This window comes from Nocardioides maradonensis, from assembly GCF_054777115.1.
The window spans coordinates 222858-279144 of record NZ_BAAHAZ010000004.1; the positions used below are offsets into that span (position 1 = coordinate 222858).

54 protein-coding genes and 1 tRNA gene (2 of these 55 only partly in view) are annotated in these 56287 nt (G+C 72.0%); 35 read left to right on the forward strand and 20 right to left on the reverse strand.

The genetic code is table 11. The features are described from left to right. From ACYVAQ_RS06300 to msrB, 12 genes are all read left to right on the forward strand, one after another. Positions 1 to 93, forward strand: the final stretch of a protein-coding gene (locus tag ACYVAQ_RS06300; RefSeq protein WP_460787635.1) for a methionine ABC transporter permease. It extends 585 nt beyond the left edge of the window; only the last 93 of its 678 coding nucleotides appear in the window; its start codon lies beyond the left edge, outside the window; the stop codon is at positions 91 to 93. 34 nt (positions 94 to 127) lie between these two features. After that, positions 128 to 1057 (forward strand): MetQ/NlpA family ABC transporter substrate-binding protein, encoded by a 930-nt coding sequence (locus ACYVAQ_RS06305; protein ID WP_460787636.1) that lies wholly within the window; start codon positions 128 to 130, stop codon positions 1055 to 1057. 29 nt (positions 1058 to 1086) lie between these two features. Next, positions 1087 to 2313 carry an acyl-CoA dehydrogenase family protein gene (locus ACYVAQ_RS06310; protein ID WP_460787637.1) on the forward strand — a complete coding sequence of 409 codons (1227 nt, stop codon included), beginning with the start codon at positions 1087 to 1089 and terminating at the stop codon, positions 2311 to 2313. Positions 2314 to 2343: 30 nt separating this feature from the next. After that, positions 2344 to 3573 carry an acyl-CoA dehydrogenase family protein gene (locus ACYVAQ_RS06315; protein WP_460787638.1) on the forward strand — a complete coding sequence of 410 codons (1230 nt, stop codon included), beginning with the start codon at positions 2344 to 2346 and terminating at the stop codon, positions 3571 to 3573. Between the two features lie 105 nt (positions 3574 to 3678). After that, positions 3679 to 5010 (forward strand): protoporphyrinogen/coproporphyrinogen oxidase, encoded by a 1332-nt coding sequence (locus ACYVAQ_RS06320; RefSeq protein ID WP_460787639.1) that lies wholly within the window; start codon positions 3679 to 3681, stop codon positions 5008 to 5010. Positions 5011 to 5111: 101 nt separating this feature from the next. Next, the gene (locus ACYVAQ_RS06325; protein ID WP_460787640.1) at positions 5112 to 5828 is read left to right on the forward strand and encodes a hypothetical protein; all 717 of its coding nucleotides are present in this window, start codon (positions 5112 to 5114) and stop codon (positions 5826 to 5828) included. A 47-nt stretch (positions 5829 to 5875) separates the two neighbouring features. Further along, positions 5876 to 7930 carry a sensor histidine kinase gene (locus ACYVAQ_RS06330; protein ID WP_460787641.1) on the forward strand — a complete coding sequence of 685 codons (2055 nt, stop codon included), beginning with the start codon at positions 5876 to 5878 and terminating at the stop codon, positions 7928 to 7930. Continuing rightward, a complete protein-coding gene (locus ACYVAQ_RS06335; protein ID WP_460787642.1) occupies positions 7923 to 8582 on the forward strand; it encodes a response regulator transcription factor in 660 nt (219 codons plus the stop codon). The genes ACYVAQ_RS06330 and ACYVAQ_RS06335 overlap by 8 nt, the downstream gene beginning before the upstream one ends. A gap of 22 nt (positions 8583 to 8604) precedes the next feature. Beyond that, the gene (gene hemQ / locus ACYVAQ_RS06340; RefSeq protein ID WP_460787643.1) at positions 8605 to 9330 is read left to right on the forward strand and encodes a hydrogen peroxide-dependent heme synthase; all 726 of its coding nucleotides are present in this window, start codon (positions 8605 to 8607) and stop codon (positions 9328 to 9330) included. Positions 9331 to 9396: 66 nt separating this feature from the next. Then, positions 9397 to 9849 carry a cysteine dioxygenase gene (locus ACYVAQ_RS06345; RefSeq protein ID WP_460787644.1) on the forward strand — a complete coding sequence of 151 codons (453 nt, stop codon included), beginning with the start codon at positions 9397 to 9399 and terminating at the stop codon, positions 9847 to 9849. After that, a complete protein-coding gene (locus ACYVAQ_RS06350; RefSeq protein ID WP_460787645.1) occupies positions 9846 to 10283 on the forward strand; it encodes a rhodanese-like domain-containing protein in 438 nt (145 codons plus the stop codon). Before ACYVAQ_RS06345 ends, ACYVAQ_RS06350 begins: the two co-directional genes overlap by 4 nt. A 22-nt stretch (positions 10284 to 10305) precedes the next feature. After that, complete coding sequence (gene msrB / locus ACYVAQ_RS06355) at positions 10306 to 10707, forward strand: peptide-methionine (R)-S-oxide reductase MsrB (protein ID WP_460787646.1); 402 nt, start codon at positions 10306 to 10308, stop codon at positions 10705 to 10707. A gap of 6 nt (positions 10708 to 10713) precedes the next feature. Here the strand turns inward: msrB and ACYVAQ_RS06360 are convergent, their stop codons facing one another. The 4 genes from ACYVAQ_RS06360 to ACYVAQ_RS06375 form a co-directional block, all read right to left on the reverse strand. Continuing rightward, positions 10714 to 11187 carry a hypothetical protein gene (locus ACYVAQ_RS06360; protein ID WP_460787647.1) on the reverse strand — a complete coding sequence of 158 codons (474 nt, stop codon included), beginning with the start codon at positions 11185 to 11187 and terminating at the stop codon, positions 10714 to 10716. 298 nt (positions 11188 to 11485) lie between these two features. Next, positions 11486 to 12562, reverse strand: a complete 1077-nt coding sequence (locus ACYVAQ_RS06365; RefSeq protein ID WP_460787648.1) for a DNA polymerase domain-containing protein — start codon at positions 12560 to 12562, stop codon at positions 11486 to 11488. 78 nt (positions 12563 to 12640) lie between these two features. Then, complete coding sequence (locus ACYVAQ_RS06370; protein WP_460787649.1) at positions 12641 to 14173, reverse strand: S53 family peptidase; 1533 nt, start codon at positions 14171 to 14173, stop codon at positions 12641 to 12643. 122 nt (positions 14174 to 14295) lie between these two features. Further along, positions 14296 to 15207, reverse strand: coding sequence for an alkaline phosphatase family protein (locus tag ACYVAQ_RS06375; RefSeq protein WP_460787650.1), 912 nt, complete (start codon positions 15205 to 15207; stop codon positions 14296 to 14298). 62 nt (positions 15208 to 15269) lie between these two features. On the opposite strand from ACYVAQ_RS06375, the gene ACYVAQ_RS06380 reads away from it, so the two are divergent. From ACYVAQ_RS06380 to ACYVAQ_RS06395, 4 genes are read left to right on the forward strand one after another with little or no spacing between them, the layout of a single operon-like run. Continuing rightward, entirely contained in the window at positions 15270 to 16322 is a 1053-nt protein-coding gene (locus ACYVAQ_RS06380) for an ABC transporter substrate-binding protein (protein WP_460787651.1), read from the forward strand. Between the two features lie 41 nt (positions 16323 to 16363). Then, positions 16364 to 17122, forward strand: a complete 759-nt coding sequence (locus ACYVAQ_RS06385; protein ID WP_460787652.1) for an ABC transporter ATP-binding protein — start codon at positions 16364 to 16366, stop codon at positions 17120 to 17122. Further along, positions 17119 to 17967 (forward strand): ABC transporter permease, encoded by an 849-nt coding sequence (locus tag ACYVAQ_RS06390; protein WP_460787653.1) that lies wholly within the window; start codon positions 17119 to 17121, stop codon positions 17965 to 17967. Before ACYVAQ_RS06385 ends, ACYVAQ_RS06390 begins: the two co-directional genes overlap by 4 nt. Before the next feature lie 13 nt (positions 17968 to 17980). Next, positions 17981 to 18871 (forward strand): TauD/TfdA dioxygenase family protein, encoded by an 891-nt coding sequence (locus tag ACYVAQ_RS06395; RefSeq protein WP_460787654.1) that lies wholly within the window; start codon positions 17981 to 17983, stop codon positions 18869 to 18871. Between the two features lie 162 nt (positions 18872 to 19033). Here ACYVAQ_RS06395 and ACYVAQ_RS06400 read toward each other — a convergent pair whose 3' ends face one another. Together ACYVAQ_RS06400 and ACYVAQ_RS06405 are read right to left on the reverse strand one after the other, a co-directional pair. Beyond that, entirely contained in the window at positions 19034 to 19615 is a 582-nt protein-coding gene (locus tag ACYVAQ_RS06400; protein ID WP_460787655.1) for a mismatch-specific DNA-glycosylase, read from the reverse strand. Between the two features lie 21 nt (positions 19616 to 19636). Continuing rightward, positions 19637 to 20869 (reverse strand): phosphodiester glycosidase family protein, encoded by a 1233-nt coding sequence (locus ACYVAQ_RS06405; RefSeq protein WP_460787656.1) that lies wholly within the window; start codon positions 20867 to 20869, stop codon positions 19637 to 19639. Between the two features lie 80 nt (positions 20870 to 20949). On the opposite strand from ACYVAQ_RS06405, the gene ACYVAQ_RS06410 reads away from it, so the two are divergent. Continuing rightward, complete coding sequence (locus tag ACYVAQ_RS06410; RefSeq protein ID WP_460787658.1) at positions 20950 to 22140, forward strand: site-specific DNA-methyltransferase; 1191 nt, start codon at positions 20950 to 20952, stop codon at positions 22138 to 22140. Positions 22141 to 22217: 77 nt separating this feature from the next. Here the strand turns inward: ACYVAQ_RS06410 and ACYVAQ_RS06415 are convergent, their stop codons facing one another. Continuing rightward, on the reverse strand, positions 22218 to 23729 hold the full coding sequence (locus ACYVAQ_RS06415; RefSeq protein WP_460787659.1) for a WS/DGAT/MGAT family O-acyltransferase: 1512 nt from the start codon (positions 23727 to 23729) through the stop codon (positions 22218 to 22220). Positions 23730 to 23823: 94 nt separating this feature from the next. On the opposite strand from ACYVAQ_RS06415, the gene ACYVAQ_RS06420 reads away from it, so the two are divergent. Continuing rightward, positions 23824 to 25305 (forward strand): FG-GAP-like repeat-containing protein, encoded by a 1482-nt coding sequence (locus ACYVAQ_RS06420; RefSeq protein ID WP_460787660.1) that lies wholly within the window; start codon positions 23824 to 23826, stop codon positions 25303 to 25305. A 115-nt stretch (positions 25306 to 25420) separates the two neighbouring features. Here ACYVAQ_RS06420 and ACYVAQ_RS06425 read toward each other — a convergent pair whose 3' ends face one another. Together ACYVAQ_RS06425 and ACYVAQ_RS06430 are read right to left on the reverse strand one after the other, a co-directional pair. After that, entirely contained in the window at positions 25421 to 26263 is an 843-nt protein-coding gene (locus ACYVAQ_RS06425) for an SDR family NAD(P)-dependent oxidoreductase (RefSeq protein WP_460787661.1), read from the reverse strand. After that, complete coding sequence (locus ACYVAQ_RS06430; protein WP_460787662.1) at positions 26260 to 27777, reverse strand: flavin-containing monooxygenase; 1518 nt, start codon at positions 27775 to 27777, stop codon at positions 26260 to 26262. Before ACYVAQ_RS06430 ends, ACYVAQ_RS06425 begins: the two co-directional genes overlap by 4 nt. 50 nt (positions 27778 to 27827) lie before the next feature. Between ACYVAQ_RS06430 and ACYVAQ_RS06435 the strand changes: the two genes are divergently transcribed. Then, the gene (locus tag ACYVAQ_RS06435; protein ID WP_460787663.1) at positions 27828 to 28418 is read left to right on the forward strand and encodes a TetR/AcrR family transcriptional regulator; all 591 of its coding nucleotides are present in this window, start codon (positions 27828 to 27830) and stop codon (positions 28416 to 28418) included. Here ACYVAQ_RS06435 and ACYVAQ_RS06440 read toward each other — a convergent pair whose 3' ends face one another. Beyond that, positions 28419 to 29666 (reverse strand): peptidase C39 family protein, encoded by a 1248-nt coding sequence (locus ACYVAQ_RS06440; RefSeq protein ID WP_460787664.1) that lies wholly within the window; start codon positions 29664 to 29666, stop codon positions 28419 to 28421. A 22-nt stretch (positions 29667 to 29688) separates the two neighbouring features. Here ACYVAQ_RS06440 and cysS point away from each other — a divergent pair, with 22 nt between their 5' ends. Genes cysS through ACYVAQ_RS06455 form a run of 3 tightly spaced genes read left to right on the forward strand, consistent with a single transcriptional unit; the run spans position 29689 to position 33210 of the window. Continuing rightward, complete coding sequence (gene cysS / locus ACYVAQ_RS06445; protein ID WP_460787665.1) at positions 29689 to 31077, forward strand: cysteine--tRNA ligase; 1389 nt, start codon at positions 29689 to 29691, stop codon at positions 31075 to 31077. Then, a complete protein-coding gene (gene rlmB, locus ACYVAQ_RS06450) occupies positions 31077 to 32030 on the forward strand; it encodes a 23S rRNA (guanosine(2251)-2'-O)-methyltransferase RlmB (protein WP_460787666.1) in 954 nt (317 codons plus the stop codon). Before cysS ends, rlmB begins: the two co-directional genes overlap by 1 nt. A 31-nt stretch (positions 32031 to 32061) precedes the next feature. Continuing rightward, a complete protein-coding gene (locus ACYVAQ_RS06455; protein WP_460787667.1) occupies positions 32062 to 33210 on the forward strand; it encodes an acyl-CoA dehydrogenase family protein in 1149 nt (382 codons plus the stop codon). A 160-nt stretch (positions 33211 to 33370) separates the two neighbouring features. Here the strand turns inward: ACYVAQ_RS06455 and ACYVAQ_RS06460 are convergent, their stop codons facing one another. Beyond that, a complete protein-coding gene (locus ACYVAQ_RS06460; RefSeq protein WP_460787669.1) occupies positions 33371 to 33772 on the reverse strand; it encodes a DoxX family membrane protein in 402 nt (133 codons plus the stop codon). 34 nt (positions 33773 to 33806) lie between these two features. After that, positions 33807 to 34394 (reverse strand): TetR/AcrR family transcriptional regulator, encoded by a 588-nt coding sequence (locus tag ACYVAQ_RS06465; RefSeq protein ID WP_460787670.1) that lies wholly within the window; start codon positions 34392 to 34394, stop codon positions 33807 to 33809. Positions 34395 to 34490: 96 nt separating this feature from the next. Between ACYVAQ_RS06465 and ACYVAQ_RS06470 the strand changes: the two genes are divergently transcribed. Continuing rightward, positions 34491 to 35864, forward strand: a complete 1374-nt coding sequence (locus tag ACYVAQ_RS06470) for a cytochrome P450 (protein ID WP_460787671.1) — start codon at positions 34491 to 34493, stop codon at positions 35862 to 35864. Between the two features lie 122 nt (positions 35865 to 35986). On the opposite strand, the gene ACYVAQ_RS06475 is transcribed toward ACYVAQ_RS06470, so the two are convergent. Beyond that, on the reverse strand, positions 35987 to 36931 hold the full coding sequence (locus tag ACYVAQ_RS06475; RefSeq protein WP_460787672.1) for an oxygenase MpaB family protein: 945 nt from the start codon (positions 36929 to 36931) through the stop codon (positions 35987 to 35989). Positions 36932 to 37037: 106 nt separating this feature from the next. Between ACYVAQ_RS06475 and ACYVAQ_RS06480 the strand changes: the two genes are divergently transcribed. Further along, a tRNA-Gln gene (locus ACYVAQ_RS06480) sits at positions 37038 to 37112 on the forward strand. A gap of 40 nt (positions 37113 to 37152) precedes the next feature. After that, complete coding sequence (locus ACYVAQ_RS06485; protein WP_460787673.1) at positions 37153 to 37617, forward strand: hypothetical protein; 465 nt, start codon at positions 37153 to 37155, stop codon at positions 37615 to 37617. A gap of 7 nt (positions 37618 to 37624) precedes the next feature. On the opposite strand, the gene ACYVAQ_RS06490 is transcribed toward ACYVAQ_RS06485, so the two are convergent. The 3 genes from ACYVAQ_RS06490 to ACYVAQ_RS06500 form a co-directional block, all read right to left on the reverse strand. Continuing rightward, positions 37625 to 37807, reverse strand: coding sequence for a hypothetical protein (locus ACYVAQ_RS06490; protein WP_460787674.1), 183 nt, complete (start codon positions 37805 to 37807; stop codon positions 37625 to 37627). A gap of 85 nt (positions 37808 to 37892) precedes the next feature. Then, positions 37893 to 38912 carry a hypothetical protein gene (locus tag ACYVAQ_RS06495; protein ID WP_460787675.1) on the reverse strand — a complete coding sequence of 340 codons (1020 nt, stop codon included), beginning with the start codon at positions 38910 to 38912 and terminating at the stop codon, positions 37893 to 37895. A gap of 72 nt (positions 38913 to 38984) precedes the next feature. Continuing rightward, the gene (locus tag ACYVAQ_RS06500) at positions 38985 to 41333 is read right to left on the reverse strand and encodes a lamin tail domain-containing protein (protein ID WP_460787676.1); all 2349 of its coding nucleotides are present in this window, start codon (positions 41331 to 41333) and stop codon (positions 38985 to 38987) included. 284 nt (positions 41334 to 41617) lie between these two features. Here ACYVAQ_RS06500 and ACYVAQ_RS06505 point away from each other — a divergent pair, with 284 nt between their 5' ends. Further along, a complete protein-coding gene (locus ACYVAQ_RS06505) occupies positions 41618 to 42799 on the forward strand; it encodes a S53 family peptidase (RefSeq protein WP_460787677.1) in 1182 nt (393 codons plus the stop codon). A gap of 169 nt (positions 42800 to 42968) precedes the next feature. Here ACYVAQ_RS06505 and ACYVAQ_RS06510 read toward each other — a convergent pair whose 3' ends face one another. Further along, positions 42969 to 43586 carry a TetR/AcrR family transcriptional regulator gene (locus ACYVAQ_RS06510; RefSeq protein WP_460787679.1) on the reverse strand — a complete coding sequence of 206 codons (618 nt, stop codon included), beginning with the start codon at positions 43584 to 43586 and terminating at the stop codon, positions 42969 to 42971. 98 nt (positions 43587 to 43684) lie between these two features. On the opposite strand from ACYVAQ_RS06510, the gene ACYVAQ_RS06515 reads away from it, so the two are divergent. The 3 genes from ACYVAQ_RS06515 (at position 43685) to ACYVAQ_RS06525 (ending at position 47772) form a co-directional block, all read left to right on the forward strand. Continuing rightward, positions 43685 to 45166, forward strand: a complete 1482-nt coding sequence (locus tag ACYVAQ_RS06515) for an MFS transporter (RefSeq protein WP_460787680.1) — start codon at positions 43685 to 43687, stop codon at positions 45164 to 45166. Positions 45167 to 45263: 97 nt separating this feature from the next. Next, complete coding sequence (glmU, locus tag ACYVAQ_RS06520; RefSeq protein ID WP_460787681.1) at positions 45264 to 46760, forward strand: bifunctional UDP-N-acetylglucosamine diphosphorylase/glucosamine-1-phosphate N-acetyltransferase GlmU; 1497 nt, start codon at positions 45264 to 45266, stop codon at positions 46758 to 46760. 31 nt (positions 46761 to 46791) lie between these two features. After that, positions 46792 to 47772, forward strand: coding sequence for a ribose-phosphate diphosphokinase (locus tag ACYVAQ_RS06525; RefSeq protein ID WP_460787682.1), 981 nt, complete (start codon positions 46792 to 46794; stop codon positions 47770 to 47772). Between the two features lie 400 nt (positions 47773 to 48172). Here the strand turns inward: ACYVAQ_RS06525 and ACYVAQ_RS06530 are convergent, their stop codons facing one another. Further along, complete coding sequence (locus ACYVAQ_RS06530; RefSeq protein ID WP_460787683.1) at positions 48173 to 48799, reverse strand: maleylpyruvate isomerase family mycothiol-dependent enzyme; 627 nt, start codon at positions 48797 to 48799, stop codon at positions 48173 to 48175. A 45-nt stretch (positions 48800 to 48844) separates the two neighbouring features. Between ACYVAQ_RS06530 and ACYVAQ_RS06535 the strand changes: the two genes are divergently transcribed. After that, on the forward strand, positions 48845 to 49282 hold the full coding sequence (locus tag ACYVAQ_RS06535) for a MarR family winged helix-turn-helix transcriptional regulator (protein ID WP_460787684.1): 438 nt from the start codon (positions 48845 to 48847) through the stop codon (positions 49280 to 49282). On the opposite strand, the gene pepN is transcribed toward ACYVAQ_RS06535, so the two are convergent. Continuing rightward, positions 49264 to 51693 (reverse strand): aminopeptidase N, encoded by a 2430-nt coding sequence (pepN, locus tag ACYVAQ_RS06540; RefSeq protein ID WP_460787685.1) that lies wholly within the window; start codon positions 51691 to 51693, stop codon positions 49264 to 49266. The genes ACYVAQ_RS06535 and pepN overlap by 19 nt on opposite strands. Before the next feature lie 191 nt (positions 51694 to 51884). Here pepN and ACYVAQ_RS06545 point away from each other — a divergent pair, with 191 nt between their 5' ends. From ACYVAQ_RS06545 to ACYVAQ_RS06565, 5 genes are all read left to right on the forward strand, one after another. After that, positions 51885 to 52529: a 50S ribosomal protein L25/general stress protein Ctc gene (locus ACYVAQ_RS06545; protein ID WP_460787686.1), complete on the forward strand. Its 645-nt coding sequence runs from the start codon at positions 51885 to 51887 to the stop codon at positions 52527 to 52529. Then, positions 52526 to 52666, forward strand: coding sequence for a hypothetical protein (locus tag ACYVAQ_RS06550; protein ID WP_460787687.1), 141 nt, complete (start codon positions 52526 to 52528; stop codon positions 52664 to 52666). Before ACYVAQ_RS06545 ends, ACYVAQ_RS06550 begins: the two co-directional genes overlap by 4 nt. 3 nt (positions 52667 to 52669) lie before the next feature. After that, positions 52670 to 53269 carry an aminoacyl-tRNA hydrolase gene (gene pth, locus ACYVAQ_RS06555; RefSeq protein WP_460787688.1) on the forward strand — a complete coding sequence of 200 codons (600 nt, stop codon included), beginning with the start codon at positions 52670 to 52672 and terminating at the stop codon, positions 53267 to 53269. 220 nt (positions 53270 to 53489) lie between these two features. Further along, positions 53490 to 54269 (forward strand): 3'(2'),5'-bisphosphate nucleotidase CysQ, encoded by a 780-nt coding sequence (locus tag ACYVAQ_RS06560; RefSeq protein ID WP_460787689.1) that lies wholly within the window; start codon positions 53490 to 53492, stop codon positions 54267 to 54269. 40 nt (positions 54270 to 54309) lie between these two features. Then, positions 54310 to 55131, forward strand: coding sequence for a hypothetical protein (locus ACYVAQ_RS06565; protein ID WP_460787690.1), 822 nt, complete (start codon positions 54310 to 54312; stop codon positions 55129 to 55131). On the opposite strand, the gene ACYVAQ_RS06570 is transcribed toward ACYVAQ_RS06565, so the two are convergent. Beyond that, positions 55132 to 56287 carry the 3' portion of a sensor histidine kinase gene (locus ACYVAQ_RS06570; RefSeq protein ID WP_460787691.1) on the reverse strand. 422 nt of this gene lie beyond the right edge of the window, so only the last 1156 of its 1578 coding nucleotides appear in the window; the start codon falls outside the window, past its right edge; it ends in the stop codon at positions 55132 to 55134.

Sequence of the window (56287 nt, forward strand, 5' to 3'; positions counted from 1 at the left end):
CACATCATGATCGCCTGCATCGTGCTGCTCATCGCACTGGTCCAGGCCATCCAGTTCACCGGCGACCGCGTCGTACGACGCCTCTCGCACTGATCCCACAGGTCTCGGCTCCACGAAAGGCAGCACCATGTCCAGCACCCAGCAGAAGCCGCACCAGGACGGCGACACCCAGGAGATCGACCTCGGCGGTCGCGGCCGGAAGTGGCTCGTCCCGGCGGTGGTCGGCGTCATCGTCCTGATCGTCGCCGGCCTCCTCGTCGCGAAGCTCACCGGCGGCAGCGACAGCAAGACGGTCGCGGGCAGCCACTTCGGCACCGACTTCAAGATCGCCTACCAGGCATCGAGCGCGAGCGAGGGCGCCTTCCTCGCCTACCTGAACAAGGAGATCGCGCCGAAGTACGGCGTCACGATCACCGGCGAGCCGATCGAGGACGGCAACCAGCTGGACCAGGCCACCGCCGACGGGCAGTACATCGCGAACATCTACCAGCACAAGCACTGGCTGCAGCAGGTCACCGACTCGACCGGCATGAAGCTGACCGCGCTCGGGCCGGTCTTCCAGTGGTCGTACTCGGTCTACTCCTCGAAGTACAAGAGCATCGACCAGATCCCCGACGGCGCCACGATCGCGCTGCTCAACGACCCCGCGAACACCGCGCAGGCGCTGTGGATCCTCGAGCGCGGCGGCTACCTGACGTTCAAGCCGGGTGTCGACCCTTGGGCCGCGACCGACCAGGACATCGCGACCAACCCGCACCACTGGAAGTTCACCTACATGGAGTACGGCGCCGGCCCGCGCACCCTCGACTCCGTCGACGCGGTCATCGACTACAACATGTCCTTCGTCGACGCCGGTACGCCGGACTCCGACCGCATCTACAGCCCGCCGGCCCCGCTGGAGTTCGCCGGCCAGCTCGTCGTCGGCACCGACTACGTGAACGACCCGCAGGTCGCGACGCTGAAGAAGATCTTCTTCGACCCGGCGGTCCAGCAGTACCTCGCCAGCAACGACGACCCGAACCTCAAGGGCCAGCTCGCGCCCGTCTCCAAGAGCTGACCGTCCCCCACGCACCCAGGAGGACCACCATGACCGTCACCACCGCCACGGGCACCACGGCGCCGATCCGTCCGGGCACGCCCGAGTGGACCGCCCTGCTCGCCCGCATCGCCGAGGGCGCCGCCGACCGCGAGCGCGACCGCGTCGCACCGCACGAGATCATCGGCTGGCTCAAGCAGGCCGGCGTCGGCCGGCTCCGGCTCCCCGTCGAGGACGGCGGCGCCGGGCTGAGCATCCCCGAGCTGTTCTCCGCGCTCATCGACCTCGCCGAGGCCGACTCGAGCGTCCCGCACATCCTGCGCACCCACTTCTGGTTCGTCGAGCAGCACCTGCAGGCCGGTGAGGACCCGGCGTACCGGCGCCGGCTGCTGGAGCTGGCCGGCCGGGACAAGCTCGTCGGCAACGGCTTCAGCGAGCAGAGCCGCAAGCCGGTGGGCCTGTACTTCGACACCGCATTCACGCCGGACCCGGCCGGCGGCTACCGGTTGAACGGCACGAAGTTCTACTCGACCGGCTCGATCTACTCCGACGCCACCCAGATCTGGGCGGCCGCGCCCGGCGGGCGGATCGCCGGTGCGGTGATCTCGGTGGACCGGCAGGGCGTCACGATCCTCGACGACTGGGACGGCTTCGGGCAGCGCCTGACCGGCACCGGCACCACCCAGCTGGACGACGTCAAGGTCGAGGAGTCGGAGTACTTCGACCTCGGCGAGCCGGACGGCGAGCCCGTGCCCGGCTACCAGGGAGCCTTCCTGCAGCTGTTCCTGCAGGCCGTGACGGCCGGCATCCTGCGCAGCGTCCGCAACGACGCGGTCGCGCTGCTGAAGCGGCGGCAGCGCAGCTACAGCCACGCGGGCAGCCCGCAGGCGCCCACCGACGACCGGCAGGTCCTGCAGGTCGTCGGCGAGATCGCCGCGTCCGTCTTCGCCGCCGAGGCGATCGTGCTGCGGGCCGCCGAGGCGCTCCAGGTCGCCGCCGACTCGGTCGTGGACGGCGTACCGGGCGAGGCGGAGGCGGAGGCCGCCCAGCTGGCCGCCGCCGAGGCCAAGGTCGCCATCGACCGCTTCTCCTACGCGACCGCGGCCCAGCTCTTCGACGTCGGCGGGACCTCGGCGACCCAGTCGGTGCACAACCTCGACCGGCACTGGCGCAACGTCCGCACCATCTCCACCCACAACCCGACCTTCCTCAAGGCCTCGGCCGTGGGCGACCACCACGTCAACGGCACCGCCTTCCCGGCGAACGCCTACTTCTGATCCCTCCGAAACCCCGAGAGCGAGCCCCGCGTGTCGATCACGACGACCCCACGCTTCACCACCACCCCGACCACGCCCGAGGCCTGGATCGAGCGCGCCCGCGAGGTCGCCACCGAGCTGGCCGCCGACGCGGTCGCCCGGGACCGCGCCAACCAGACGCCGTACGCCGAGGTCCAGCTGCTCAAGGACAGCGGGCTCGTCACCCTCCTCGGTCCCGTCGAGCACGGCGGCGCCGGCCAGGACTGGACGACCGCCCTCCGCGTCATCCGCGCCGTCTCGGCGGGCGACGGATCGATCGGGCAGCTGCTCGGCTACCACTACCTGTGGGCTTGGGCCGCGCGCCTGGTCGGCACCCCCGAGCAGATCGCCGCCGTGGAGCAGGCCGCGACGACCGAGACCTGGTTCTTCGGCGGGGCCGTGAATCCCCGCGACGCCGACCTGACGATCCGCGAGGAGGGCGACGAGCTCGTCTTCACCGGACGCAAGTCGTTCTCGACCGGTGGCAGGGTCTCCGACGTCACCGTGCTCGAGGGCGTGCTGGAGGGCACCGACAAGCACATCTTCGCGATCGTGCCGACCGACCAGCCGGCGATCCGGTTCCTCGGCGACTGGGACAGCCTCGGCCAGCGGCTCACCGAGAGCGGCGGCGTCTCGATCGAGGGCGTCCGGGTGCCCTGGGCGGCCGCCGCGGGCTACGTCGAGCGGGACGGCGAGCACGTCTTCGTGCCGCGCGTCTACAACACCCTCAACGTGCCGCTGATCCAGCTCATCTTCGCGAACCTCTACGTCGGCATCGCCGAGGGAGCGCTCGCCACCGCGGCGACGTACACCCGCGACGTCACGCGTGCCTGGCCCTATGCCGGCGACGTGAAGCAGCGGGCCGCGGAGGAGTTCTACGTGCAGGAGGTGTACGGCGACCTGCGCTCGAAGCTGTGGGCCGCCGAGGCCCTGGCCGAGCGGGCCGCGGTGCTCATCGAGGCCATCAACGCCCACGCCGACACGGTGACCGAGGCCGAGCGCGGCGAGGCGGCGGTCGTCATCGCCGCCGCCAAGCAGGTCGCGATCGACGCGGCCCTCGAGATCGGCACCAAGGTGTACGACGTCACCGGGGCCCGTGCGACCGCGAGCTCGGTCGGCCTGGACATCTACTGGCGCAACGTCCGCACGCACAGCCTGCACGACCCGGTCGCGCACAAGCGGGCCGAGGTCGGCCGGTACGCGCTGCTCGGCGAGCTGCCCGAGCCCACCTGGTACACCTGAGCTGCTCGGGGGCGGACCGATCGGTGCGCGAGTGGCGGGAGTGGTCCCCAGGTGAGGACCTACGCCCCTTGTGCCCCGATCGGTCCGCTCTGGGACGCTGGCGGTGTGCAGGTGGTGGTGATCGGCGGAGGAATCGCGGGGCTGGCGGCGGCGTACGAGCTGGCGCGGGCCGGTGAGGACGTCACGCTGCTCGAGGCGAGCGACGTGCTCGGCGGGAAGCTCCGGGCCGGCGAGGTGGCGGGCGTGACCGTCGACGTCGGCGCCGAGGCGATGATCAACCGGCGGCCCGAGGCGGTCGGCCTGGCGCGCGAGCTCCGCCTGGAGATCGTGCACCCCACCACCGCCACCTCGCGGATCTGGACCCGCGGCGAGCTGCGGCCCCTGCCGCGCACCCTGATGGGCGCGCCCGTCGACCTCGACGGCCTCGCCGACTCGGGCATCCTGTCCGCCGACGGTCTCGCCCGGGCCCGCGCCCAGGTCCCGCAGCGGGTCGACGGCGATGCGGCGGTCGGCGAGGTGGTCGCCGCGCGGTTCGGCGACGAGGTCGCCGACCGGCTGGTCGAGCCCCTCCTGGGCGGCGTGTACGCCGGCCTCGCCCGCGACATCTCGATCCGGGCCGCCGCGCCCCAGCTGATCCCGCTCCTCGCGGCCGAGGTCTTCGCGGCCCCCGACGGGCCGACGACGGCGGAGTCACCGGTCTTCGCGGGCATCCCGGGCGGGATGTGGCGGCTGCCCGAGGCGCTGGCCGTGGCGATCACGCAGGCGGGCGGGGCCGTCCGCACCGGAGCAACGGTGACCGCGCTGCGGCGCACGCCCACCGGCTTCGCGCTCACGCTGCCCGACGAGGAGCTCACCACCGACCGGGTCGTCGTGGCGACGCCGGCCGCCCCCGCCGCCCGCCTGCTCGCCGACGTCGCGCCCCTCGCGTCGGCCGAGCTGGGCAGCATCGGATACGCCTCGACCGCCCTCGTCACGCTGGCGTTCCGCGCGGAGGAGGCCGCGGACGCGCTCGACGTGGGCGCGTCGGGGTTCCTCGTGCCCGCGGTCGACGGCCGACGGATCAAGGCGGCGACGTACTCCTTCGCGAAGTGGGACTGGGTCCGCGCCGCCGGCGGCGACCTGCTCGTGCTGCGCACCTCCCTCGGCCGGTACGGCGAGGCCGACACGCTCCAGGTGCCCGACGAGGCCCTCGTCGTGGCGAGCCTCGCCGACCTCCACGACGCCACCGGCCTGACCGCGGCTCCCGTCGACAGCGTCGTCCAGCGATGGGGCGGTGGCCTCCCTCAGTACGCCGTCGGCCACCTCGACCGTGTCGCCCGGATCCGCGCCGCCGTGGCGGAGGTGCCCGGGCTGGCGGTCTGCGGGGCGGCGTACGACGGCGTGGGGATCGCCCCGACCATCGGATCGGCGCAGCGCGCCATCACCGCCCTCGCCTGAGCCAGGGTCCCGCCAGGTCTGCCGCCCTGTCCCTGTCGGCCGGGACACCCCGCCCAGCAACCTCGGGTCATCGCACCGACCCCTCCCGAAAGGAACCAGCGATGACCACCTCCGTCACGACCGACAACCCCGTCCGCTCCGACCTCCCGACCCGGGTCGTCCGGCCGCAGCAGGCCCAGGGCCGGCGCTGGCCGCTCGCCGGCATCGGCGCGGGCCTCGCCGGCATCGGCACGATCGTCACCTCCTCGATGGTCGACGGCGTCTACGACCAGGACCTCGTCGGCCAGCCCGACCGGATCGCCGAGAAGATCGCCTCGCAGACGGGCGTGATGTTCGCGTTCCACTCGATCACCGTCGTCGGCGCGATGCTGATGATCGTCTTCGCGGCCGGTCTGTTCGGGCGGCTCCGCTCCGTCGTCGGCACCAGCACCGCGGCCGTCGTGGCGCTCGCCGGCTGGATCGGCACCGCCGTGGTGATGATCCTCGGCAGCGGCCTCGACACCGAGTTCATGATGAGCCTGGCCGCCGACGACAAGTCCGTCGACAGCTACAACGCCGCGCTCTACAACCACTGGATCGGCACCATCCCGTGGGTCTGGGGCCTCGCGGGCCTCTCCGGCCTCGCCCTGTTCGCGATCGCCCGTCGTGGCGGCCTGCCGCGCTGGATCGGCGTCGTCGGGCTCGTCCTGGGCGGCCTGACCACGCTGCTCGGCGTCTCGCCGCTGGAGTACATGGCGGCCGTCACCGGTGTGCTGATGCTGCTCGTCACCGCCCTCGGCTTCACCGTCGGCGACCGCGCGTACCGCAGCCCCCGCTGATGCCGGAAACCCCCACGGGGAGCCTGATCCGGCACCAGAATGTCCGGATGCCCGATCCGGCCCCCCTCCGTCGAGCCCCGGCCGCCCTCGTGGCGGTCGGGGTCGCGGTGCTGTTCGGCGTTGCCGCATCCGCCACGTCGGTGTGGCTCGACGCGGCCTCACCCGCGGCCGGCTCCGGCGTGGAGCTGAGCGGTGGCTGGGGGGCGCCGTACACGCTGCTCGGCGCGGTGCTCACGATGCTGGCCGCGGTGATCCTGGCCAGCCGACCCGGCCAGGGCTTCGGCTGGGGCCTCGCGTGGCTCGGCATCTTCTGGGTGCTCGACGGCTTCAGCCAGTCCTTCGTCCGGTACGCCGTCACGGCCGACCACGCGCTCGCCGGCAGCAACCTGGCGCTCTGGTTCTTCAACCGGATCGGCTCCTTCCTGCCGCTCAGCCTCGCGCTGCTGCTCCTGCTGTTCCCGGACGGACGTCTGCTGCCCGGCGCCTGGCGCTGGGTCGGCCGGGTGACGATCGCCGCCATGGCGCTCGGCGGCACGATGGTCGTGCTGTCGCCGGCGACCGGCCTGCCCGACGTACCGCTGCCGGCGGGGGTGGACCTGGACGCGGGGGCCCTCCCGCTGTCCGCCGCGGTCACCGCGGTGGCGAGCCCGATCTGCCTGGCCGTGTCCGTCGGCGGCCTGCTCCTCGCGATGGTGTCGGTGGTGGTCCGCTACCGACGCTCGCGCGGTGTGGACCGTGACCGGATGCGTTGGCTGGCGTGGAGCGTCATGGCGATCGGGCTGTTGCTCGCCGTCTCCGCGGGGCTCGAGATCTCGCACCTGGGTGACGCGGTGATGGCGATCATGATGCTGCTGCCCGCGGCCGCGATGACGGTCGGCATCGTCCGTCCCGAGGTCGTGCCGATCGAGGACCTGCTGCTCCGCACGCTGGTCTGGACCGTCCTGGCGCTCGTCATCCTGGCCGCCGACGCCGCGGTGCTGGTGCTGCTCACCGCCGTGCTCGGCGACGCCCTCAACCAGCGCCAGGTGGTGCTGACCGTCCTGCTGCTCTCGGTGCTCCTCTACGCACCCCTGCGGCTGCGGCTGGCGCGGTTGGTCCAGCGGTTGCTGGTCGGCCGCCGCTCCGAGAGGTACGACGCCGTGGCCGGCCTCGCCGCCGCCCTCGAGACCACCGACGAGGGGTCCGAGCAGCTCGCCGCCGTCGCACGGGCCGTCGCCGACGCGTTCGGCGTGCGCTACGTCGGCGTCGAGGTCGACCGGGGAGCGGGGGAGCGGCTGCTGGCGTCGTACGGCGAGGAGCCGGCCGACGTGCGCACGCTCCCGATCGCCTACCGGGGTGCCGAGGTCGGGCGCCTGGTGCTGCCGGTCAAGGGGCTGCGCAGCCGGCTGAGCGCCAAGGACGAGCGGCTGCTCGGCGACCTGGTCCGCCAGGCCGCGACGGCTGCCCGCGCGAGCCGGCTCGCCGACGAGGTGCAGGCGAGCCGGGAGCGGCTGGTGGCCGCCCGTGAGGAGGAGCGGCGCCGGATCCGCCGCGACCTCCACGACGGCCTGGGCCCGTCCCTCAGCGGGGTCGTCTTCCAGCTCGAGGCGGCCCGGATGGCGGTCGGCAGCGACCCGGCCCGGGCGGCGACGCAGATCGGCTCGATCGCGGAGCACGTGCAGGGTGTCGTCGCCGACGTACGCCGCCTCGTCCACGACCTGCGCCCGCCCGCCCTCGACGACCGCGGCCTGGTGGGGGCGCTGCGCCAGCAGGCCGAGCGGCTCGACGTACCGCTGGAGGTGGAGGCGCCGGTGCTCGACGGCGCGCTCCCGGCGGCGGTCGAGGTGGCGGCGTACCGGATCGTGGGGGAGGCCCTCACCAACGTGGCCCGGCACGCCGACGCCCGGCGGGCCAGGCTGACGTTCAGCCTCGCCGGCGACGCCCTCACCGTCGAGCTCGCCGACGACGGCGTCGGCATCGACGCCGACAGGCAGGCCGGGGTCGGCCTGGTCAGCCTGCGCGAGCGGGCCGCCGAGCTCGGCGGCACCGCCGACATCACCTGCCCACCCACCGGCGGCACGGTGGTCCGTGCCCGCCTTCCGCTGAGGAGCACCGATGCCTGACCCGATCCGCCCGATCAGGGTGGTGGTCGTCGACGACCACCAGATCGTCCGCGACGGGCTGGTGGCCCTCCTCGGCGCCCTCGACGGCATCGACGTCGTCGGGTCCGCGACCGACGGCAGGGAGGCCGTCCACGTCGTCACCGAGAGCGCGCCCGACGTCGTGATGATGGACATCCAGATGCCCGAGCTCGACGGCATCGAGGCGACCCGCTTCCTGGTGGGCCGGGCGCCCGACCTGCGCGTGGTCATGCTGACCATGAACGAGGACGACGACACCGTCCTCGGTGCCATCCGGGCCGGAGCGCGCGGCTACCTGCTCAAGGGCGCGGGCGCCGAGGAGGTGCAGCACGCGGTCCGCACGGCCGCCGCCGGCGGGATGGTCTTCGGCGGTGCGCTCGCGGGCCGGATCGCGGGCCTGCTCTCCGGCGGCCCCCGACCGGTCGAGGACGAGCCGTTCCCCGACCTCACCGAGCGTGAGCGGTCGGTGCTCCGGATGGTCGCGGCCGGCCGGTCCAACGACGACATCGCCGGGGAGCTCTACGTCTCCAACAAGACGGTCCGCAACACGGTCTCGGTCATCTACGCCAAGCTCGGCGCGAGCGGTCGGGCCGACGCGATCGTGCGGGCCCGGGAGGCGGGGTACGGCGCCTGACGATCCCCGGCACAATGGAGCCATGACCGACCCGCAGGCCCACATCCAGAGCAACGCCGCCAAGATCAACGAGCTCAACGACACCATCCGCTTCACGATGTGGTCGGTGTTCAAGCTCGAGCGGACGCTCGGCCCCAACGAGGTGGAGCGCAAGGCCGAGGCGGCCGAGCTCGAGACCCTCATCGAGGAGCTCGCGGGGGAGGACGTCGTCGTGCGCGGTGTGTACGACGTCGCGGGCCTGCGCGCCGACGCCGACCTGATGGTCTGGTGGCACGCCCCGGACTCCGACCAGCTGCAGAGCGCCTACCACCGGCTGCGGCGTACCGCCTTCGGCACAAGGCTCGCCCCGGTCTGGTCGCAGATGGCGCTGCACCGGCCCGCGGAGTTCAACCGCAGCCACCTGCCGGCGTTCCTGGCCGACGAGCGGGTGCACGACTACGTGGCGGTCTACCCCTTCGTGCGCTCCTACGAGTGGTACCTGCTCGAGGACGCCGAGCGCCGTCGCCTGCTCGCCGAGCACGGCCAGATGGCGCGCGGCTATCCCGACGTTCGGGCCAACACGGTGCCGAGCTTCGCGCTGGGCGACTACGAGTGGATCCTCGCCTTCGAGGCCGACGACCTGACCCGGATCGTCGACCTGATGCGCCACCTGCGCGGCTCGGAGACCCGCCGCCACGTGCGCGAGGAGGTCCCGTTCTACACCGGGCGCCGGGCCGACGTGGCCGACCTGCTGGAGCGGCTCCCGTAGCCGTCACTTCTGCTCGCCGGCGAGGTAAAGTTTTGAAAGTCTAGTGAGTTAATGCATTATTAGGGCATGTCCATCGACATCGCCCCTCTCCCGCTGCTCGAGGCTGTCCGCGCGCAGGCCGCAGACCCGGACCTGCTCGACCTCCTCGACCCGGCCCCGGAGGACCGCACCTGGATCCGGCTGCTCACCACCCCCGAGCACGAGCTCTGGCTCATCGCCTGGCCGCCGGGAGCCTCCACGGACTGGCACGACCACGGCACGTCCGCCGGTGCCTTCACGGTCCTCCGGGGCACGCTCACCGAGCACTCGTTCCCGGGGTGCCTGCACATCCAGGACATCGGCGTCGGCGATGGGCGCGCGTTCGGGCCCGGCTACGCGCACGACGTGCGCAACGAGGGGAGCGAGCCGGCGCTGTCGCTGCACGCCTACGGGCCGCGGCTGTCCACGATGACCCGGTTCGCCTTCCGCGGCGACCGGCTCGAGGCGCTCGGCGTCGAGCAGGCAGGGGCGGACTGGTGAGCGCGCTCCCGGTCGACCCCCGTCCGCTCGCACGGTACGACGGCATCGACGCCATGCTCGCCTCCGCGCGGGCCGGCCTCGACCGGCTCTCGCCCCGGGCGGCGTTCCAGGAGGTCATCACCGACGGTGCGGTCCTGGTCGACATCCGCCCCGCCGCCCAGCGGGCCGCGAAGGGTGAGGTCGCGCCGTGGCTGGAGCCGCGGGTCGTCGAGCGCAACGTGCTCGAGTGGCGCTTCGACCCGCGCTCCGACGCGCGGGTGCCCGAGGCGGCGTACGACCTCCGCGTGATCGTGCTGTGCCAGGAGGGCTACACCTCGTCCCTGGCCGCGCACGCGCTGCGCGAGATCGGGGTGCTCCGGGCGACCGACGTCGTGGGCGGCTTCGCGGCGTGGCGGCACGCCGGCATGCCCATCCTCGGCCCGGCTCCTGTCTAGTGCCGCTGAGTAGGCTGGAGCCATGGCCTACAACGTCGAGAAGTCGGATGCGGAGTGGCGCGAGGAGCTCTCGCCCGAGGAGTACGCCGTGCTCCGCAAGGCCGGCACCGAGCGCGCCTTCACCGGCGAGTACACCGACACCGAGACCACCGGTGTCTACCGCTGCAAGGCGTGCCAGGCGAAGCTGTTCGAGTCGGAGACCAAGTTCCACTCCGGCTGCGGCTGGCCCAGCTTCTACCAGCCGATCTCGGACACCATCGAGTACCTCGAGGACAACAGCCACGGGATGAAGCGGGTCGAGGTCCGCTGCGCCAACTGCGGCTCCCACCTCGGCCACGTCTTCCCCGACGGCTACGGCACCCCGACCGGCGACCGCTACTGCATCAACTCGATCAGCCTCACCTTGGAGCCCAAGGACGCCTGAGCAGGGTCAAACCACGAGGTCGAGGACCTGCTGGCGCCCGTTGAAGGTGAAGCTGTCGCCGGCCCGGAGGCCCGCGATCACCTCGAGCAGGGGCGAGTCCGCGCTGATGCCCTCGTAGCCGGTCCCGTCGACCTCGAAGGAGTCGGCGGCAACGCCGACGACGTAGTGGTCGCCCCCGAACGCCACGACGGCGCCAGGTCGGACGGTGTCGGTCACCCCGAAGTCGAGGGCGTCGACCTGCGCGAGCAGCCCCGCCCTGGCCTCGCCGATCGCGCCGATCCGTCCGGCGAGCTCGCCGGCCTCGTCGGACTGCGAGAGGTCGTCGACCGAGGTCACCGCCACCTGGTCCAGCTCGGCGCCGTCCTGCTCGTCCGCCACCGAGGCCGTGAACGCCGCGGACGCTCCGGCCACCTGTGCCCGGAGCGCGTCGCGGACCCGCCGCTTGGCCTCCGCGTCGAGAGCTCCGCTGTTCTCGGCCATGTCGTTCTCCTCAGCACTGAGATCCCGGGTTCCGGCCTGACGCGGGGATCATCTCAGCACGGGCGACGTCGTGGCCACCGACGCGTCGCCGCCGTCGTGACCGGGGGCCGCCCCAGGCCAGATGCGTGATCGGCGGGGCGGCCCCGTGCGGCTGCCTGGAGGAGGGGGGTCCCCAGGAGACCCCGCCCGCCCGAGCGCCAGGGGTGTGTTCACCTCGACCGGGAGGGGCGTCCTGAACGGCGCCGCGGCGCTCGGTACCCGCAAACCCGGGCCGCATGCACCGGCTCGTAGAAAAGTTTCAGGAGATCCTGTTGCCGTCCGCGTCCCAGTGCTCCGCGACCTTCTTCGAGGGCTGCACCCGCGGCGGCTCGCCGGGCATCTTCGGGTAGTCCGGCGGGAAGTTGAGCTCGACCGGGTGCGCCTCCCACAGGTCGAGCAGCGGCTGCAGGGAGTACGCCGTCGCGTCCATGTCGCTCCAGGCGTTCCCGTCCTTCAGGAGGTCCGGCACGGTCAGCAGGTTGTAGGCGCGTGGGTCGGTGACCTCGGCCAGCTGCTCCCACGTCATCGGCGTCGAGACCGGTGCCCCGGGACGGGGTCGCAGCGACCAGGCCGAGGCGATGGTGCGGTCGCGGTTGTTCTGGTTGAAGTCGACGAAGATCCGCTCGCCGCGCTCCTCCTTCCACCACGCCGTGGTCACCCCGGCATCGCGCCTCTCCAGCTCGCGTCCGAACCCGATCGCGGCGTGCCGGACGTCCTCGAAGGTCCACTCCGGCGCGATCCGCACGTAGATGTGCACGCCGCGGTTGCCGCTGGTCTTGGGGTAGCCGCGCAGCCCGAGCTCCTCGAGCAGCTCGCGCGCGACCCCGGCCACCCGCACCGCGTCGCCGAACCCGGTGCCGGGTTGCGGATCGAGGTCGATGCGCAGCTCGTCGGGGTGGTCGGTGTCGGGGCGGCGTACCGGCCACGGGTGGAAGGTCAGCGTGCCCATCTGCGCTGCCCACACCAGGGACGCGGGCTCGGTCGGGCAGAGCTCGTCGGCCGTCCGGCCGCTGGGGAAGGTCACCTCGACCGTCTCGACCCACTCGGGCGCGCCGCGCGGGAGCCGCTTCTGGTAGAAGCCCTCGCCCTCCTTGTCCATCGGCCCCGTCGCGAGCCGCCAGCCCTCGCGGTAGCCGTCGGGCCAGCGCTCCATCGCGGTGGGACGCTCCCCGAGGGCGAGCATCAGCGCGTCACCGACCGCCGCGAAGTACGCGCAGACCTGCAGCTTGGTGATCTCCGGAGTCCGGTCCGTGGCCTCGTAGATCACCCGGTCCGGGCTGGAGACGCGCACCTCGCGGTCACCGGCCACGACCATCGCCGCCGCACTCTTCGCCATGACCTCACCGTAGCGATCGGGACGGACAGGGCACGGTGCCCCCGCCGGGAGGCGAGGGCACCGTGGTGTCGAGCAGTCCTACGGCTGGGCGACCAGCTGACCGATGTAGCCGGGAGCCCGCGGGGCGCCCCAGCCGGTCGTGAGGTCGTAGCCGGTGGTGGACAGGTAGCCGGTCACCGGGTCGGGCGCGACCGAGCCGTCCGCCAGGGTGTCCCACATCCGGTTGCTGTCGACCACGCCGCTCGGGGTCGTGCCGTAGCTCTGCGGCACGATGTCGGCGAAGGCGCTCGAGCGGTCGAAGCCGGCCGAGTAGATGGCCTTGTTCAGGTCACCGATCGGACCCTTGCCGGCCGCGGCGCGGGCCTGGTTGGCCACCGCCGTGAGGGCGGCTGCCTGCGGCGAGGCCGCCGACGTACCGCCGAAGACCGACCACTGGTTGCTGCCCTCGACCTCCGGGAAGAAGGTGTGGAAGACGAGCACGCCGCCGTTGACGGCCGCGTTCCACGCCAGGTCCGGTACGCCGCGGTGGTTGCCCACCACGCTCGCGACGCCGTTCTGGAAGGCCGGCCGCGGGTAGACGGTCGACAGGCCGCCGCCGGTGCCGATCCCGGCCCAGCTCTCGTTCCAGGTCGCCTCGGTGTTGCCGCCGGCGAGCCAGTTCCAGTAGGCCAGGTTGCGCGAGCCGTCCGGGTTGAACGGCACGTCCTGCTGCGGGTCCCAGGTCCACCCGTCCTGCACCTGGGTGCCGCCGACCGAGGTCACGTACGGCGACACGTTCGGGTAGCTCACCTGCGGATCCGGGGACGTCGCGGTGGCGCGGTGGGCGCGCGTGACGCCGATGCTGCCGTTGTCGCCCGACGACGCGAAGAAGGTGTCGCCCTTGGCCTGGCCACGCCGGAAGGTCTGGTCGAACTTCGCGAACTGCTGGGCCGGGGATCCGCCCGCGAAGGCCGACTCGTCGGTGCCGAAGGACATCGAGAACACCGTGCCCGCCGGGTACTTCGTGATCGCCCAGTCGATGGCCTTCATCAGGTTCGGCAGGCCCTGCACGCCCTGGGTCTCGGCGACCGGGGTCGCGAGCAGGACGATGTGCGCCTTCGGTGCCATCGCGTAGGCCCACTCGATGTCGAGGTTGGCCTCGCCCGCCCAGCCGTCGGCCGAGACCGGGCCGGACTGGCCCACGCCGTTGCCGGTCGTGGTGGTGAAGCCGGGCTGGCCGAGCGGGAAGACCTGCTCGAAGTCGGGAGCCGGGCCGCCGTAGGTGGAGGCGAAGGTCGCCAGGTCGTGGGCGGCGGTCGGCGAGCCGTAGGAGTCGACCAGGACGATGGTCTGGCCGGCGCCGTCGTTGCTGGTGGCCAGCGGGCCGAGGCCGTAGTGGGCCCGCAGCTGGTCGGGGTTGTAGCAGTGGATCGTGGTGGACACCGAGCCGTTGGGGCGGGCGCACGCGACGCCGAGCGCACCCGCGCTGCCGGTGTGGAACGCCGTCTCGGGCGCTCGGGTCACGAACGCGCCGGAGGGCGTCGACTGGTCCGCGAGAGCCGGCGGAGCGGTGGCGACCGCGAGGCCCACGGCCGCTGTCGCAGCGATCGCCGCGACTTTGGAGTGCAACATCTTCTGACCTTCCCGAAAGGGCACTGCGTGGGGATCACCATGTGCCTCCCGGCGACGCTAGACCCGGGAGATCCTCCGGCGGAAGAGGGTGATGGCAAACAAAAGCAGGCCCGAAGGGACCCTCAGCCGAAGGTCAGGCCGAAGGCGCTCAGCACCGAGGTCGCCCCGGTGGCGTGCCGCAGCGGGCGCGTGTGCGAGACCTGGGACAGCGAGCGGCTCAGGCCGTAGTGGTTCAGCGCCGTCGCGACGACCTTGCCGTGCAGCGACTTCTGCAGCACGACGGTGAGCACCTTGTTGCCCTGGTTGTGGTCGTCCTCGTCCGCCGTGATGACGATGGCCAGGCGACCGCTGGTGAAGTCGGGCCCGGCCTTGACCGCCCCCACCTTCGCGCGCAGCCACCGGTTGGCCGTGGTCAGCGAGCAGTCGTGGGCGTCGTTGCACAGGTTCGGGATGACCATGCCGACGGTGGGCAGTCGGCCGCCGGCGATGTCGCCGGCCAGCGCCGAGAGGGGTACGTCGCGACGCCCGCACGCCGACCGCTCGGCGGTGAAGTAGGCCCACGGGTTGTGCTTCACCGCGTAGCGCCCGGACGGGAGGCGGTAGCAATTGGCCGGCATCGACTCGGCGTACAGCTTCGCGGTGTGGCCGCTCGCCAGCGCGCGACCGAACACCGAGGCACCGCTCAACGGGTGCGAGGACGGGGAGGCGTCGTCGGCCACGCCGAACGTCGAGCCGCCCGCGATGGAGAGGTAGTTGGGCAGCGAGGGGTGCCGGATCGCGTGGTAGTCGGTGGTGTGGCCGTAGGTCAGCGCCTGGTCGTAGACCCAGGGCATCCCGGCCCGCATCTGCGACATCGAGTGGTTCTCGACGACGAAGACGAGCACCTTGGTGACCTGGTTCGCGGGTGGCGTCGTCCGCTGGTGGGTCGGCGCGGCCGCCTGCTCCGCGACGCTGTGCGGTGAGGTGCCGCAGCTGGCGGTCAGGGCCACGGCGGCGGCCAGGCTGAGGATCGTGCGCAGGACCGGTCGGCTCATGTCTCGACCCTACGGGGCGTGCCATTCTTGCTTAAGTGGAGCGGATTACTTATGTTTGACGGGTGAGCTCCTTCCTCTCGGGACGCAGGCCACGCCTGCTCCCCGTCCTCAGCGTCCTGACCATGCTCGGCCTGTCCGCCTGCGGTGCGGCGAGCGGTGCCTCCGGCTCCGACATCGGCATCGGCTACTTCCAGAGCGCCACGATCGGTTCCGAGGTGCTCGTCGCCGGCAACAGCGACCTCGCGGGCAAGGTCGGCTCCCCGATCAAGCTGACGCCGATCGACTCCGGCGTCGCGGGCCTTGCCGAGCTGCGCGGCGGTGCGTTCCCGTTCGTGTCCGGCGTGGGCAACCCGCCGGTGGTGGGCGCGATCGCGCAGGACACCCCGCTCAAGGTCGTGTACGCCGAGTACTTCGACGCCGCCCAGCTGATCGTCCCGTCCTCGGTGACGTCGAACGACCAGCTCGCCGGGAAGACCGTCGGCGACCTCCAGGGCTCCTCGGAGGACTTCGAGATCCGAGGCTGGCTGGAGAAGCAGGGCCTCGCCGACAAGGTCAAGGTCGTGGGCTTCCCGAGCGAGGCGGCGGTCGCGGCGGCGTACAAGGCACACCGGATCGACGCGGCGTACGTGGAGATCGCGCAGGCCCTCGACCTGGTGAAGAACGCCGGCGGACGCACGGTCGTCACTGCCGAGCAGATCGCCAAGCTCGGCTACCCCTCGCTCAACGTCCTGGCCGTGACCGAGTCGTACGCCGCCACGTACCCCGACCGCGTGCAGGCGCTGGTCTGCCAGGTGATGCGGGCGCAGACGCTGGTGGCCACGCCCCAGGCCGACCAGTACATCGCGAACGGCGCGCACCTCGTCGGCGCGACGCCCGACGAGGCGGTCGCCGCGACGAAGGTGATCCCGTGGGTCAAGGCCTCCGACGAGCTGTCCTGGTTCACCGGGCCCTCGGGCGACGTCGCGGACGGCAGGATCGCGAAGGCGTACGCCCTGACCGCACAGTTCCTCAAGGACCAGGGGCGGGTCACGACCACCCCGACGGCGCAGCAGATCGCCGACCACCTCGACGCCTCCTACGTGAAGAAGGCGCTGCAGGACGGGTGCGCCAAGTGACCGCCGCGACCGTGGCGGCGCGATCGCGCACGGATGCCCTGGTGTCCGTCCGGGACGTCACCAAGACCTTCGCCGGCCGCGGCCGACGCCAGACCCGCACCGCGCTCGACGGCTTCGACCTCGACGTCCGCGAGGGCGAGTTCCTCTGCCTGCTCGGGCCCTCGGGGTGCGGCAAGTCGACGCTGCTCGACATGCTCGCGGGCTTCTCGCGACCGGACGGCGGTCGGATCACGGTCGACGGCGACCCCGTCGTCGGCCCGGGCCCCGAGCGCGGCGTGCTGTTCCAGACGCCCCAGCTGTTCCCGTGGCTGTCGACCCGCGACAACGTGCTCTACGGCCCCCGGGCCCGGCACCAGCTCGATGCCGACGTACGCCGCCGGGCTGACGACCTGCTGCGGACCGTCGGCCTCGACGGCGCCGCCGACGCCTACCCGCACGAGCTGTCGGGCGGGATGCGGCACCGGGCCGCCTTCGCCCGGGTCCTCATCAACCGCCCGCGCCTGCTGCTCATGGACGAGCCGTTCGGTGCGCTCGACGCGATCACCCGGGTGGCGATGCAGCGGTTCCTGCTGCACCTGTGGGAACGGGACCGGATCACGATCGTCTTCGTGACCCACGACGTGGAGGAGGCCGTGTTGCTCGGTGACCGGATCTGCGTGATGACGGGCAGCCCCGGCCGGTTGCGGGCCACCTTCGAGGTGGACCTTCCCCGACCGCGAGACCTCGACGTCGTCGACACCCTCGAGTTCGTCTCCCTCAAGCGCCAGGTGCGCGAGGCCCTCGAAGGGCCCGTGTCATGACGGCCCAGGTGACCGACCGCGTCGGCGCCGTCCCGACGGGCCGCGCCGAGCCGGCCGGGGTCACGCGCCAGCGCCGGTTCTCCTGGTCGCGCATCGGCTGGGGCGCTGCCGGCGTCGCGCTCGCGCTGGGGCTGTGGCAGCTCCTGGCCGTGGTCAAGGGCGATCCGGTCATCCTGCCGACCGTGCCGGCGACGGCCCACACCTTCGTCGAGTACCTCGGCACGCGCTACCCGGCCGGCACCGGCGAGACGCTGTGGGGCCACGCCCTGGTGAGCGTCGTCCGTATCCTCGCCGGGTGGGGAGCGGGCGTGCTGCTCGGCGTCGCCATCGGCGGCGTGATGGCGTCGGTGCCGATCGTCCGGCACCTCATCGACCCGCTCATCGAGCTCAGCCGGCCGTTGCCGCCCCTCGCCTTCATCCCGCTGTTCATCGTCTGGTTCGGCATCGGCGAGACCGCGAAGTTCCTGCTGATCGTCGTGGGCGTGGTGCCGATCATGATCATCGCCACCGTCTCGGCCCTCGACGGCGTACCCAAGGAGCTGGTGCAGGCGAGCCGCGCCCTCGGCGCGTCGCCGCTGTGGTCGCTGCTCACCGTCCGGCTCCGGGCGGCCGTCCCGGGCATCATCACCGGCACCCGCCTGGCGATGGGGGCGGCGTGGACGAGCATCGTCGCCGTCGAGCTGATGGCGGCCACCCGCGGCCTCGGCTACCTCATCAACAACGCCGGCGTGAACCTGCAGACCAGCCTCGTCCTGAGCGGCATCGTCACGATCTCGATCCTCGGCATCACCTTCGACGCGCTGCTCCGCCTGCTCCACCACCGACTCGACCCCGCCCACCGCTGAAAGGACACTCCCCATGAGCGTCGACGCCCTCACCCCCACGACCGACCCGACCGGCCCCACCGCTGACCTCACCCTGGACCGGCTCGGCCCCACCCTCGGTGCCGAGGTCCTCGGTCTCGACCTGCGTCGGGCCACCGACGCCGAGATCGGCGCCCTGCGCCAGGCACTGGTCGAGCACAAGGTGCTCTTCCTGCGCGGCCAGGACCTCAGCGACGACGACCAGGTCGAGCTCGGCCGGCGCCTCGGCTCGGTCACGGCCGCGCACCCCGTCGTCCCCGGCCTCGACGCCGCGCACCCCGAGATCTACAACATCGACTCGGCCGACCCCGAGTTCAGCTTCTCCGACGTGTGGCACACCGACGTGACCTTCATGGAGGAGCCGCCGCTCGGGTCGATCCTGCGGGCCGTCGAGCTGCCGCCGACCGGTGGCGACACCAGCTGGGCGGACAGCCAGGCGGCGTACGACTCGCTCTCCGAGCCGGTCAAGGAGCTGGTCGACGGGCTCACCGCCGTCCACGACGGCAACCGCGAGTGGGGTGCGTTCCTGCGCCGCCACCAGGGGATGGGCAACGAGTGGAACGGCAGGAAGATCACCGAGATCCCGCCGGTCGAGCACCCCGTCGTGCGCGTCCACCCGGAGTCGGGCCGCAAGGGTCTGTTCGTCAACCCCGGCTTCACCTCGCACGTCGTGGGTGTCTCCGAGGCGGAGAGCCGCGGGATCCTCGACCTGCTGTACGCGCACCTGACGAAGCCCGAGCACGTCGTCCGCCACCGGTGGCGCGCCGGCGACGTGGGCATCTGGGACAACCGCAGCACCGCCCACTACGCCAACCGCGACTACACCGCGCAGCGCGTCATGCGGCGGATCACCCTGAAGGGTGACCGACCGGTCGGGCCGCGCTGATCGCTAGGGCATGTCTCCTTACTCAGCGCCGTAGCGAGCGGCGTTTGCGGCCGATGCGGCAACGGAGACGCGACGGCATGCTGGATCGCACGTCGATCGGCTCCAACGAAGCCGCATCGAGTCGGAAACGTCGCGTAGTAGGCGGTGAGTAAGGAGACAGCCCTAGAGGAGCCCGGCCGCGCGGCCGACCTCGGCGTACGCCACGGCGAGCGAGGCGACGGTCTCGTGGGCGTTGAGCCCGCTCGGGTTCGGCACCACCCACAGCTCGCTGCCGGCGAGGTCCTCGGGCTGGCGTCCCATGACCGCCTTCGGCCTCCGGAAGGCGCTCCGGTACGCCGTGATGCCAGCGACCGCCACCACCCGCGGCCGCCGCTCGGCGACGAGTGCCGTCAGGGCCTCGCCGCCGAGCAGCAGCTCCTCGGTCGACAGCTCCGAGGCCTTCGCGGTCGCGCGGTGGACGAGGTTGGTGATCCCGATCCCGCGCCCGCGCAGCACGTCGCGCTCGGCGTCGGTCATCCCGTCGGCGGGGTCGATCGGCTCGGTGATCACGCCGGCCTGCAGCAGCGCCGGGTAGAACCGGTTGCCCGGGTGCGCGAAGTGCGTCTGCGTGGCCGCGGTCCACAGGCCGGGGTTGATCCCGACGAACAGCAGCCGCAGCTCCTGCCCGGGTGGCGGCAGCAGGTCCGGGACGACCGCGTCGCGGTAGGACTCGAGCTCCGCTCGGGAGAAGGTACGCCGGGCCACGCGGACCAGTCTCCCAGCGGCTCAGTGGTGCTTCGTGCGCGGCTTCCGGTAGGTGACGGCCAGCGCGTTGCCGACCTTGCGCGGGACCCCGTCGGACGGCGAGTTGAGCACCCGCTGGTTGTCGCCGGTGCCGGCGACGAGCGTGGTGGAGCCGCCGCCGTCGAGGTTGAGCGCGCTCGTGCAGCCGAGCATCCGCAGCCGGCGCGCGAGCTCGACCATGGTGTAGCCGTCGCTGAACTCCTGACGCCCCTCGACGGTCAGGAAGAAGACCCACTTGTGCGCCGGGTTGATGCCGACGGCGGTGCGCGGGTTCAGCTGGGTGTCGTCGGTGGCGACGATCCGCCCGCGCTCGATGAGGAACGCGTTGCCCGTGATCGCGGTCCGCGGCCCACCCTGGACGGTCGCCCGCACCCAGAGCTTGTGCCCGACGCGGAGCCGGTGCAGGCGGCGTACCGCCGCGGCGCCGCGCGCCACCAGGTACTGCCCGACGATCCGGTTGCCGGCCTGGAACCCGCGCCGGATCTCGACGACGCGGTGGTTGACCACGTGCGCCATCGCGATGTCCTTCTTCTGCCACTGCACCCACGCGTAGCCGCCGGTCTTCCCCCAGCGGTGGTCGTAGACGCCGATGCCGCCGGGCCGGACCTGCGGCGAGTTGAGGTTGGTCAGCCCGAGGTGCGGGTAGAGCGGCGCGGTCAGGGTCAGGTCGCGGGTGGCGATGTGCGGGACGCCGTACTTGTTGACGTAGAAGGCGGAGTTCCAGCCGGAATTGATGCCGTGCTCGACCTTCCTGCCGACCACGCCGAGCCCGAGCGGCGCCCCGGTCTCACCGATGTCGAAGAAGTCGCCGTTGACGCTGACCACCGCGCGCGGGGTGTTGTGCGTCATCCAGCGCACCGTCTGCACCTGGCCGATGTGCGGGGGCTGCGCGAGCGTGAAGGCGACGCCGGGCGTGCTCCAGTGGATCCGGGTGACGTAGTAGCGGATGCTGCGCGCCCCGATCTGCTGCTGGTACGACGACACCCGCACCCCCGGCCGCACGAAGTACTGGTAGCGGGTGATCGTGCGGCGCACCGGCCGCGCGTCCGGCCGCAGCGTCGGTCGGTCCGGTCCGACGACCCGGTCCGAGGTCTGCCAGCGCTCGCCGTAGGACGCCCCCGGACCGTGCGGGTGCGGCGTCGGGACGGTGGTCGCCGAGGCGGGCGCCAGGGTCAGGGGAAGGGCACAGCACAGCAGCGCGGGGAAGAGACGCATGCGCTCCACCGTAAGGAAATCGCCCGCCCGGATCGGGGAGATTCCGCGGTGTGGGGGCCGATTGCGGCGAAGATGGCGACGTGCACGAGCCGTGGAACACCTTCGTCGAGGGCGACAACCTCGACGTGCTCGGCCGGCTCGAGCCCGCGTCGTACGACCTGATCTACCTGGACCCGCCGTACAACACCGGCAACGACTTCGCCTACCGCGACGCGTTCCGCGGCCGCCACGGCGAGGGCCGCGAGGGCAGCCATGCGGCCTGGCGCGCGTTCATGCGGCCGCGGCTGGAGGCGGGCCGGCGCGTGCTCGCCGATACCGGCGCGATCGCGGTGAGCATCGACGACCACGAGGTGGCGCACCTGCGCCTGCTGATGGACGAGGTGTACGGCGAAGCGGGCTTCCTCGCCCAGGTGGTGGTGAACCTCAACCCCAAGGGCCGCCAGCTCGGTGGTGGTTTCGCGACGTCGCACGAGTACCTCCTGATCTACGCGCGCGATCCGGCCCGCTGCGTGCTCGACCCGTCCTCGGCATCGTCGGTGGTGGAGAGCGACTTCCCGCTGACGGCCGAGGACGGGCGGCGCTACCGGCGGCTCCCGCTGCGCAACACGAACAAGCGATTCAACCCGCTGACCGCGCCGACGCTGCACTTCCCGGTGTGGGGGAACCCGGAGACCGGGGAGGTGCGCCTCGAGCCGTTCGCAGGCGCCGTCGAGATCAAGCCCGTCTTCGGCGACGGCAGGCCGGCGGTCTGGCGGTGGTCGCCGCCGCGGATCGGGGAGCGACCCGACGACCTGGAGTGCCGCTGGGTCCGGGGGGCCGGTGGCCGCCGGCCCGACGTGTTCCAGCGCGACTGGCGGCACCCGGTGGGCGGGCGCCGCAAGAAGCTGCGCACGATCTGGCTCGCCGAGGAGATCGGGTCGACCGACACCGCGGTGGCCGAGGTGAAGTCGCTCATCGGGCCGGTCTTCGCCTCGCCGAAGCCGACGGGCCTGCTGCGCCGGATCATCGAGACCATGCCGTCGGACGCGCGGGTCCTCGACTACTTCGCGGGCAGCGGCACCACCGGCCACGCGGTCGCGCTGGCCAACCTGGCCGACGGGGGTCGGCGCACCTGCCTGTCGGTGAACTCGGCCGAGCCCGTCGTCCCGGGATCCAGCGCCGACGTCGCCGGCTACGCCACCGTCTCCGCGATCACCCGGGCGCGGTTGCGGGCGGTGGCGGAGCGGGTGGGGGGCGGCTTCGCGGAACGTCAGATTTCACAAGGGATGTAGGAAACCCTGCACTTCCCAGCCGCTGCAGAGGCGGGGAAGCGCCGACTTCGCTACATACCTTGGGAAATCTGCACCACCTAGAGACCCGCAGCCTTCTCCAGCGCCGCCACCTCGGTGTCGAGGTGGGTGAGCAGCCGCTGCAGGTGCGGGACGGTACGCCGGCAGCCGGTCAGGCCGAAGCCCATGTTGCCGTCGTACGACGTGCAGGTGATGTTGAGCGCCATGCCGTTGATCGGGATGGAGACCGGGTAGTTGCCGACCATCTTGGCGCCGTTCCAGTAGTGCGCGGTGCGCGGGCCGGGGACGTTGCTGATGATCAGGTTGAACGGCGGCCGCACGAACCCCTGCATCTTGAGGATCGGCTGGATCATCGCGGGCGCCATGCCGAGCGCACTCATGGCGACGATCTGGGTCGGCGTCATCGAGGAGAGTGCCTCCTTGCCGTCCTTCATCGACTTGTGGATCGCCTTGAGCCGGTCGGCGGGGTCGGGGAGGTCGGTGGCCAGGCGCACCATCACCGAGCCCACCGCGTTGCCGCCGCTCGCCGACGCCGTGCCGGCCTCCTTGGCCTTCAGGCCCACCGGCACCATCGAGACGAGCGGCTCGGTCGGGAGGGCGTCGAGCTCCATCAGGTAGGTCCGCAGCGCACCGCTGCACATCGCGAGCACGATGTCGTTGATGGTGGTCCCGGTCGCCTTGCCGATCCCGCGCAGCCGCTCGATCGGCCAGTCGTCGGCCGCGAACCGGCGTGAGCCGGTGATGTTCTGGTTGAAGATCGTGCGGGGCGCGGAGAGCGAGAGTGCCGAGGTCTCGTTCTTCATCCCCTTGCGCAGCGTCTTCACCAGCGCGAGCGGCATCCCGGCCGCCTCGGCGCTGATGCTGAGCGCGGTGCGGACCACGTCGGCCGGCAGGTCGGCGATGGTCCGGGCGGCCGCGCCCGCCGCTCCGGTGGCGACCTCGGCCACCGCGCCCGCGGCGCCGACGGCGGCCTCGGACACCGTCGCCGCGTCGGTCTGCTCGGGCTCGGCCGGCCGGCGGCGCCCCGCCGCACCCTCCGCGAACGGCGCGAGCATGTGACGCCGGTCGGGGTCGGTCGACAGCACGCTGGCCAGCAGCCGGTTGGCCGAGATGCCGTCGACCAGGGCGTGGTGGATCTTGGTGTACATCGCGACCCGCCCGTCGGCCAGGCCCTCGATCACGTGCAGCTCCCACAGCGGCCGCTCCCACGCGAGTCGCGTGGAGTGCAGCCGGCTGACGAGCTCGAGCAGCTCGCGGATGCGGCCGGGCTGGGGGAGCGCGTTGTGCCGGACGTGGTGCTCGATGTCGAACTGCTCGTCGTCGCGCCAGACCAGCTGGCCCGCCGTACCGACGGAGCGGTAGGGGTGCTTGAGGAAGAGCGGGGCGATCGTCTCGGTGTCCCGCATCGACTCGAACATCTCGCGCACGAACTCGGGCCCGGCGCCGTCGGGCTTCTCGAACAGCTGCAACCCGGCCACGTGCATCGGCTGGTTGCGCGTCTCGGCGAGCAGGAAGGCCGCCGAGGTGGGATCGATGGGACGGACGGACGGGAGGGACGGGAGCGAGACCACGAGGAACCTTTCGCAGCAGTGGCCTGCATCCTCCCGCCCCTGCCACACCCCCACAAGGGTTTCGGTGCAGGTCGCCGTGGGGCAGAGAGGAAGCGTGAGTGACTTCTCGACGCCCGCAGGCTGGTACCCCGACGGTGACGGGTGGGAGCGCCGGTGGGACGGAGCCGCCTGGACCGACGAGCGTCGCCGTACGACGCCGACCCCGCCACCTGCCGCGCCGCCGGTGCCGCCGGTGCCGCCGACGGCTCCTCCGACGGCTCCTCCGACGATGGCCCCGCCGGCGTACGCGGCGCAGGGCTGGGGTCCGCCGGTCAGCCCACCCCAGGCCTGGGGACCTCCGCAGGGCTACCCCCAGCAGCCGTTCGTGCCGCAGCAGCCGCCGCGCGCGAAGCGGCCCGTCGGGCTGTTCGTCGCGCTCGCCGTCGTGCTGCTCCTCATCGCGGGCACCGGCGTCACGCTCGCGATCCTGCACCCGTGGTCGAAGGGTGGGGCCGACGGCACGACCACCGCGGACAAGCCGACCACGGTGGTCGGCGACCTCGACGGCGACGGGCTCGGCGACGTCCGCGCCGTCATCGAGGACGGCTACGACAACCACCGCCAGGTCACCGGCATCAGCGACGGCCACCGGTTCAAGATCTCCACGCTGTCGGTCACCGGCGACAGCGGCGACACCGTCGTCCTCGACTTCAACGGCGACGGCACACCCGACCCCGTCACCTACCAGTACGACGAGGAGGCGCAGGACCTCTCGCTGTCCTCGGCCTCGCCGGGCTTCAAGATCACCTCGGCCATCCCGATGTCCTTCTCGACCCTGCGCCAGTACAGCGATCCCAAGGTCCAGGTCCAGACCGGCGACTTCGACGGCGACGGCAACGCCGACCTGCTCATCGCGGGTCAGCACAACCAGACCGTGGACGTCTACGTCATGCGCGGCCACGGCGACGGCAGCTTCGACAACCCGAAGAAGTGGGTCTCCCTGCCCAACATGCTCATCTCGCAGGCCCACGTGCTGGTCGGGGACTTCGACGGGGACGGCAGGACCGACGTGTGGGGCGTGATGTCCACGGTGCCGCTGACGCGCAAGGACTACGTGCGCGGCTACATCTACGAGAACCTCGGCACCACCGTGCTGAAGTCCACCGGTACGTCGTTCTCGCCGCCGCACGTGGTCCCCGCGTCCGAGGGCGCCGCGCTCTACAGCATCGACGCCGCCATCGCCGGCGACGTGACCGGCAGCGGCCGCGACTCGCTGGTCGTGCTCGACTCCAACAGCTACGACAAGGACCTGACCGTCACGGCGTACAACGCCTCCACGGGTGGTCTGGTCCCCGAGAGCGACATGACCGAGACCGAGACCGGCATCGGCGACCGCGACCTGGTCGGGGCCGTGGCCACCGACGTCGACGGTGACGGCGACGCCGACATCGTCTACCTCGCGAAGAACTACGACGCCTCGCGGTTCTACGGATTCCGGGTGATCCTCTCCGACGGCCACCGCTTCGCGGCGTCGACCGCCTGGGGCGACCTGCCGGCCTGCCAGGACCACTACTGCGAGCTGCAGTCGATGAGCTGAGCCGGTTTCGACACGCCGCTCGCCGGCGCTCGCGGCTACTCAACCAACGGAGACTGTCGCTGGTTGAGGAGCGCGAGCGCGGAACGAGCGAGCGCGTATCGAAACCAGCTGCCGGTCAGACCGCCTTCGCCTTGGCCGGGAGGATCCGCTTCGAGACCTTCGCGATGATGTCCTCGTAGCGCGAGCCGGTGAACTTCTGGAAGTTGTGCAGCGCGTGAGCGTCCAGGCCGACGAGCACCCGGGCCTGGTTCTTCAGGATGCCCTTGACGATGATCTCGGCGGCCCGCTCGGGCGTCATCTTCGCGAGCTTCTCGTCGAACAGCTTGGCCGTGGCCGCCTTGTCCTCCTTGTCCGAGACGCGCGCGTTGCGGGCGATCGCGGTCTTGATGCCGCCGGGGTGGACGACGGTGACGCCGACGGGATGACCCGCGATGAGCATCTCCTCGCGCAGCGCCTCGGACATGCCGCGCACCGCGAACTTCGTGGCGTTGTAGGCGCTCTGGCCGGGCATAGCGAGCAGGCCGAACAGCGAGGACAGGTTGACGACGTGGCCGTCGCCGGAGGCGATCAGGTGGGGCAGGAACTCCTTGGTGCCGTGCACGACGCCCCAGAAGTTGATGCCGACGATCCAGTCCATGTCCTGGTAGGTCAGGTCGTTCAGGTCGCCCGACAGCGCGACGCCCGCGTTGTTGATGACCACGTTGACCCGGCCGAATTCCTCGGCCACCGAGGCGGCGTACGCCGCGAACGCGTCCCGGTCGGCCACGTCCAGCTTGTCGGTGCGCACGCTCTTCGCGCCGGCCTTCGCGGCGAGCTGCCGGGTCTCCTCGAGGCCGGCCTCGTTCACGTCGGAGAGCGCCAGGTGGCCGCCCTTGCCCGCGATGTTGATCGCCAGCGCTCGGCCGATGCCGGAACCGGCACCGGTGATGACGACGACCTTGTCGTTCAGGGACTTCATGCGGGGACTGCCTCTCGTTCGGTGATGGGCGTGACGTCGTACTTGTCGATGTCGAAGGTGCGCAGGTGCTGGCGGAAGGTGAAGGTCTGGCCCGGCCAGAGGGTGGTGTTGTTGCCGAACTTGTCGAGGTACCACGACGCGCAGCCGCCGGTCTGCCAGACCGTGGGCTTCATCCGGCGCCGGATCTCGGCGGTCCAGGCGTTCTGGGCCTCCCGGGTGGGCTCGACCGCCGCGACGCCGTTCGCGCGCATCGCCTTGGCGGCCTCCACGACGTACCGGACCTGCGACTCGATGATGAAGATCATCGAGGAGTGGCCCAGCGCGGTGTTCGGGCCGACGACCTGGAACAGGTTGGGGAAGCCGTGGATCGTCGTGCCCTTGTACGCCGCCATGCCGGCTTCGTCCCAGACGTCGGCCAGGGTGCGGCCGCCGCGACCGGTGATGTGCTGCGCGATGGGCGGCTCGGTCACGTAGAAGCCGGTGGCCACGACCAGCACGTCGATCGGCCGCTCGACCCCGTCGGCGGTCACGACCGCGTTGCCGGTGATCTTGGCGATCGGGTCGGTGACCAGGCCGACGTTGTCGGCGTCGAGCGCGGGGTACCACTTGTTGGAGATCAGGATCCGCTTGCAGCCGGCGCGGTAGGACGGCGTGACCTTCGCGCGCAGCTCGGGGTCGCTGATGCCCTTCGCGATGTTCTTCTTCCCCTGCATCTCGACCGCGCGCATCGCCTGCGGGAAGCGGGCGAACGCCGGCACGCGTGCCTCCAGGGTGCCGTAGACGAACGAGCGCAGCGCGCGCTGGGCGCCGGGGACGTGCCGGAAGACGGCCTTCTCGAACGCGGAGAACGCGCGCTCGTTGCGCGGGATGATCCAGTTCGGGGTGCGCTGGTAGACGTCCATGTGCCCGACGACCTTCTGCAGCTCGGGCACGAGCTGGATCGCCGAGGCGCCGGTGCCGATGACGGCGACGCGCTTGCCGGCGAGGTCGACGTCGTGGTTCCAGCGGGCCGAGTGGAAGATCTCGCCCTGGAAGGTGTCGATGCCGTCGATCTCGGGCAGCCGCGGCTCGGAGAGGCCGCCGGCGCCCGCGATGACGGTGCGGGCGGCGTACGTGGTGCCGGGCACGCCGGTGGTCGACCGCGTCGAGACGATCCAGCGCTGCTGGTCCTCGTCCCACGTCGCGTCCTCGACTGCCGTGCCGAAGACGAAGCGGTCCAGCGTGCCAGAGTCCTCGGCCACCTTGCGGGTGTACTCCCAGATCTCGCGCTGCGGCGAGTAGACCTTCGACCAGCTCGGGTTGAGTGCGAAGGAGTAGCTGTACAGCTGGCTCGGGACGTCGCACTCGGCACCCGGGTAGGTGTTGATGTGCCAGGTGCCGCCGACGTCGCTGTCCTTCTCGATCACGACGAAGTCGCGCTCGCCGGCCTCGTTCAGCTTGATCGCCGCACAGAGCCCGGCGAATCCGGCGCCGACGACGAGGTGGTCGACCTGCGTGGTGGTGGGAGTGGGCATGCGGAGGACGGTATTGCGGTTATTGAACAAGTGTCAATAGAGTGGTCCGCGTGACGACCACCACCCCGCGGACCCGGCTCAGCCCGGAGGAGCGCCGCACCCGGCTGCTCGAGCTCGGGGTGCGCCTGTTCAGCTCGCACACCATCGAGGACATCTCCATCGACCTGGTCATGGCCGAGGCGGGGGTGTCGCGCGGCCTGATCTACCACTACTTCGACGGCAAGCAGGGCTACCGCGAGGCGGTGGTGCGGTACGCCGCCGACGACCTCTTCGACAAGACCGCCCCGCCCGAGGGCGGCGAGCCGCTCGAGCGCCTGGCCGCCTCGATCACGGCGTACGTCGACTACGTGGTGGCCAACGAGGCCGGCTACCGCTCGCTCGTGGCCGCGGCGGCGGGTGGCAACGAGGTGATGCGCGCGATCTACGACGAGACGTTCGAGGCGATGGGGGAACGCTTCTTCGCCGAGGGCCCGACCATCGACCTCGCGGACACGCCGGCGGTCCGGATGATCATCCGCGGCTGGCAGGCCATGGCCGAGAAGCTCGTCCTCGGCTGGTGCGCCGACCCCGAGGCGATGAGCCGCGAGGAGCTGCTCACCGTCATCACCGCGTCGCTCCCGACCCTCATCGACCTGGTCTGATCACCAGTTCGACCAGTCGCCCGCGGGCAGCGGGTGGGCGGGGTCGCGGATCACGTAGGCCATGCCGCCGGACGCGTTCAGCCAGATCCGCTCGAACTGGGCACGGTCGTAGGTGCGGCGCACGCCGGCATCGGTGGAGGCCGCGGGGTCGTTGACCACGACGTCGCCGGTGCGGGTGAAGCCGACGACCACGATCAGGTGGCCGTTCGAGGCACGGATCGGGGAGCCGCTCAGCTCGCCCGGCCCGAACGCCACCGACACCACGAGCGGGATCCTCGCCGCGATGAACCGGCCCGCCTCGCGCAGGCTGCGCAGCCGGGTCACGAAGGCGGAGCCGGTCCGCTGGCCGGCGTAGGCGGTGTTGAACGGCCAGTTGCCGGTGCCGTCGTAGCGGGGGTCGAAGGTGGAGCGGGCGGCGAAGTCGACCCAGGGGGCGGCGTACGCCTTGTTGACCCAGGCGTACGCGCTGGGGCGCGGGAGCTTGCCGTAGTAGCCCAGCACCATGCTGGTCGAGGTCGGCGAGCACCAGGCCTCCCCGCCACCGCCCCACTGCGGGTACTCGCCCTCGTGGATCATCTGCGAGTAGCGCGGCACGGGCAGGACGATGCCGTCGCCCGGGCCCGGCCGCGACGTCGCGCCCGCCGTCGCGGGCAGCCGCGAGGTCATGCCCGCGACCAGGTCCACGTCGGGCGTAGCGGTGGTGCCGGGGCGGCGCATCAGCGACACCTTGAGCTGGTACGACGCCAGCCCGGCCGACTTCCACGTGTCGACGTCGACGGTGGTGCCGTCGTCGGGCTGCGACGGGAAGGAGGTGCGGGTGACGTAGCGGTCGCCCGAGGCCCAGCGGGCCAGCGTGTCCCAGGAGGTCTCGGTCGCGGCTGCCGTGCGCCCGCGGACCTGGACCTCGAGCCAGGAGTCGCCCGGGGTGCGGGCCACCCACGACGCGATCAGCTGGGTGAAGCTGAAGCCGGGTCGGCGCCAGTTGGAGGTCCAGGTGGCGGCGTCGTACCGGCGGCCACCGAGGTAGCGGGCGCCGGTCGCGTGGTCGAACACGAGCCGACCCTGGCGCACGACGAGCCCGTCGAGGGTGCCGTTGCCGAGGGCCGCGGAGGTGTCCCACGCGTGCAGGTCGATCTGCCGGGGCTGGGCCGTCGTCATGCCGAGCACACCCTCCGGCCGCGACCCGCAACCCGAGAGGAGCCCGAGAGCGGCGATGGCGGCGGCGATTGAGGAAACGGCCCTGCGCACCACCTCACCCTAGACTTCACCGGTGACGTTCCGGCTCTATGACACGGCGACCCGAGAGGTCCGTGAGTTCGTGCCCCTCCAGCCCGGCAGGGCGTCGCTCTACGTCTGCGGTCTCACCGTGCAGAGCGAGCCGCACGTCGGGCACGTCCGGTCCGGCGTGAACTTCGACGTGCTGCAGCGCTGGCTGCGCGCGTCGGGGTACGACGTCACCTTCATCCGCAACACCACGGACATCGACGACAAGATCCTGGCGAAGGCCGTCGAGCAGGGTCGCCCCTGGTACAACCTCGCCTACGCGATGCACCGCGAGCTCACGGCGGCGTACGCCGCGCTCAACGTCGCGGCGCCGACGTACGAGCCCGCGGCGACCGGCCACGTCCCCGAGATGATCGAGCTGATCGAGGAGCTGATCGTCCGCGGCCACGCCTACCCGGCCGCCGACGGCTCGGGCGACGTCTACTTCGACGTGCGGTCGTGGCCGGCGTACGGCGAGCTCACCCACCAGGGCGTCGACGACATGGAGGCCGCCGCCGACGCCGACCCGCGCGGCAAGAAGGACCCCCGCGACTTCGCGCTCTGGAAGGGCCGCAAGGAGTCCGAGCCGGAGACCGCGAGCTGGCCGTCCCCCTGGGGTCGTGGCCGCCCGGGCTGGCACATCGAGTGCTCGGCGATGGCCGGCAAGTACCTCGGACCGGCCTTCGACATCCACGGCGGCGGGCTCGACCTGCGCTTCCCGCACCACGAGAACGAGCAGGCCCAGTCGCGCGCCGCCGGGCGGCCGTTCGCGTCGTATTGGATGCACAACGCGTGGATCACCACCGCCGGCGAGAAGATGTCCAAGTCGCTCGGCAACTCGCTCACGATCCCGGCCGTGCTGGAGCGCTACCGCGGCATCGAGCTGCGCTACTACCTGGTGGCCGCCCACTACCGCTCGCACGTGGAGTTCAGCTTCGAAGCGCTGGACGAGGCCGCGGCCGCCTTCCGCCGGATCGAGGGCTTCCTCGAGCGCGTCGGTACGGCGAGCGCGACCACCCTCCCCGAGGTCTTCGCCGCGGCCATGGACGACGACCTCGGTACGCCGGGCGCCGTCGCCGTCCTGCACGACACCGTGCGTGAGGGCAACCGGCTGCTGGCCGCGGGCGAGGACGTCACCGCCGTCGCCGGCGCGGTCGTCGCCATGCTCGACGTCCTCGGCCTCGACCCCGCCGACCCCGCCTGGGGCCCGGCGAAGGGCGCCGACGAGGACCTCACCCACGCCGTGGACGCCCTCGTCCGCGGCCTTCTCGACCAGCGCGCGGCCGCGCGCGCGGCCAAGGACTGGGCAGCGGCGGACGCCGTGCGCGACCAGCTCAAGGCCGCCGGCATCGAGATCACCGACACCCCCGACGGACCGAAGTGGAGTCTTTCCTGATGGCCGGTAACAGCTCGCGCCGCGGCGCGACCCGCAAGAGCAGCAAGAAGGTCGTCGGCGGCTCCGGCGGCAACGTCCGGCGCGGCCTGGAGGGCAAGGGCCCGACGCCGAAGGCCGTCGACCGGCCGTACCACAAGGCGCACAAGATCGCGGCCGCCAAGGAGCGGGCCGAGGCGAAGAAGCCGCGCCGTCGGCAGACCGGCGACGCCGAGTGGATCGTCGGTCGCAACCCGGTCGTCGAGGCGCTCCGCGAGGGTGTCCCCGTCACCGCCGTGTACGTCGCCGAGGGGATCGAGCGCGACGGCCGCACCCGGGAGGCGTTCCGGCTGTGCGCCGAGATGGGCGTCGGCCTGATGGAGACCTCGCGGCGCGAGCTCGACCGGATCACGTCCGAGGCGGTGCACCAGGGCATCGCGGCCAAGGTGCCGGCGTACGAGTACGCCCACCCGGACGACCTCGTCGAGCGGGCGGTGGAGATGGGCGACCAGCCGCTCATCGTCGTGCTCGACCACGTCACCGACCCGCGCAACCTGGGTGCCGTCGTCCGTTCCGCCGCCGGGTTCGGCGCGCACGGCGTGGTCATCCCGGAACGCCGCGCGGCCTCGATGACCGCCGCCGCGTGGAAGACCTCGGCGGGTGCCGCCGCCCGCGTCCCGGTCGCCCAGGCCGTCAACGTGACCCGGACCCTGCAGGCGTACCAGGAAGCGGGCTGCTTCGTGGTCGGCCTCGCCGCCGACGGCGACCTGACCCTGCCCGAGATGGTCGCCGACCAGGACCTGGTCCGCGGCCCGCTGGTCGTGGTCGTGGGCTCCGAGGGTGACGGTCTGTCGCGCCTCGTGGCCGAGACCTGCGACCGTCTCGTCTCGATCCCGATGGCCGGCGTGCTCGAGTCGCTCAACGCCGGTGTGGCCGCCTCGGTGGTCCTGTACGCCGTCGCCGACGCCCGCTCCTGACGACCGCACCCGGCGCCTCTAAGGTGCAGGGGTGAGCACTGAGGTTGACCGGCTGCTGCCGACCGAGGAGTCCGTCGAGCTGCTGGCCCTGGCCCGCGAGATCGCGACCAAGGAGCTGGCGCCGAAGGTTGCCGAGGCCGAGGCGAACGCCGAGTTCCCCGCCGACGCCTACCGGATCCTCGGACGGGCCGGGCTGCTCTCCCTGCCCTTCGCCGAGGAGCACGGCGGGGGCGGACAGCCCTACGAGGTCTACCTCCAGGTCGTCGAGGAGATCGCCACCGCGTGGCCGAGCGTCGGCGTCGGCACGTCCGTGCACGCCCTCACCTCGACGGTCGTGGCGGCCAACGCGTCCGAGGAGATGAACGCGGAGTGGCTGCCGAAGATGCTGTCCGGTGACTGGCTGGGCGCCTACTGCCTGTCCGAGCCGCAGGCCGGCTCGGACGTCAGCGGCATCCGCACCGCCGCCCGCCGCGACGGCGACAACTACGTCGTCAAGGGCGTGAAGCAGTGGATCTCCAACGGCTCCTGCGCCGACTACTACATCCTCTTCGCCCGCACCGGCGAGGACCGCACCCGCGGCCTGTCCGCCTTCGTCGTGCCCGACGGCACGCCCGGGATGAGCTTCGGCGCACCCGAGAAGAAGATGGGCCTGGCCTGCGACGTCACCACCCAGGTGCTCTTCGACGAGGCCCGGATCCCCGCCGCCCAGCTGATCGGCGAGGAGGGTCGCGGCATGCAGGTCGCGCTCTCCGCCCTCGACGCCGGACGGCTCGGCATCGCCGCGGTCGCGACCGGCATCGCCCAGGCGGCCCTCGCGCACGCCGTCGCGTACGCCCGCGAGCGCGAGCAGTTCGGCCGACCGATCGGCGACAACCAGGGCCTGCAGTTCCTGCTCGCCGACATGGCGGCCGAGGTCGAGCGGTCGCGGGCGGCGTACCTCCACGCCGCGCGGCTCAAGGACGCCGGCCGTCCGTTCAGCCGGCAGGCCTCGATCGCCAAGCTCACCGCCACCGACGCCGCCATGCGCGTCACGACCGACGCCGTGCAGGTGCTCGGCGGCAACGGCTACACGCGGGAGTACCCGGTCGAGCGGCTGTTCCGGGACGCCAAGGTCACCCAGATCTTCGAGGGCACCAACCAGATCCAGCGGCTCGTGATCGGCCGCGACCTCCTGACCTAGTGGTGCGTCCGAGAAGTTGTGGAACGGTTGGCGTGCTCACGGTGCGTGGATCGCAAGGCGCCGGTGCGCAGCCATACCGGGTCGTCTCGCAAGCGCCGGCAACGCCGCGAGGTGCGTGCCGTGGGTGCGCGAAGCGCTTCAGAACTTCTTGGACGCACCACTAGGAGTCGCCGCGGTCCAGCGCGATCGCGATCAGGCCGCCGATCATGGCGGCGTTCTTGAGGAACTGGGTGCGCTGCCCGGCGCGCTGGGCCTTGTCGTCGACCTCCCAGAACGCATGACCGGCCAGCGTGGTCGGCACCATCGAGCCGATCAGGGCCACGGCCGACAGGCGCGGGTGGAAGCCCGCGACCAGGGCCGCGCCGGCGGCCGTCTGCACGGCCCCGTTCGCCCGGACGGCCAGGGCGTCGTCCGGCACGGCGGGTACGACACTGCGCACCCGGTCGAGCAGCGGTGCGGCCATGTCGACCCGGCCGCCGGGGGAGCGGACGGCGTCGAAGCCGAGCACGGCGTACGTCGTACCGGTCAGCACGCGGGCGGCGATCCGGGCGGTTCTGCGCATCGGGCGATCCTCTCGTCGGTGGTCGCCCTCGAACCTAGCGCGGTTCCAGAACGGCCAGGGTGACCTCGGTGGCAGCATCGATCATGGTGGCCGGGTCGCGCCCCTCCTCGAGGCTGAGGGCGATCAGCTCGCGCAGGCCGCCGACGAGCACGATCGAGGCCTCGCGGCTCGGCGGGGTGATGCCGGCCGCGCGCAGCTCGGGGGTGTCGCTCAGCGTCTGCAGCAGGTCGACGAAGGCGGCCAGGTCCTGGCGGACGAGCTCGTGACCCTCCTCGCCGAGCGAGCGCAGTGCCCGCAGGGAGTGCAGGAAGACGGTCGGCCGCTCGTGCACCGACCCGAACAGCGCCTCGATCGCCTGCCGGACCTGCACCTGTCGGTCGGCACTCGGGTCGACCGCCTCGGCGACCTCGGCCCGGCGGCGGTCGTTGTTCTCCCGCACCAGGGCGAGGAAGCACTCCTGCTTGCTGTCGAAGTACTCGTAGAAGGTGCGCTTGGACGTGCGCGCCTGGCCGACGATGTCCGCGATCGTGACGTCGTGGTACTCCCGCAGCTCCAGCGCGGCCGTGAGCCCCACGAGCAGGCGCTCGCGGAAGCCGCTGGTCGTGCTGAGCAGGTCGGTCATGGAGCGGAACACTAGCCCCTTGCCTGCCTCGGAGCGCGTTGGTACCGTCTCGTACCAAGCGAGTCGGTACGACGGCGTACCGGAAGGGTGGTCGAGGTGTTGAAGCTGTCCCAGGGTGCGACCCCGGTCTCCGCGGCTCTTCGCAGCACGGCGGGCCCGCTCGGCGCCGCCGAGCAGGCGGTGAAGAAGCCGGTCCGCTGGGTCGTGAACCACGGGCTCGCCCGGGTGATGCTCAACCGGTCGGCCCAGCGCGGCGAGCTCCAGGGACGGCTCATTGGCGAGGCGAAGGGTGGCGATCACCGCGCCGTCGTCGCGCTCTTCGACGAGATCCGCGAGCACGGACCGGCGTACCAGGGCACCTTCAGCGTCGTCACCGTCGACCACGCCACGGTGAAGGCCGTCCTCAACAGCCCCGACTTCCGCACCGGTACGCCGAGCGCCGCTTCAGGCTGGCTCGCCCGCACCGCGCAGTGGGCGCAGGTCGACGTGCTCAACCCGGTCGCTCCACCGTCGCTGCTCGTCACCGACGGCGCCGACCACACCCGCTACCGCAAGCTCGTCACCCGGGTCTTCTCGGTGAAGGCCGTGGCGGCCCTGCGCACGCGCACCGAGGAGATCGCGGCCGGTCTGCTCGACGACCTCGCCGCGCACGCCGGCAGCCCGGTCGACCTGGTCGAGCGCTACTGCGCGCTGCTGCCGGTCACGGTGATCTCCGAGATCCTCGGGGTGCCGGAGTCGGAGCGCGAGCGCGTGCTCGAGTTCGGCGCGGCCGCCGCGCCGAGCCTCGACCTGGGCCTGACCTGGAGCCAGTTCCGCCAGGTCGAGGGCGCGCTCGAGGAGTTCGACGCCTGGCTCGGCGGACACCTGGAGGCGCTGCGTCGCAACCCCGGCGACGACCTGCTCAGCAAGCTCGTCGCCGCACGCGACGAGGGGGAGGGGCTGAGCGAGATCGAGCTGAAGTCGATCGCCGGTCTCGTCCTCGCCGCCGGCTTCGAGACCACGGTCAACCTGCTCGGCAACGGCATCGCGCTGCTCACCGAGCACCCCGAGCAGCTGGCCCTGCTGCGCGAGAGGCCGGAGCTCTGGCCGAACGCGGTCGACGAGGTCCTGCGCTACGACCCGCCGGTCCTGCTGACGGGCCGCTTCTGCGCAGCCGACACCGACGTCGCGGGCACGCCCGTCCAGCGCGGAACCCTCGTCACCACCGTCCTCGCCGGCGCCAACCGCGACCCGCAGGTCTTCCCCGATCCGGATCGCTTCGACGTGGCGCGCGAGAACGCGCACGAGCACGTGTCCTTCTCCTCGGGCCGGCACTACTGCCTGGGTGCGTCCCTGGCGCGGATGGAGGGCGAGGTCGGCCTGCGCGCGCTCTTCGACCGCTTCCCCGACCTGCGGCTGCTCGACGGCGCCGACCGGCGCCCGACCCGGATCCTGCGCGGCTGGGAGCACCTGCCGGCCGTCCTCGGCTGAGCCTGGTCGACCCCTGGGGTCGGCGTGGGCGGCCCTGCGGCGGACCGATCGTGACGGGTGGTGCTGCTGCGCTCTCCCGATGTCGGCACCAGCCCCCTCTGTCACGACCGGTCCGCTCCCGGTCAGGCCCCCGGCGCGAAGGACCGCAGCTCGGGTTTCTCGTACGCCGCCCGCAGTCGCTCGTAGCGGTAGCGGTTGTAGGCCATCGGCTCGAGGAGCAGCCACATCGGCAGGTGCCGCCGCAGCCCGCGCAGGGCCGCGGTGTAGATGCGCAGCTCGGTCTGCTTGCGGCGATCCCAGCGGATCCCGAGCAGCTCACCCATCCGGGGGTGGGCGGCGGCCTCGGCGCAGATCCGGGCCGGCCGCGAGAGCGCCGGGGTCAGCACCCGCCATGCCGGCGTGACGAGCAGGTGGAGCCAGCGCGGCCCGACCAGCGTCGGCACCGGCAGGTCGTCGAAGCTCGCGCTCGCCCACTGCAGGAACTCGTTGTCGGCGAGCTTCGTGGCCGCGACCTCGTCGTAGTAGGCGAGGGCCTCGGTGATGGTGGGTGGCACCTCTGCCTGCCCGCTGGCGAGGTCGAAGTCGCTCATCGCGAGCACTGTCTCCCACACGACCTCGCGCTCCTCGGGGGTCAGGTCGGCGGCGTACGTCGTGACGTAGCCGGTGTAGAACACCAGCGCACTGCTCGTGCCGACCCACTTCCACAGCGCGGGGTCGAGCGCGCTGAACCGCTCACCCTCGAACTCGCCGCGCCCGCGGCCCCGGACCGACCCGTGCATCCGCTTGAGCTGCTCGGCCTTCGCGCGTCGGTCGCCCTCGTCGCCGAAGAGCATCAGCGGGCCCCACAGGTAGCTGCGGATGCCGCGGTTGGTGAAGTTCTCCCGGAACCGCCCGGTCGCGTCCACCGCGGCCGCGACCTCGCGGTAGGCGACCTGGTCCAGCGCCAGCCGCCCGAAGAGCCCGAACGCGACCGGCGTCCCCATCCACCACCGCACGTCGGCGGCCAGCTCGTGGTGCGGTCGGCTCGGGTGCCACGGCGGCAGGGAGGTGCTGGCAGTCGTGGTCATGGCGGCTCCTGGGTCCTCACGCAAAGTGACTACGTGCGTGTGCAGTTATCAGGAGACCATGCGGAGAGCCCTTGGATCAACCCCGTCCACTACCGTTGACCCACCTTCCCCGGTTGCTCTGCTGGCACGGGCGGCCAGACTTTGAATCTGGTTTTCGTTGGTTCGATTCCAACCCGGGGAGCTTCGTGGCTCGTGTTCGGGCCCGTCGGTGTGGGACCGTCGTGCATGACAACTTCACGGCCCTCGCAGTGACCGCGATCGCGGAGCCGGTTCCCGGCGCGCACCAGGGCTGGGAGCGCCTGCTCCGCGCCCGCCTGATCGACATGACGCTGCTCGGCCCCGAGGTCGCGGTCGGCACCGTCGCGGCGGCGGTCCTCGCGGACGGCCCGGAGAGACCGTTCACGGCGGATGCGAGTGGCGAGAACGCCCACACCGCCTGCGAGATCGACGCGCTGACCGGGCACGGTCCCGGCAGCCTCGCGCTGGAGCGGGGCGAGGTGGTGTGGGTGCCGGACGTCGCAGGCGAGCACCGATGGCGGTCCTGGCGACGGGCAGTGACGGGGATCTGGTCGTCGGCCCTCGCCCTCCCGGTCGACGTGGACGGTACGCCGGGCGCCGTGATCCTCTATGCGGGCGCCGGGTCCGGCGCCGCACTCCTCCTGTCCCTCGTGGCCGCGCTGGAGTGACCCGACCTCACTCCCGGCGGTCTCGGCCGGCCCAGCTCGACGGCGGGTCGCTGCTCGGGAACGACTCCTCGACGACCTCGTCGACGGACTCCTCAGGGTCCTCCTCGTCCACGGCCGCCTCGGGGTCGACGTCCTCGACGCTGGCCTCCGGATCGGTGTCCTCGGGGTCGTAGCGCTCGGGTTCGGACATGAGCCTTCTCCTCTCCTCGGATGCTCGCCCGGTTCCCGCTCGGCGCGGCCTCAATCGCCCGTGGGCCCCGGCCGGCTGACGCCGGTCACTCCGCGAGGACGGCGGCGACCTCGGCCGAGTCGTAGAACGGCGCGAGCCGGTCGCGCAGGATGCGCTCGAGGTCGCCGTTCTCGTGGGCGACCGCGAGCGCGTCGGTCGCGACCCGCACGCCCTCGGTGATGGCCGCCTCGCGGTCGATGCCGAGGTCGAGCAGCAGGGCCGAGGCCGGGTGCTCGCCGTAGACGCCCCAGAAGGCCGCGACGACGGCGTCGGCGAGCTCCAGGACGGCCGGCCGGGCAGCGCCGTCGATGGTGACGTCCTGCGCGAGGCCGGCGATCCGGCGAACCTCCTCGCGCGTGGTGACGTCGCGCAGGTGGGGGATCGGGTGGTCGGCGTACAGGTCGTAGACCTCGAGCACGGCCGCCCGCGCGGCAGGGTCGGACAGGGTGTCGACGAGGACGCGGTTCAGCCGCTTGGCCGCGATCGCCGCGCCCTTCGAGGTCACGTCGCCGAGGACCGCGTCGATCGAGCCGGTCGCGGCACCGGCGACGGCCCCTGCGGCGCCGAGCCCGAAGGAGACGAGCGCACCGACGCCCGGCACCTTCTCGGCGGCCGCCCGGTTGGACTGCAGCATCTCGTTGACCAGCCGCCCCACGAACCGCGACGCCAGGCCGGACGCGAGCGGGCTGGCGCTCACGTCGTCGAGCAGGCGGCGTACGACGTCGGTGTGGGCCAGCGCCTCGTCGGTGATCCGCTCGACGTCCTCGCGCGCGACCACCTCGCTCAGCGTGTACGCCGAGGCGGGGCCGTCGTACGCGACGTCGGCGAGCATCTGCACGATCGTGCTCGCGCCGGTGCTCGCCGGCGCGACCGCGAGCAGCGTGCGGACGGCGCGCTGGGCGTCGTGCACGGTGACGAGCCGGCCGAGCGGGACGCGGGTCTCGGCGTCGAGCAGCTCGCGGAGGTCCCGCTCGACAGCGGCCGCGGCGTCGGGGCCGGTCAGCTGACCGACCAGCCAGGCCACCTGGGCGTCGAGGAGGCGCTGCGCACGCGACGGTGAGGTCATGGCGCGAGCGTAGAGCGGCCGTGGGGTGGACCGACGATCCGGCCCACCCCGCGGCCGGGGTTCCAGCAGGCCTCAGAACGTCAGCTTCACGACCGAGGGGTCGTGGTCCGACATCTGCGTGGAGAACTCGCTGTTGGCGTGCACCACGTCGTAGGCGTACGTGGCGAGCGCCGGCGACAACAGGATGTGGTCGAGCACCTGGCTGTTGCCCTGGTAGTCGTAGGTGTAGCGCTCGTTCGCCGGCAGCGTCCGCGGCAGGTCGTTCAGAGCGGTCGTCCCCGACCCGACCAGGATGTCCGCGGTCTGGCTGAACTCGTCGTCGTTGAGGTCACCCATCACCACGACTCGCGCGTTCGGGTCGGCGGCCAGCAACGAGTCGGTGAAGGTGCGCACCAGCGAGGCCTGGTCGTGCCGCTGCGTCTCCGAGGAGTGCACCGGCGGCTGGTCCTTGCCGAAGTCCGGGTCGTCGCCGCCCTTGGAGTTGAAGTGGTTGGCGATGACGAACAGCGACTTCCCGTTCCAGCTGAACTGGCCAACGAGCGGCTTGCGCGACGAGCTCCACGCGCTGTTCGTCGGCTGGATGCGCGACGGGTTGGTGACCAGCGTGGTCGCCGAACCGGTGCCGGACAGCGTCGCGTTCGTGCCGTACGTCGGTGTGCCACGACCGGTGAAGGACAGGCCACGGTCGGTGCGGTACAGGAAGACCTGCCGGATGTTGCCGCCCGGCTCACCGCCGTCGGTGTCGTTCTGCGGGGCGATCGAGGTCCACGAGTACGCCGGTCCGCCGGCTGCCGAGATCGCCGCGATCAGCTTGGCCATCGTCTGGTCGCAGGCCACCACGCCGTCGTCGGTCGCGCCGTCGTTGTCCTGGATCTCCTCCAGCGACACCAGGTCGGGGGACTTCAGGTTGTTCACCAGCTGGGCGGCCAGCCCGTCGAACTTCGTCTGCGGGTCGGTCGGGTCGAGGTTCTCCACGTTGAACGTCGCGGCCGCGAGCTGGCCGGAGGTGGCCGCGGTCGTGGACTCGGCCTGCAGGCCGCCCGAGGTGACCGTCGGGGTCGAGGTCGGCTCGAGGTCGTAGGTGCCGAAGCCGTAGTCGAGGACGCCGGTCAGGTTGCCGAGGCTGTCGCCCACGTTCGCGACGGCCGAGGGCGCGAGCAGGTCGGAGACGACGATCCGCTCGGGGTTCGGGTCGGTCGCGGTGAGCTGGATCCCGCCGCGCGGCGTACGGGTGCCGGCGCCGTTCGGCACGACCGGGGTCTCGCCGTAGGTGGTGTTGGTGGGCCCGACCACCTGGGCACCGACGATCGTGACGCGCATGTCCTCGAGCGACTCCCAGAAGTCGAGGCCGTCGCTGCTCGGGTCGAAGGTGTTGGAGGTCTCGACGTTGCCGCTCGAGTCGTCCTCGATGACGGTCGACGGGACGATCCGGTCGGCGGAGGCCGATCCGGCGCCGACCGTCACGGGCGCCGGGAGGGCGTTGCCCGAGGACACCTTCGTCACGGTCGGGGAGGTGATCTCGGTGCTCGTCAGGTTAGCCGACGTCGCCCCGCCCGAGCGGTACTCGCTGACCGTGCCCGCCACCGTCACCGCGTCGCCGACGGCCACCGTCGGGGCGGTGGAGGTGTAGACGTAGATGCCCTCGGAGGTCGCCACGTTGCTGTCCTGGCACGCGGTGGGCTCCTCCAGGAAGAACCCGGCCGGGCCGACGCCGGTGACGATGCCGCCGACGCCCGACACCGAGCCGGTGGTGGCGAGCTGCGAGGCGCCCTGGATCGCGTGGATCTGGGTGCCGGTGCAGGAGGTGCCTCCGCCGCCGGTCAGCGTGGAGGTCCCCGGCGTCGGCGCGGCCGCGGCGAAGTCGGTGCTGTTGTGGTCGGTGTCCGCGACGGTCCGGGTGACCGACGCGGTGTTCGAGCCGGCAGGGGCAGCCGCGCCCTCGGCGTCGTTGGCCGTCCCGTAGCCGACGAAGTCCTTGACGCCCGCGGCGGCGTGGCAGGTCGACCCGCAGGTGAGCGTGGTGTTGTTCGTGACCAGCGCGACCTTGCCCGACGTCGCGCTCAGGTTCGTGGTGCCGGTCGCCTGGGGCGTGGGCAGGGCGGCGCCGGTCGTGCCGGTGTACAGCTGCACGAGGTACGTCGCTCCGGCGGCGACCGAGCCGCTGAGCGCGGTCCGGCTCCAGGTGGTGCCGGAGGCGCTGGCGTACTGCACGCTCCAGCCGGCGAGGCTCACCGACGCGGAGCCGGTGTTGACGAGCTCCACGAAGTCGGAGCGGTACGGCGCACCGGAGTTGCCTCCACCGCCGTACACCTCGCTGATGACGACGTCGCCGGAGACGGCGTGCGCCGCGGTGGGGACCGCCACGACGGCGCTCGCCGCGGCGGCTGCCAGCCCGAGGCCGGCAAGGACAGGACGGGACACGGTGATTCCTCTCGAGAACGGAACTGACCTTCAGGGCCCGGCGGGCCAGCGCAGAGCCTCGTGCCGGGACCGGTCCCGGCGCTACGGCAGCGGGCGCTCGGCACCGGAACTTCTTGCGATGTTCACCCGCATCGACGGCAGACGCTCCACTCATCCCTTCGCAGTGCAGGAAGATGAAGGTGAAGATCATCCGAACGGGTCTGGACGGGCTTCCGGGCAGGCGATAGAACGTGAGGCGCTGCCCTGTCCGGACGGCACATCTCGATCCCGGGAGGAACCCCACGATGAGAAGAGTCCTGGCTGCACTCGGTGTGAGTGCGCTCGTGGCGACCGGCATCGCTGCCACCGCGGCCGACGCCCACGCCAAGCCCCACGGCCTGCACGCGCAGCGGGTGTGTGCGCTGCCGTCGGCGGGCCACGCCGCGTGCGACGCCAAGGTGCTGGTCAGCTCCGCCGGCGTCGTGCCGAACAGCACCGCGCCGGCCGCGGGCGCGATGACGCCCGCGAACCTGCAGTCCGCCTACAACCTCGGCGGCACCAGCTCCGGAGGCCGGACCGTCGCGATCGTCGACGCCTACGGCTACCCGAACCTGGAGCGCGACCTCGGGACCTACCGGTCCTACTTCGGCCTCCCGGCCTGCACCTCTGCCAGCGGTTGTCTCAAGGTCATCGACCAGAACGGCGGCACGAGCCTGCCCCGCTTCAACACCGGCTGGGCCGGCGAGCAGGCGCTCGACGTCGACGCCGTCTCCGCGATCTGCCCGGACTGCAGGATCGTCGTGGTCCAGGCCAAGTCGGCCAGCTTCGCCGACCTCGGCGCAGCGGTGAACACCGCGGCCAAGCAGGCCGGTGTCGTCGCGATCTCCAACAGCTACGGCGGCGGCGACGCGGCCGACACCACCTACGGCACCTACTACAACCACCCGGGCATCGCGGTCACTGCGTCGACCGGTGACAACGGCTACCAGGGCGGCTCCTACCCGGCGTCCTCGTCCTACGTCACCGCCGTCGGTGGAACGTCCCTCGTCGCGGCCTCGAACAGCCGCGGCTGGTCCGAGACGGTGTGGAGCGGCGCGGGTTCGGGCTGCTCGTCGTACAACACCGCCCTGCCGGGCGCCTCGTCGTACAACACCGGCTGCGCAAAGCGCGCGATGGCCGACGTGGCTGCCGCGGCCGACCCGTCGAACGGCGGCATGGCGATCTACTGGCCGACGAGCAAGAGCGCCTCGACGTGGGCGCAGGTCGGTGGCACCAGCGAGTCCTCGCCGATCATCGCCTCGGTCTACGCGCTGTCGGGCAACACCTCCGGCTACGCCAACGCCCTGCCCTACGCCCACCCGGGCAACCTGAACGACGTCACCTCCGGCTCGAACGGCACCTGCCCCACCACCCAGTGGTGCAACGCCCGCGCCGGTTGGGACGGTCCGACGGGCCTCGGTACGCCGAACGGCACCGGCGCCTTCTGAGGTTTCGATACCGCGGCCACCTCGCAAGCTCGGTCGCCGCGGCTCCTCCTCAACCACCATCGTTGGTTGAGTAGCCGCGAGCGCCAGCGAGCGGCGTATCGAAACCAACCTCGGCTTCACGTGAGATCGACGCCCGTCCAGGCTCCTCCGGGGCGGGCGTCGGCGCGTGTCAGGAGACGGTGCCGTAGATCATCCGCAGCACGACCTCGGTGAGGTCGGCGACCGCGGCGTCGTAGGCCTTGCCGCGCAGCTGGGCGATGGCGCGCAGGCGGCTGTCGCGCAGGTCGGAGATCATCTCGGCCAACGCCGTGGGGCTGAGGCCGGTGGGCGCCGCGCCGGAGGACTGGTCGCGCTCGATCTTCGCGGCGAGCCCGGTGACCAGGCGGGTGTGCGCCCGCTCGACCCAGTCCAGCAGCGGCTCGTACTCCACCGCGCCGGTGGTGCACGTCAGGATCGGCAGGTGCTCGCGCCAGACGGCGGCGACCAGGTGGTGGTGCTCGAGCAGGCCCGCGCGGTCCGCGCCCTCGCTGTCGAACCAGCCGTGCGTGCTGCCGAACTGCTCCCACAGGCCGTCCAGGAGCGCGGCGACGACGGCCTGCTTGGTGGGGAAGTAGAAGTAGAAGGCGGTACGGGAGACGCCGGCCGCCTTCGCGATGGCGTCGATCGTCAGGTCGTTGACGCTGCGCTCTGCGAGGAGCTGGCGGGTCGCCTCGACGATCGCCTGCTCGCGCTGGTCGCCCTTGGTCGGCCCGCCCCTGCGGCGCACGGAGGTGGACGAGGCGGTCATGCCGTCGAGTGTACGCCGTCTCGACGCTGCGTCACTGGTGTTTGACGTCACGTCGTCGAAAATCGACACTACGTCAATTCTTGTGTCACCCTCGTTCCATGACCACCACCCTCGACACCACAGCTGCCGTCGAGGCGCCCTCGGTCCGCCCTCGGAGCGGCCCCGCGACGTACTCACGGCTCGTCCTTCCCGCCATGGCGGCGAACGTCTTCCTGCTCTCGCTGATCCAGACCGTCGTCGTCCCCGCGCTCACCCTCATCGGCACCCAGCTGGGCGCCGCCGCGACCACCGTCGGCTGGGTCTCGACCGCGACGATGCTGACCGCGGCCGCGCTCACCCCGCTCTTCGGCCGGCTCGGCGACGTCCTCGGCAACCGCCGCGTGATCCTGGTCGTCCTCGGCCTCACCCTGGTCGGCAGCGTCGTCGCCGCGACCGCCGACAGCATCGGTGTCCTCATCGCCGGTCGTGCCCTGCAGGGCGCGAGCTTCGGCCTGTTCCCGCTCGCCATCAGCGTGCTGCGCCAGGAGCTGCCGATGGAGCGCATGCACCACGGCATGGCCGTCGCCGCATCGGCCCTCGGCTTCGGCAGCGGGTTCGCGCTCGTCGCGACCGGCCTGCTGACCCAGCACGACGGTGACTTCCACCGGATCTTCTGGCTGACCGCGGCCGCCTCGCTCGTGATGCTGGCGGTCAGCGCGTTCGTCCTCCCGCGACGTCCGGGTCAGGGCGGGTCCGTCGACTACCGGGGCGCCGCGGTGCTCGCGCTCGGCCTCGTCCTCCTGCTGCTGCCGGTCTCCCAGGGGCACGAGTGGGGCTGGACCTCGGTGACCACCCTGGGCCTGTTCGCGGCCTCCGCGGTCGTGCTCGTCGGCTTCGGCGTCCTGCAGCACCGCACGTCGACGCCGCTGATCAAGCTGGACCTGCTGTCCCACCGACCCGTCCTGGCGACCAACCTCGCCTCGCTGTTCGTCGGGTTCGCGATGTTCAGCGTGTTCCTCGGGGCGACGTACTTCGTGCAGACCCCGGACGTCCTCACCGGCTTCGGCTTCGGGGCGAGCGTGCTGCGCACCAGCGTCGTCTACATGCTGCCGGGCACCCTGCTCGCCATCCCGCTCGGCCCGATCTCGGGTCGGTTCGTGGTCCGCTTCGGGGCGCGTCCGGTGCTGCTGGTCGCCAGCCTGCTCGGCGTCGCGTCGCTGGCGTCGCTCTCGCTGCTGCACGGCACCAGCCTGGAGTTCATCCTTGCCCTCGTCGTGGGCAACGCCGCGATCGCCGTCGCGTACGCCGCCATGCCGGCCCTGCTCGCCCAGCACGTGTCCCTCGCGGACACCGGCGTCGCCAACTCGGTCAACTCGATCATGCGGACCGTCGGCGGTGCGATCGGCTCGGCGATCGTGATCACCGTCCTCACCAGCTCGACCGCGAGCTACGCCACCCCTGCCGGCCCGATCGCGCTGCCGACCGAGGGCGCCTACGAGACGGCGTTCGTGCTCGGTGGCATCAGCTTCGCCATCGCCGCGCTGCTCGCCGCCTTCGGGTTCGGCCACCACGGTCGGGCGTCGACCGGAGAGGCCTGCTGAGGCCGTCCGGACCCTGCCGCGGACGTCATACGGACGGAGCCCTCAGGCGCTCCGTCCGTATGACGTCCCGCCGTGGCCCGCGGCTAGGGTGGCACGTGTGACCGAGCAGCTCACCGTGATCGTCCTCGCCGCGGGTGGCGGGACCCGGATGAAGTCCAAGACGCCGAAGGTGCTGCACCGGATCGGTGGCCGCTCGATGATCGGCCACGTCCTCGGTGCGGTCGCCTCGCTCGCGCCCGCAGGCGTCGTCGTGGTCGTGGGTCACCAGCGCGAGCTGGTCGGCCCGCACGTGGCCGAGTCGCTGCCCGCGGCCGTGCTCGCGGTGCAGGAGGAGCAGCTCGGCACGGGCCATGCCGTGCGGATCGCCCTGCAGGAGCTCGGGGGAGTGGGGCCCGAGGGCACCGTGCTGATCGCGTACGGCGACACCCCGCTGCTCGAGGGCGAGACCCTGGCGAGCTTCGTGGCCGCCCACCACGACGCGGGCGCGGCCGTCAGCATCCTGAGCGGCGTCGTCGACAACCCCCGTGGCTACGGGCGGATCGTGCGCGCTGACGACGGCACCGTCGAGGCCATCATCGAGGAGAAGGACGCCAGCGACGAGCAGCGTCGGATCAGGGAGATCAACTCCGGCATCCTCGCGTTCGAGGCGCGCTTCCTGCTCGACGCGGTCGGCCGGATCGGCAACGACAACGCGAACGGCGAGTACTACCTGACCGACGCGATCGGGCTCGCGCGCGCATCGGGGCTGCCCGTCTCGGCGTACCCCATCGACGACGTGTGGCAGACCGAGGGCGCCAACGACCGCGCCCAGCTCGCCGCGCTCGGCGCGGAGCTGAACCGCCGCATCGTCACCCGCTGGATGCGCGACGGCGTCACCGTCATGGACCCGGCGACCACCTGGATCGAGTCCGACGTGACGCTCGCGCCGGACGTCACGATCCTCCCGGGCGTGCAGCTGCTGGGCGCGACCTCCGTGGCCGAGGACGCGGTGATCGGTCCCGACACGACGCTGGAGGACTGCGAGATCGGCGCCGGGGCGCGGGTGGTCCGCACGCACGGCCAGCTCGCCGTGATCGGCGACGGTGCGACGGTCGGGCCGTTCTCGTACCTGCGCCCGGGCACCACGCTCGGATCCGACGGCAAGATCGGCGCCTTCGTCGAGACCAAGAATGCGCAGATCGGCGACGGTGCGAAGGTCCCGCACCTCTCGTACGTCGGCGACGCGGAGATCGGCGAGGGCACGAACATCGGCGCCGGCACGATCTTCGCCAACTACGACGGGGTCGCCAAGCACCGGATCACCGTGGGCAGGCACGCCAAGACCGGGTCGAACAGCACCTTCGTCGCGCCGGTCACGATCGGCGACGGCGCGGGCACCGGTGCGGGCACGGTCGTGCGCGACGACGTACCGCCGGGGGCGCTCGCGGTCAGCGCCGGCCGCCAGCGCAACCTGCCCGGGTGGGCGCAGTCGAAGCGTGCCGGGACGGCCCAGGCGGACGCCGCGGCGGCCGCCGCCGGGGGTTCCGCTCACGATGAACAGTCCGAAAACGGACCAGGGCTTGGGGGCGACCCCGCCGAGCAGGCAGAATCCTGACCGAGGCATTGGGCGAGCGGGGAGCGACAACGTGGCCGGACTGAAGAAGACCACCGAGAAGAACCTCATGGTCTTCTCCGGACGGGCGCACCCCGAGCTGGCGAACGAGGTCGCCGACCTGCTCGAGACCGACCTGGTCCCGACCGAGGCGCGCGAGTTCGCGAACGGCGAGATCTACGTGCGGTACGACGAGTCCGTCCGTGGCTGCGACGCCTTCGTCATCCAGAGCCACACGACGCCGATCAACCAGTGGATCATGGAGCACCTGCTCATGGTCGACGCGCTCAAGCGCGCCTCGGCCAAGCGGATCACCGTCGTCATGCCGTTCTGGGGCTACAGCCGCCAGGACAAGAAGCACCGCGGCCGCGAGCCGATCTCGGCCCGGATGATCGCCGACCTGTTCAAGACCGCCGGTGCCGACCGGATCATCTCCGTCGACCTGCACGCCGACCAACTGCAGGGCTACTTCGACGGACCCGTCGACCACCTGATGGCGCTGCCCGTCCTCACCGACTACATCAAGGGCAAGTACGGCGACCAGGAGCTCGCCGTCGTCTCCCCGGACGCCGGTCGGATCAAGGTCGCGGAGAAGTGGGCGGCCAAGCTCGGCGACGTCCCCCTGGCGTTCATCCACAAGACCCGGCGCACCGACGTGGCCAACGAGGTCGTCGCCAACCGTGTCGTCGGTGACGTCAAGGGCCGCATCTGCGTCCTGACCGACGACATGATCGACACCGGCGGCACGATCGTGAAGGCAGCCGAGGCCCTCATGGCCGACGGTGCCGCGGGCGTCATCATCTGCGCCACCCACGCGATCCTCTCCGACCCGGCCGTCGACCGGCTCAAGAACAGCCCGGCGCTCGAGATCGTCGTCACGAACACGCTCCCGCTGCCGCCGGACAAGCAGTTCGACAAGCTGACCACGCTGTCGATCGCGCCGCTGGTGGCCCGGGCCATCCGCGAGGTCTTCGAGGACGGCTCGGTCACCTCGATGTTCGACGGCCAGGCTTAGCACTGCGCGAGCGCGTCGTCGCTGTCGGCGCCTAGTGGTGCGTCCGAGAAGTTGTGGAACGGTTGGCGTGCTCACGGTGCGTGGATCGCAAGGCGCCGGTGCGCAGCCATACCGGGTCGTCTCGCAAGCGCCGGCAACGCCGCGAGGTGCGTGCTGTGGGTGCGCGAAGCGCTTCAGAACTTCTTGGACGCACCACTAGCTCGGTTTGCGTCCCTCGGCTCCTCCGGTCGCTCGTTCCTCGCTCCCTGCGTCGCCTCCTGCCGCGCACCTCGCAACCGGCGCCGGCGACGCCGCGCTGCCGCGCGCGGTTGTCTTCCGTAGGTCCTGCCTTGGTCTGGCGGCAAGACGTTCGTAGGGACGTGCCGCGTGCTGTGCACCACGCCTGTCCGGACGGCCGCGGTCAGCTGAGGACGGCGAGTCCGTCGCCCTCGACCAGCGCGAGGTCGGGCTGCCGGCCGGACGCGATCATCAACAGCTCCTGGATCGGGCCGCGGACGGTGGGTCCGCGGCCGCGCGTCCAGTCGACGTCGGTGGCCTCGAGCCGGAGGGAGCGCACCTGGCGGTTGGTGCCCATGAGGGGTGCGAGGCGGCGTACCCGGTCGGCGGCCAGCGCCGCGGCCTCCGGCGGCATGGTGCGCGAGCGGCCGAGCGGGCGGACGACGTCCTGGTGGTGGAGCAGCGCGTCGATGAGCGGCTCGACCGAGGTTGTGGTGGGGACGTGGTGGGTGCTCGTCGCGTACGTCGCGAAGTCGGCCAGGATCTGGCCCGGCGTCTGCGTCGCCCCGAGCCGCTGCACCTCGCGGAAGATCATCGTGTTGTAGCCGCGTCCCAGGTTGCGCCCGACCAGTCCCGCCATCTCGCGCCAACCGATCTGCGGTGTCGAGATGACGTGCGCGGCGACGTCCTTCACCGTCCAGCCGGGGCAGAGCGTGGCGTGGTCCCAGTCGGCGTCGTCGAGCTCGGCCAGGGTGGCCGCGAGCGCGGCGCGCTCGGCATGGATGTGTCCCCAGAGCGTCGCCTTGTCCATACCGATATAGTCAGGCTGACTGACTAAATCCGTCAAGGAGCCCGAGTGAGCCTGCACCCCGGCCTGCTGATGTTCATCGGCGCCCGTCACGTCGAGCAGCGCGTGGGCGACGCGATCGCGGCGGCAGGTCACGACGACCTGACGCCCGCGATGGCGCGGGTGGCGGCCCGGTTGAGCGAGGATGGCATCCGGATCACCGACCTCGCCGCCCAGGCGCGGATCACCAAGCAGAGCGCGAGCGTCCTGGTCGAGCAGCTGGAGCGAGCGGCGTACGTCGAGCGGGTTCCGGATCCCTCCGACGCCCGCGCCCGCCTCGTGGTGATCGCACCCCGCGGCCGCGAGGTGCAGCGGATCGCGCGCCGCGTCGAGCGCCAGGTCGAGCGGGAGTGGAGCCGCCACCTCGGGCCCGAGCGGATGGCGGCGCTGCAGGAGGCCCTCGAGGACCTGCGGCAGATCACCGACCCCTACGCCCCCGGGTCCTGAGCGGCGAGCGCCCGGTCCAGGTCGTCGAGCGCGTCGTTCCAGGCACGCGCCAGGACCGTCGGGACGTCGCCCTCGAGGGTGCGCGCCAGCTCGTCGCGCAGCGTGCGACGGTCCGCGACCGGCATCGGCAGCCAGGGGAACGCGCGGCCGATGATCTGCCCCATCGCCTGCCCCGACGAGCGGGCGAGGGCGAGGCCCTCGGCCGGGTAGCGGGTGAGGTACGGCGTCACCAGGTCGGCGTCGTTCCAGAAGCCCTGCGCCACCGCGGCGAGCTCGTGGTTGGTGAGCCTCCCCGACATCAGCAGGTCCCAGGCCGCGGCCTTCGCCGCCGCGGTGCCGATCGCGGCGCGTGCCGTCAGGGCCGCGTGGTGGCCGGCCACCGACCGGTCCCGCTGCTCCTCGGCCGCGAGGAAGCCGATGTGCCCGAGCTCGGCCAGGCGTCGGACCACGACCCAGCGCACCGCCTGGTCGACGTACGCCGGCGGGTCGGTCAGCCAGCCGGCGAGCAGCTCGACGTCGTCGCTCGACCCGGCCAGGGCACGCGCCGCGGCCGGGGCGAGGGCCGGGTGGTCGAGGCCGGCGCGGGCGACGGTCGTCAGCCGCTCGCCGAGGGCTGCGGCGCCCGCCGGATCGGCGTACAGCCGGATGATCCGCTGCACCGTGCTGAGCACGCCCTCGACGATCAGCGGCTCGCGCTCGGGGACCAGGTGCTGCTCCAGGAGCCTGCCGAGGCCGGCCAGGTCCAGGGCGCCGGACTCGACGCGGTCGAGCATCTGCCACCACAGCACCGCGCGGGTGAGCGGCGCCTCGATCGCACTGAGCCGGCGCTCCACGAACCGCAGCGAGTCGTCGTCGAGACGCACGGCCGCGAAGGTCTCGTCGCCCGCGTTGACGACCACGGCCCGGTCGGCGAAGGACTCGAGCCGCACCGGCTCGTCGGCCAGGTCCACGAGCACGCGACCGACCTCCCGCGCCTCGTCGTCGTACGCCGCGACGGCGAGCCGGTGTGGTCGCGCGCCGACGCGCTGCAGGACCGGTACGTCGCCGTCGCGCGTGACCTCGACGGTGTCGAACCCGGTGGTCCGCAGCCACTTCTCCGCCCAGCCGCGGACGTCGCGATCGGTCGCGGCGTCGAGCGAGTCGAGGAAGTCGGCCAGGGTCGCGTTGCCGAAGGCGTGCGCGGTCAGGTGCCGGTTGACCCCGGCGAGGAAGTCGTCGCCGAGCCAGATGCCGAGCTGGCGCAGCAGGGCGTTGCCCTTCGCGTAGGTGATCATGTCGAAGTTCGCGAAGGCGGTGTCGGCGTCCGGCATCCGCTCGGCGTCCTCGGCCACGGGGTGCGAGGACCGGCGCAGGTCGGCGCGGTAGCCGGTCGGCTTGCGGGTGACGGCGGCGCTGGTCCAGGCGTCGTCGTACCCGGCGGCGGTCGCCGCCACGTCGTACCCCATGAAGTCGGCGAAGGACTCGTTGAGCCAGGAGTCCTCCCACCACCGCATCGTCACGAGGTCGCCGAACCACATGTGCGCCATCTCGTGCGCGATCGTGGTCGCGAGCCACTCGCGCTGCAGCGCGGTCGGGATGCCGGCCACGAGGTACTCGTCGCGGAACGCGACGCAGCCGGGGAACTCCATGGCGCCCCAATTCAGGCCGGGTGTGAAGACCTGCTGGTAGTCGGCGAAGGCGTACGCCGGCTCGAAGACCCGCGTGTAGTGCTGGAAGCAGGCGCTGGTGATCCGGCGCAGCTCGGCGGCGTCGCGGCGCAGCGCGGGCTCCTGGGAGGCGCGGGCCCACCAGCCGAACCGCAGCGTCCCGCCGGGAGCCGCGGCGTACGGCTCGTCCCAGGTCTCGCCGACCCAGGGGCCGGCCCCCACGAAGAAGAGGTACGTCGCGATCGGCGGCGTCGTGCCGAAGGACCCGAGCCGCGCCTCGCCGCGCGTATCGGTGCCGAGCGCGGGCCCGTTGGCGAGCACGGTCCAGTGCGCCGGTGCGGTGACCGAGACGGTGAAGGTCGTCTTCAGGTCGGGCTGGTCGAAGCAGGGGAGCACCCGGTGCGCGATGTCCATCGCGGTGAACGCGCAGACGTACCGCTCGCCGTCGGCGGGGTCGGTCGTCACCGTCATCCCGTCGCCGTCGGTGACGTACGGCATCGTCGCGCGCACCCGCACGACGTTCTCGCTGGCCAGCTGGGTGAGCCGGATGCGCTCGCCGTCGTACGTCGCCGGGGTGCCGTCGACCGTCACGTCCCGTGCCGCCGCCAGCTCCAGGAAGGTCGACGCGCCGGGCGTCGAGGAGCGGAACCTGATCTCCGCCTCGGCCACGTAGGACTCGGTCGAGGTCAGGTCCAGGTGGACGACGGTGTGGACGTCGGACAGCAGGGCGGCACGCTCGCGCGCCTCGGTGAGGGTCAGGGGCACACGGTCACTCTAGGAACCCCGCCCCACGGCCCGACGCGCGGATTCGACCGGGCGCCGACGCCGCGCCTAGACTCTCCAGGTTGCCTCGGCGAGGGAGCATCCCGCGTGATGACTCCGTGATCGACAGGGCCCGATGTTCGGGGCCGTCGCGCCTCGCCGGGCCCCCGATCCCCGTCAAGCAGGAGAACGCAATGAGCACCGAGACCATCAAGGCTGAGGCCCGCACCGAGTTCGGCAAGGGCGCGGCCCGCCGCATCCGTCGCGAGAACAAGATCCCCGCGGTCATCTACGGCCACGGCAACGACCCGATCCACGTGACCATGCCCGGCCACGACACGATGATGGCGATCAAGCACGGCGGCGCCAACGCCCTGCTCGAGATCGAGATCGACGGTCAGAAGCAGCTCGCGCTGACCAAGGCCGTCCAGGTCGACCCGGTCCGCCGCCTGCTCGAGCACGTCGACTTCGTGGCCGTCAAGCGCGGCGAGAAGGTGACCGTCGACGTCCCCGTCCTCACCGTGGGCGAGGCCGCCAAGGACACCCTGGTCCAGATCGAGCACAACACCGTGCAGCTCGAGGCCGAGGCCACCCACATCCCCGAGTCGATCGAGGTCGACATCGAGGGCGCCGAGGCCGGCACCCAGATCCTGGCCGGCGCGCTCACCCTGCCGTCCGGCGCGACCCTGCTGACCGACGCCGAGGCGCTGGTCGTGCACGTCACCGAGGCCCAGGTCGCCGACCTCGGCGAGGAGCCGGAGGCCGCCGAGGCTGAGGCTGAGGGTGAGGCCGGCGAGGCTGCCGAGGCCGAGGCTGCCGAGGGCGGCGACTCGGAGTGAACCCCTTCGGTCGGCTCCGGTGGTTCCTGGGCCGGCTGATCTCCCCGGTCCGCACGTTCGCGCCGGGGAGCAACCCCTCCTCCACCGAGGCCGTCGACAGCGACCGGCCGGTGGAGGAGAACGACGACGAGGAGTGACCGATGGCCGACGACCAGCCCGACGTGTGGCTGGTCGTCGGCCTCGGCAACCCAGGTCCGTCGTACGCCGGACACCGGCACAACGTCGGCTACCTGGTGGTCGATGAGCTCGCGCGGAGGATGGGCTCGTCCTTCCGTGCGCACAAGACGGGCCGCGCCGACGTGGTCGAGGGGCGGCTGGGGGCTCCCGGTACGCCGGGCCCGCGCGTCGTGCTCGCCAAGAGCCGCAGCTACATGAACGAGACCGGCGGGCCGATCAAGGCGCTGGCCACCTTCTACAAGGTCGGGCCCGACCGGATCATCGCCATCCACGACGAGCTCGACATCGACTTCGGCCAGCTGCGCGTCAAGCGCGGCGGCGGCGACAACGGCCACAACGGCCTGAAGTCCCTGCGCGGCTCCCTCGGCTCGGGGGAGTTCTTCCGCGTGCGCTCCGGCATCGGCCGCCCGCCCGGCCGCCAGGAGGTCGCCGACTTCGTGCTGTCGAACTACTCCTCGACCGAGCGCAAGGACCTCCCCTTCGAGGTCGACCGCGCCGCCGACGCCGTCGAGTCGCTGATCACCGACGGCCTCGAGAAGACCCAGTCGCGCTTCAACTCCTGATTCTTGCGCGAGCGCGTCGCCGCTGACGGCGCCTCGCTCGGCTTGCGTCCCGCGGCTCCTCCGGTCGCTGGCGCTCCCTCCGTCGCCTCGTGCCGCGCGCCTCGCAACCGGCGCCGGCGGCGCCGCGCTGCCGCGCTCGCAGTTGCCTCGCGTAGGAACTGCCTTCCCGTGGCGGCAAGACGCCGGTAGGCGCGTCATGGCCTTGCCCTAGGGTGACCGCGTGACTTTCGATCCTGGTACGCCGTCCCCCGAGGTCGTCGCCGACGACCACCGCCTGGCCGCGTGGCTGGCCGAGGTCGCCGGCCGCCGGCTGCTCGAGGTCCGGGCGGAGGGTCTGCAGGGCAAGGAGCTCAAGGACGCGGGCGACATGGCCGCGCACCACCTGCTGATGGACCTGCTGGCGACGTACCGGCCCGACGACGCCGTCCTCTCCGAGGAGGGCAAGGACGACAAGGCCCGCCTGTCCGCGCACAAGGTCTGGATCGTCGACCCGCTCGACGGCACCCGCGAGTTCTCCGAGCCGCCGCGCGACGACTGGGCCGTGCACGTCGCGCTCTGGCAGGACGGTGAGCTCGTCGCCGGCGCGGTCGCGCAGCCGGTGATCGGGGAGACGTTCAACACCGGCACCCCGCCCGTCGTACCGGCCCGTACGTCCTCGAAGCCGCGGATCGCGGTCTCCCGCAGCCGCCCGCCCGCCTTCGTGGCCGCCCTCGCGGAGGAGCTGGACGCGGAGCTGGTGCCGATGGGGTCGGCCGGCGTGAAGATGATGTCCGTGGTGCGCGACGTGGCCGATGCCTACGTGCATGCGGGCGGTCAGTACGAGTGGGACTCCGCCGCGCCGGTCGCGGTCGCTCGCGCCGCCGGCCTGTTCACCAGCCGGGTCGACGGCAGCGAGCTGGTCTACAACCAGGACGACGTCTACCTGCCCGACGTCATCGTGTGCCGCCCCGAGCTGGCCGACCAGATCCTGGCCTTCATCAAGCAGCACGGCACCGACTGAGACCTGGATCTCTTGATCCGCCCGCGACACTGGTAGAGCGATGAACGAGCAGGACGAGCCACCGGCGAAGATCGACTGGCCGTCCGTCTTCGCGGGCGCCGGAGCCGCCGTGACGGTGGCCGTGCTGCTCTCGACGCTCGGTGCCGCCGGCACCCTCGTCGGCGCTGCCCTCGGCAGCGTCGTGGCGACGGTCAGCACCGCCCTCTACAAGCAGGGCATCCAGTCCAGCCGCCGCAAGATGGCCGAGGTCCAGGCCACGGCGTTGCAGCGCGTGGGCCAGGCCCAGCAGGAGGTACGCCGAGCGGCGGCTCACGCCACGTCCCCGACCGTCGCCTCCAACCTCGCCCGCGCCGACGCCCACCTCGAGAACGCGTCCTCCGAGCTCAACGACAACGCCCCCGAGCCGGCTCCGTCGCCTGCTCCGGTGTCGGTGGATCCGGCGCCTCCGGCGGCCCATGCGGCGCCCACGGGCGGGCTGAAGGCGTTGCCGTGGCGCCGGGTCGCCCTGCTGGCCGGCGCGGTCTTCGTGGTCGCCATGCTCGCCATCAGCGGCTTCGAGGTGATCGCGGGCAAGAGCGTCTCCTCGCTGACCGGGGGCACCACCACGGACAAGCGGACCTCGCTGTTCGGCGGCTCCACAGGCAGCAAGCAGCAGCCCACGCCGACCCCCACCCCGGCGCCGACGGTCACGGCCACCGTGACGACGACCGCTGCGCCGACGTCCGCCGGCCCCACCCCGACGACGAGCCCCACCGGGCAGCCGAGTGCCACCGCGACCGCGACGGGCACCGCGACCCCGACCACCTCGCCGACCGCGTCGGCGACCCCTCAGGCCTCGGACGCCGCCTCCCCGACCCCCTGACTAGGTGCAGGGCAGGGTGGTGCTGATCCGGGTGCCGCCACCGGCCGGGCTCGTGAGGTCGAGGGACGAACCGAGGGCGGCGAGCCGGTCCGCCATGCCGCGCAGCCCGCTGCCGTTCCTCGGGTCGGCCCCGCCGCGTCCGTCGTCGGACACGCTGACGGTCAGCCGGTCGTCGGCGCGCACCACCCGGATCTCGGCGCGGGTCGCCTCGGCGTACCGCGCGACGTTGGTCAGCCCCTCGCTGACGAACATGTACGCCGTCAGCTCCACGTCCTTCGCGATCTCCCCGTCGCACGCGACCACGAGGTCGACCGGGACCGAGGATCGCCGGGTCAGCGACCGCAGTGCCTCGGCCAGCCCGGCGCGGCCGAGGACGGCCGGGTGCAGCCCGCGGGCCAGCTCCCGCAGCTCGGCGGTCGCCTCCAGCACCTGAGCCCGGGCTGCCTCCACCTGGGCGGCGGTCTCGTCGTTCCCCGCATCCTCGCACCGTTGCGACAGCAGGCTCAGCTCGATCGACAGCGCTACCAGCTGCTGCTGCGCGCCGTCGTGCAGGTCGCGCTCGATCCGTCGCCGGGCGGCGTCGGCGGAGGTGACGATGCGGCGGGCCGCGGCCCGGAGCTCCGCGGCATGGCGACGCTGGCGCAGGAGCAGCGCGATCTGGGCGCTGAGCTCGCTGATCAGGCGCTCCTCGAACGGGGAGAAGCCGCCGGGCTCCTTGCGGATCACCAGTGCACCGACCGTCTCGCCCGCGTCCTCGACCAGGCGACGGTCGTCGGGGACGTCAGACCCCGTGGACCGATCGGGCCAGACCGAGACAGGTACCCACCCAGCATCGGTGGCCTCCCAGACCTGGGCCTCCTGGGCGCCCAGCGTCGACCCGACCTTGGCGGCGAGGCCGGACCACGGGTCGTCGGGGGAGTCGGAGAGGGTCGCGATCAGCCCGACGGCGTCGTCGAGCTGGTCGCGCGCGCGGGCGAAGGCCGCGTTCAGCAGGATCACCAGGACGAACACCACCGGCACGACCAGCAGCTGCTCCGCCATCCGGCCGACCCACCCGCCGAGGTCGGTCGCCACCACGTCCACGCTCCGCTCGTGGACGGCGGGGGCGTAGGGGATCAGCCGGGTGACGACGGCCAGCTGGATGCCGACGTACACC

Coding starts and splice junctions, on each gene's coding strand:
- rlmB (WP_460787666.1), top strand. CDS start 31,077: ATGGCCGGTAACAGCTCGCGCCGCGGCGCGACCCGCAAGAGCAGCAAG.
- ACYVAQ_RS06375 (WP_460787650.1), bottom strand. CDS start 15,207: ATGAGCCGACCGGTCCTGCGCACGATCCTCAGCCTGGCCGCCGCCGTG.
- ACYVAQ_RS06530 (WP_460787683.1), bottom strand. CDS start 48,799: ATGGACAAGGCGACGCTCTGGGGACACATCCATGCCGAGCGCGCCGCG.
- ACYVAQ_RS06430 (WP_460787662.1), bottom strand. CDS start 27,777: ATGCCCACTCCCACCACCACGCAGGTCGACCACCTCGTCGTCGGCGCC.
- ACYVAQ_RS06370 (WP_460787649.1), bottom strand. CDS start 14,173: ATGTTGCACTCCAAAGTCGCGGCGATCGCTGCGACAGCGGCCGTGGGC.
- ACYVAQ_RS06335 (WP_460787642.1), top strand. CDS start 7,923: ATGCCTGACCCGATCCGCCCGATCAGGGTGGTGGTCGTCGACGACCAC.
- ACYVAQ_RS06390 (WP_460787653.1), top strand. CDS start 17,119: ATGACGGCCCAGGTGACCGACCGCGTCGGCGCCGTCCCGACGGGCCGC.
- pth (WP_460787688.1), top strand. CDS start 52,670: ATGGCCGACGACCAGCCCGACGTGTGGCTGGTCGTCGGCCTCGGCAAC.
- hemQ (WP_460787643.1), top strand. CDS start 8,605: ATGACCGACCCGCAGGCCCACATCCAGAGCAACGCCGCCAAGATCAAC.
- ACYVAQ_RS06330 (WP_460787641.1), top strand. CDS start 5,876: ATGCCCGATCCGGCCCCCCTCCGTCGAGCCCCGGCCGCCCTCGTGGCG.
- ACYVAQ_RS06460 (WP_460787669.1), bottom strand. CDS start 33,772: ATGCGCAGAACCGCCCGGATCGCCGCCCGCGTGCTGACCGGTACGACG.
- ACYVAQ_RS06310 (WP_460787637.1), top strand. CDS start 1,087: ATGACCGTCACCACCGCCACGGGCACCACGGCGCCGATCCGTCCGGGC.
- ACYVAQ_RS06365 (WP_460787648.1), bottom strand. CDS start 12,562: ATGGCGAAGAGTGCGGCGGCGATGGTCGTGGCCGGTGACCGCGAGGTG.
- ACYVAQ_RS06515 (WP_460787680.1), top strand. CDS start 43,685: ATGACCACCACCCTCGACACCACAGCTGCCGTCGAGGCGCCCTCGGTC.
- ACYVAQ_RS06325 (WP_460787640.1), top strand. CDS start 5,112: ATGACCACCTCCGTCACGACCGACAACCCCGTCCGCTCCGACCTCCCG.
- ACYVAQ_RS06465 (WP_460787670.1), bottom strand. CDS start 34,394: ATGACCGACCTGCTCAGCACGACCAGCGGCTTCCGCGAGCGCCTGCTC.
- ACYVAQ_RS06305 (WP_460787636.1), top strand. CDS start 128: ATGTCCAGCACCCAGCAGAAGCCGCACCAGGACGGCGACACCCAGGAG.
- ACYVAQ_RS06425 (WP_460787661.1), bottom strand. CDS start 26,263: ATGAAGTCCCTGAACGACAAGGTCGTCGTCATCACCGGTGCCGGTTCC.
- ACYVAQ_RS06545 (WP_460787686.1), top strand. CDS start 51,885: ATGAGCACCGAGACCATCAAGGCTGAGGCCCGCACCGAGTTCGGCAAG.
- msrB (WP_460787646.1), top strand. CDS start 10,306: ATGGCCTACAACGTCGAGAAGTCGGATGCGGAGTGGCGCGAGGAGCTC.
- ACYVAQ_RS06475 (WP_460787672.1), bottom strand. CDS start 36,931: ATGACCACGACTGCCAGCACCTCCCTGCCGCCGTGGCACCCGAGCCGA.
- ACYVAQ_RS06345 (WP_460787644.1), top strand. CDS start 9,397: ATGTCCATCGACATCGCCCCTCTCCCGCTGCTCGAGGCTGTCCGCGCG.
- ACYVAQ_RS06565 (WP_460787690.1), top strand. CDS start 54,310: ATGAACGAGCAGGACGAGCCACCGGCGAAGATCGACTGGCCGTCCGTC.
- ACYVAQ_RS06395 (WP_460787654.1), top strand. CDS start 17,981: ATGAGCGTCGACGCCCTCACCCCCACGACCGACCCGACCGGCCCCACC.
- ACYVAQ_RS06405 (WP_460787656.1), bottom strand. CDS start 20,869: ATGCGTCTCTTCCCCGCGCTGCTGTGCTGTGCCCTTCCCCTGACCCTG.
- ACYVAQ_RS06510 (WP_460787679.1), bottom strand. CDS start 43,586: ATGACCGCCTCGTCCACCTCCGTGCGCCGCAGGGGCGGGCCGACCAAG.
- ACYVAQ_RS06490 (WP_460787674.1), bottom strand. CDS start 37,807: ATGTCCGAACCCGAGCGCTACGACCCCGAGGACACCGATCCGGAGGCC.
- ACYVAQ_RS06360 (WP_460787647.1), bottom strand. CDS start 11,187: ATGGCCGAGAACAGCGGAGCTCTCGACGCGGAGGCCAAGCGGCGGGTC.
- ACYVAQ_RS06495 (WP_460787675.1), bottom strand. CDS start 38,912: ATGACCTCACCGTCGCGTGCGCAGCGCCTCCTCGACGCCCAGGTGGCC.
- ACYVAQ_RS06505 (WP_460787677.1), top strand. CDS start 41,618: ATGAGAAGAGTCCTGGCTGCACTCGGTGTGAGTGCGCTCGTGGCGACC.